This is a genomic window from Enterobacter dykesii (assembly GCF_008364625.2).
Taxonomy (GTDB): domain Bacteria; phylum Pseudomonadota; class Gammaproteobacteria; order Enterobacterales; family Enterobacteriaceae; genus Enterobacter; species Enterobacter dykesii.
The window spans coordinates 4,413,350-4,470,230 of record NZ_CP126604.1; the positions used below are offsets into that span (position 1 = coordinate 4,413,350).

General features: G+C 57.2%; 53 protein-coding genes (2 of these 53 cut by a window edge). 30 read left to right on the forward strand and 23 right to left on the reverse strand.

Annotation, left to right across the window (positions count from 1 at the left end; translation table 11 throughout):
• The 3 genes in view from ptsP to gldA are tightly spaced (at most 14 nt apart) and all read left to right on the forward strand, a layout consistent with a single transcriptional unit that may run on beyond the window.
• On the forward strand, window positions 1-2,122 hold the 3' portion of the coding sequence (ptsP, locus tag F0320_RS21095) for a phosphoenolpyruvate--protein phosphotransferase (RefSeq protein ID WP_126331024.1). Its footprint begins 380 nt before the window's first position; only the last 2,122 of its 2,502 coding nucleotides appear in the window; the start codon falls outside the window, past its left edge; the stop codon is at window positions 2,120-2,122.
• A 14-nt stretch (window positions 2,123-2,136) separates the two neighbouring features.
• Window positions 2,137-2,799 carry a fructose-6-phosphate aldolase gene (gene fsa / locus F0320_RS21100; RefSeq protein ID WP_047653037.1) on the forward strand — a complete coding sequence of 221 codons (663 nt, stop codon included), beginning with the start codon at window positions 2,137-2,139 and terminating at the stop codon, window positions 2,797-2,799.
• A 12-nt stretch (window positions 2,800-2,811) separates the two neighbouring features.
• The gene (gene gldA, locus F0320_RS21105; protein ID WP_126331022.1) at window positions 2,812-3,915 is read left to right on the forward strand and encodes a bifunctional L-1,2-propanediol dehydrogenase/glycerol dehydrogenase; all 1,104 of its coding nucleotides are present in this window, start codon (window positions 2,812-2,814) and stop codon (window positions 3,913-3,915) included.
• An 83-nt stretch (window positions 3,916-3,998) separates the two neighbouring features.
• Here gldA and katG read toward each other — a convergent pair whose 3' ends face one another.
• The 3 genes from katG to argE form a co-directional block, all read right to left on the reverse strand.
• Window positions 3,999-6,179 (reverse strand): catalase/peroxidase HPI, encoded by a 2,181-nt coding sequence (gene katG, locus F0320_RS21110; protein ID WP_126331019.1) that lies wholly within the window; start codon window positions 6,177-6,179, stop codon window positions 3,999-4,001.
• Window positions 6,180-6,326: 147 nt separating this feature from the next.
• On the reverse strand, window positions 6,327-7,214 hold the full coding sequence (gene metF / locus F0320_RS21115) for a methylenetetrahydrofolate reductase (RefSeq protein ID WP_126331017.1): 888 nt from the start codon (window positions 7,212-7,214) through the stop codon (window positions 6,327-6,329).
• A gap of 259 nt (window positions 7,215-7,473) precedes the next feature.
• A complete protein-coding gene (argE, locus tag F0320_RS21120; RefSeq protein WP_008501790.1) occupies window positions 7,474-8,625 on the reverse strand; it encodes an acetylornithine deacetylase in 1,152 nt (383 codons plus the stop codon).
• An 88-nt stretch (window positions 8,626-8,713) separates the two neighbouring features.
• Between argE and argC the strand changes: the two genes are divergently transcribed.
• From argC to argH, 3 genes are all read left to right on the forward strand, one after another.
• Window positions 8,714-9,718 (forward strand): N-acetyl-gamma-glutamyl-phosphate reductase, encoded by a 1,005-nt coding sequence (gene argC / locus F0320_RS21125; protein ID WP_126331015.1) that lies wholly within the window; start codon window positions 8,714-8,716, stop codon window positions 9,716-9,718.
• 6 nt (window positions 9,719-9,724) lie between these two features.
• Entirely contained in the window at window positions 9,725-10,501 is a 777-nt protein-coding gene (gene argB / locus F0320_RS21130) for an acetylglutamate kinase (RefSeq protein ID WP_090420882.1), read from the forward strand.
• Between the two features lie 78 nt (window positions 10,502-10,579).
• Window positions 10,580-11,953 carry an argininosuccinate lyase gene (gene argH, locus F0320_RS21135; RefSeq protein WP_023309680.1) on the forward strand — a complete coding sequence of 458 codons (1,374 nt, stop codon included), beginning with the start codon at window positions 10,580-10,582 and terminating at the stop codon, window positions 11,951-11,953.
• A 55-nt stretch (window positions 11,954-12,008) separates the two neighbouring features.
• On the opposite strand, the gene F0320_RS21140 is transcribed toward argH, so the two are convergent.
• Together F0320_RS21140 and metB are read right to left on the reverse strand one after the other, a co-directional pair.
• Complete coding sequence (locus F0320_RS21140; RefSeq protein ID WP_047653027.1) at window positions 12,009-14,441, reverse strand: bifunctional aspartate kinase/homoserine dehydrogenase II; 2,433 nt, start codon at window positions 14,439-14,441, stop codon at window positions 12,009-12,011.
• A gap of 2 nt (window positions 14,442-14,443) precedes the next feature.
• Window positions 14,444-15,604 carry a cystathionine gamma-synthase gene (gene metB, locus F0320_RS21145; protein ID WP_126331011.1) on the reverse strand — a complete coding sequence of 387 codons (1,161 nt, stop codon included), beginning with the start codon at window positions 15,602-15,604 and terminating at the stop codon, window positions 14,444-14,446.
• A gap of 276 nt (window positions 15,605-15,880) precedes the next feature.
• Here metB and metJ point away from each other — a divergent pair, with 276 nt between their 5' ends.
• The gene (metJ, locus tag F0320_RS21150) at window positions 15,881-16,198 is read left to right on the forward strand and encodes a met regulon transcriptional regulator MetJ (protein ID WP_015966498.1); all 318 of its coding nucleotides are present in this window, start codon (window positions 15,881-15,883) and stop codon (window positions 16,196-16,198) included.
• 42 nt (window positions 16,199-16,240) lie between these two features.
• On the opposite strand, the gene F0320_RS21155 is transcribed toward metJ, so the two are convergent.
• Together F0320_RS21155 and rpmE are read right to left on the reverse strand one after the other, a co-directional pair.
• Window positions 16,241-16,921: an oligogalacturonate-specific porin KdgM family protein gene (locus F0320_RS21155; protein WP_047653023.1), complete on the reverse strand. Its 681-nt coding sequence runs from the start codon at window positions 16,919-16,921 to the stop codon at window positions 16,241-16,243.
• Between the two features lie 314 nt (window positions 16,922-17,235).
• On the reverse strand, window positions 17,236-17,448 hold the full coding sequence (gene rpmE / locus F0320_RS21160) for a 50S ribosomal protein L31 (RefSeq protein WP_003862040.1): 213 nt from the start codon (window positions 17,446-17,448) through the stop codon (window positions 17,236-17,238).
• 200 nt (window positions 17,449-17,648) lie between these two features.
• Between rpmE and priA the strand changes: the two genes are divergently transcribed.
• The 7 genes from priA (at window position 17,649) to rraA (ending at window position 25,611) form a co-directional block, all read left to right on the forward strand.
• On the forward strand, window positions 17,649-19,844 hold the full coding sequence (gene priA / locus F0320_RS21165; protein WP_029739193.1) for a primosomal protein N': 2,196 nt from the start codon (window positions 17,649-17,651) through the stop codon (window positions 19,842-19,844).
• Window positions 19,845-19,963: 119 nt separating this feature from the next.
• Window positions 19,964-20,989, forward strand: coding sequence for a DNA-binding transcriptional regulator CytR (cytR, locus tag F0320_RS21170; RefSeq protein ID WP_047653020.1), 1,026 nt, complete (start codon window positions 19,964-19,966; stop codon window positions 20,987-20,989).
• 93 nt (window positions 20,990-21,082) lie between these two features.
• Entirely contained in the window at window positions 21,083-22,075 is a 993-nt protein-coding gene (gene ftsN, locus F0320_RS21175) for a cell division protein FtsN (protein ID WP_126331009.1), read from the forward strand.
• A 94-nt stretch (window positions 22,076-22,169) separates the two neighbouring features.
• Window positions 22,170-22,700 carry an ATP-dependent protease subunit HslV gene (hslV, locus tag F0320_RS21180; RefSeq protein ID WP_008501802.1) on the forward strand — a complete coding sequence of 177 codons (531 nt, stop codon included), beginning with the start codon at window positions 22,170-22,172 and terminating at the stop codon, window positions 22,698-22,700.
• Between the two features lie 9 nt (window positions 22,701-22,709).
• Window positions 22,710-24,044, forward strand: coding sequence for an HslU--HslV peptidase ATPase subunit (gene hslU / locus F0320_RS21185; RefSeq protein WP_008501803.1), 1,335 nt, complete (start codon window positions 22,710-22,712; stop codon window positions 24,042-24,044).
• A 68-nt stretch (window positions 24,045-24,112) separates the two neighbouring features.
• Window positions 24,113-25,033 (forward strand): 1,4-dihydroxy-2-naphthoate polyprenyltransferase, encoded by a 921-nt coding sequence (menA, locus tag F0320_RS21190; protein ID WP_126331007.1) that lies wholly within the window; start codon window positions 24,113-24,115, stop codon window positions 25,031-25,033.
• Window positions 25,034-25,125: 92 nt separating this feature from the next.
• Complete coding sequence (gene rraA, locus F0320_RS21195; RefSeq protein WP_023309687.1) at window positions 25,126-25,611, forward strand: ribonuclease E activity regulator RraA; 486 nt, start codon at window positions 25,126-25,128, stop codon at window positions 25,609-25,611.
• Between the two features lie 87 nt (window positions 25,612-25,698).
• Here the strand turns inward: rraA and zapB are convergent, their stop codons facing one another.
• Window positions 25,699-25,938, reverse strand: coding sequence for a septal ring assembly protein ZapB (gene zapB / locus F0320_RS21200; protein WP_010436935.1), 240 nt, complete (start codon window positions 25,936-25,938; stop codon window positions 25,699-25,701).
• A 399-nt stretch (window positions 25,939-26,337) separates the two neighbouring features.
• Between zapB and F0320_RS21205 the strand changes: the two genes are divergently transcribed.
• The 4 genes from F0320_RS21205 (at window position 26,338) to fpr (ending at window position 30,656) form a co-directional block, all read left to right on the forward strand.
• A complete protein-coding gene (locus F0320_RS21205; RefSeq protein WP_126331005.1) occupies window positions 26,338-27,183 on the forward strand; it encodes an MIP/aquaporin family protein in 846 nt (281 codons plus the stop codon).
• Between the two features lie 21 nt (window positions 27,184-27,204).
• Window positions 27,205-28,713, forward strand: a complete 1,509-nt coding sequence (gene glpK, locus F0320_RS21210) for a glycerol kinase GlpK (RefSeq protein ID WP_023333857.1) — start codon at window positions 27,205-27,207, stop codon at window positions 28,711-28,713.
• Window positions 28,714-28,802: 89 nt separating this feature from the next.
• The gene (gene glpX, locus F0320_RS21215) at window positions 28,803-29,813 is read left to right on the forward strand and encodes a class II fructose-bisphosphatase (RefSeq protein WP_032662725.1); all 1,011 of its coding nucleotides are present in this window, start codon (window positions 28,803-28,805) and stop codon (window positions 29,811-29,813) included.
• A gap of 96 nt (window positions 29,814-29,909) precedes the next feature.
• Entirely contained in the window at window positions 29,910-30,656 is a 747-nt protein-coding gene (gene fpr / locus F0320_RS21220) for a ferredoxin--NADP(+) reductase (protein ID WP_126331003.1), read from the forward strand.
• Here the strand turns inward: fpr and F0320_RS21225 are convergent, their stop codons facing one another.
• The gene (locus F0320_RS21225) at window positions 30,657-31,076 is read right to left on the reverse strand and encodes a DUF805 domain-containing protein (RefSeq protein ID WP_023293600.1); all 420 of its coding nucleotides are present in this window, start codon (window positions 31,074-31,076) and stop codon (window positions 30,657-30,659) included. It lies immediately after the preceding gene.
• A gap of 112 nt (window positions 31,077-31,188) precedes the next feature.
• On the opposite strand from F0320_RS21225, the gene F0320_RS21230 reads away from it, so the two are divergent.
• Window positions 31,189-31,785 (forward strand): DUF1454 family protein, encoded by a 597-nt coding sequence (locus tag F0320_RS21230; RefSeq protein ID WP_126331001.1) that lies wholly within the window; start codon window positions 31,189-31,191, stop codon window positions 31,783-31,785.
• Between the two features lie 111 nt (window positions 31,786-31,896).
• Window positions 31,897-32,664, forward strand: a complete 768-nt coding sequence (gene tpiA / locus F0320_RS21235) for a triose-phosphate isomerase (protein ID WP_025202753.1) — start codon at window positions 31,897-31,899, stop codon at window positions 32,662-32,664.
• A 47-nt stretch (window positions 32,665-32,711) separates the two neighbouring features.
• On the opposite strand, the gene F0320_RS21240 is transcribed toward tpiA, so the two are convergent.
• The 6 genes from F0320_RS21240 to cpxP form a co-directional block, all read right to left on the reverse strand.
• Window positions 32,712-34,016: an SLC13 family permease gene (locus F0320_RS21240; RefSeq protein WP_126330999.1), complete on the reverse strand. Its 1,305-nt coding sequence runs from the start codon at window positions 34,014-34,016 to the stop codon at window positions 32,712-32,714.
• Between the two features lie 73 nt (window positions 34,017-34,089).
• Window positions 34,090-34,833 (reverse strand): CDP-diacylglycerol diphosphatase, encoded by a 744-nt coding sequence (locus F0320_RS21245; protein WP_047653010.1) that lies wholly within the window; start codon window positions 34,831-34,833, stop codon window positions 34,090-34,092.
• A 107-nt stretch (window positions 34,834-34,940) separates the two neighbouring features.
• Window positions 34,941-35,930 (reverse strand): sulfate ABC transporter substrate-binding protein, encoded by a 990-nt coding sequence (locus tag F0320_RS21250; protein WP_047653008.1) that lies wholly within the window; start codon window positions 35,928-35,930, stop codon window positions 34,941-34,943.
• 135 nt (window positions 35,931-36,065) lie between these two features.
• On the reverse strand, window positions 36,066-37,028 hold the full coding sequence (pfkA, locus tag F0320_RS21255) for a 6-phosphofructokinase (protein WP_023309696.1): 963 nt from the start codon (window positions 37,026-37,028) through the stop codon (window positions 36,066-36,068).
• Between the two features lie 174 nt (window positions 37,029-37,202).
• Window positions 37,203-38,096, reverse strand: coding sequence for a CDF family cation-efflux transporter FieF (fieF, locus tag F0320_RS21260; protein ID WP_047653007.1), 894 nt, complete (start codon window positions 38,094-38,096; stop codon window positions 37,203-37,205).
• 152 nt (window positions 38,097-38,248) lie between these two features.
• Window positions 38,249-38,755, reverse strand: a complete 507-nt coding sequence (gene cpxP / locus F0320_RS21265) for a cell-envelope stress modulator CpxP (RefSeq protein WP_023309730.1) — start codon at window positions 38,753-38,755, stop codon at window positions 38,249-38,251.
• Between the two features lie 150 nt (window positions 38,756-38,905).
• Here cpxP and cpxR point away from each other — a divergent pair, with 150 nt between their 5' ends.
• Both cpxR and cpxA read left to right on the forward strand, forming a co-directional pair.
• Window positions 38,906-39,604: an envelope stress response regulator transcription factor CpxR gene (gene cpxR / locus F0320_RS21270; protein ID WP_006179159.1), complete on the forward strand. Its 699-nt coding sequence runs from the start codon at window positions 38,906-38,908 to the stop codon at window positions 39,602-39,604.
• Window positions 39,601-40,974: an envelope stress sensor histidine kinase CpxA gene (gene cpxA, locus F0320_RS21275; protein ID WP_023309731.1), complete on the forward strand. Its 1,374-nt coding sequence runs from the start codon at window positions 39,601-39,603 to the stop codon at window positions 40,972-40,974. Before cpxR ends, cpxA begins: the two co-directional genes overlap by 4 nt.
• 52 nt (window positions 40,975-41,026) lie before the next feature.
• Here the strand turns inward: cpxA and yiiM are convergent, their stop codons facing one another.
• Together yiiM and sodA are read right to left on the reverse strand one after the other, a co-directional pair.
• Window positions 41,027-41,701: a 6-hydroxyaminopurine reductase gene (gene yiiM, locus F0320_RS21280; protein WP_126330997.1), complete on the reverse strand. Its 675-nt coding sequence runs from the start codon at window positions 41,699-41,701 to the stop codon at window positions 41,027-41,029.
• Window positions 41,702-41,772: 71 nt separating this feature from the next.
• Entirely contained in the window at window positions 41,773-42,393 is a 621-nt protein-coding gene (gene sodA / locus F0320_RS21285) for a superoxide dismutase [Mn] (RefSeq protein WP_004203668.1), read from the reverse strand.
• Window positions 42,394-42,681: 288 nt separating this feature from the next.
• Here sodA and rhaT point away from each other — a divergent pair, with 288 nt between their 5' ends.
• Window positions 42,682-43,716, forward strand: coding sequence for an L-rhamnose/proton symporter RhaT (rhaT, locus tag F0320_RS21290; RefSeq protein WP_047653003.1), 1,035 nt, complete (start codon window positions 42,682-42,684; stop codon window positions 43,714-43,716).
• Here the strand turns inward: rhaT and rhaR are convergent, their stop codons facing one another.
• Together rhaR and rhaS are read right to left on the reverse strand one after the other, a co-directional pair.
• Window positions 43,717-44,565 (reverse strand): HTH-type transcriptional activator RhaR, encoded by an 849-nt coding sequence (rhaR, locus tag F0320_RS21295; RefSeq protein WP_126330995.1) that lies wholly within the window; start codon window positions 44,563-44,565, stop codon window positions 43,717-43,719.
• A 73-nt stretch (window positions 44,566-44,638) separates the two neighbouring features.
• A complete protein-coding gene (gene rhaS, locus F0320_RS21300; protein WP_126330993.1) occupies window positions 44,639-45,475 on the reverse strand; it encodes an HTH-type transcriptional activator RhaS in 837 nt (278 codons plus the stop codon).
• A 300-nt stretch (window positions 45,476-45,775) separates the two neighbouring features.
• Between rhaS and rhaB the strand changes: the two genes are divergently transcribed.
• From rhaB to rhaM, 5 genes are read left to right on the forward strand one after another with little or no spacing between them, the layout of a single operon-like run.
• A complete protein-coding gene (rhaB, locus tag F0320_RS21305) occupies window positions 45,776-47,245 on the forward strand; it encodes a rhamnulokinase (protein ID WP_126330991.1) in 1,470 nt (489 codons plus the stop codon).
• The gene (rhaA, locus tag F0320_RS21310) at window positions 47,242-48,501 is read left to right on the forward strand and encodes an L-rhamnose isomerase (RefSeq protein ID WP_126330988.1); all 1,260 of its coding nucleotides are present in this window, start codon (window positions 47,242-47,244) and stop codon (window positions 48,499-48,501) included. Before rhaB ends, rhaA begins: the two co-directional genes overlap by 4 nt.
• A 36-nt stretch (window positions 48,502-48,537) precedes the next feature.
• Window positions 48,538-49,368 (forward strand): rhamnulose-1-phosphate aldolase, encoded by an 831-nt coding sequence (gene rhaD, locus F0320_RS21315; protein WP_126330987.1) that lies wholly within the window; start codon window positions 48,538-48,540, stop codon window positions 49,366-49,368.
• Window positions 49,369-49,414: 46 nt separating this feature from the next.
• Window positions 49,415-50,563: a lactaldehyde reductase gene (fucO, locus tag F0320_RS21320; protein WP_063408696.1), complete on the forward strand. Its 1,149-nt coding sequence runs from the start codon at window positions 49,415-49,417 to the stop codon at window positions 50,561-50,563.
• On the forward strand, window positions 50,560-50,874 hold the full coding sequence (rhaM, locus tag F0320_RS21325) for an L-rhamnose mutarotase (RefSeq protein ID WP_126330985.1): 315 nt from the start codon (window positions 50,560-50,562) through the stop codon (window positions 50,872-50,874). Before fucO ends, rhaM begins: the two co-directional genes overlap by 4 nt.
• Here rhaM and F0320_RS21330 read toward each other — a convergent pair.
• From F0320_RS21330 to F0320_RS21345, 4 genes are all read right to left on the reverse strand, one after another.
• Window positions 50,862-52,139, reverse strand: coding sequence for an MFS transporter (locus F0320_RS21330; RefSeq protein ID WP_023309741.1), 1,278 nt, complete (start codon window positions 52,137-52,139; stop codon window positions 50,862-50,864). The two genes, rhaM and F0320_RS21330, sit on opposite strands and share 13 nt — an antisense overlap.
• A gap of 44 nt (window positions 52,140-52,183) precedes the next feature.
• Complete coding sequence (locus tag F0320_RS21335; protein WP_126330983.1) at window positions 52,184-54,307, reverse strand: alpha-galactosidase; 2,124 nt, start codon at window positions 54,305-54,307, stop codon at window positions 52,184-52,186.
• A 104-nt stretch (window positions 54,308-54,411) separates the two neighbouring features.
• Entirely contained in the window at window positions 54,412-55,407 is a 996-nt protein-coding gene (locus tag F0320_RS21340; protein WP_047652986.1) for a LacI family DNA-binding transcriptional regulator, read from the reverse strand.
• Window positions 55,408-55,424: 17 nt separating this feature from the next.
• On the reverse strand, window positions 55,425-55,973 hold the full coding sequence (locus tag F0320_RS21345) for a helix-turn-helix domain-containing protein (protein ID WP_126330981.1): 549 nt from the start codon (window positions 55,971-55,973) through the stop codon (window positions 55,425-55,427).
• Between the two features lie 102 nt (window positions 55,974-56,075).
• Here F0320_RS21345 and F0320_RS21350 point away from each other — a divergent pair, with 102 nt between their 5' ends.
• Both F0320_RS21350 and F0320_RS21355 read left to right on the forward strand, forming a co-directional pair.
• Window positions 56,076-56,735 (forward strand): AzlC family ABC transporter permease, encoded by a 660-nt coding sequence (locus F0320_RS21350; RefSeq protein ID WP_045404237.1) that lies wholly within the window; start codon window positions 56,076-56,078, stop codon window positions 56,733-56,735.
• Window positions 56,735-56,881, forward strand: the beginning of a protein-coding gene (locus F0320_RS21355; protein WP_033146957.1) for an AzlD domain-containing protein. Its footprint extends 177 nt past the window's final position; the window shows 147 of its 324 coding nt (coding positions 1-147); it begins with the start codon at window positions 56,735-56,737; the stop codon falls past the right edge of the window. Before F0320_RS21350 ends, F0320_RS21355 begins: the two co-directional genes overlap by 1 nt.

Here is a 56,881-nt window from a genome sequence, read left to right on the forward strand (position 1 = left end):
CGTCCGGGGCGTGTTGACCTTGCTGACCTCGCTGGATCTTAATGCACTGACGGATTTACCCGACGCGAAAAACGTGGAAGATGAACAGTCAGCGCTGGATAACGGCCTCACCCTGCTGGTGAAAAACATTGAGCTGCGCGCGCTGGACAGCGACAGCACCGCCTGCGCCATTCTTGAGGCACATCGTTCGCTGGCAACGGATACCTCTTTGCGCCAGCATCTTCTTGCGGGCGTGAGCCAGGGGCTAAGCTGCGCGCAAGCGATAATCGCCACAGCCAACCATTTCTGCGATGCGTTCTCTCGCTCCAGCAGCAGCTACTTACAGGAACGTGTGCTGGATGTGCGCGATGTTTGCTATCAACTCTTGCAACAAATTTATGGTGAACAACGCTTCCCGGCACCTGGACAGCTCACTCAGCCGAGCGTCTGCCTTGCCGACGACCTCACACCCGGCCAGTTCCTGGAACTTGATAAAACCCTACTCAAAGGGCTGCTGCTAAAAAGCGGCGGAACAACCTCGCACACCGTTATTCTTGCACGTTCCTTTAATATTCCGACGCTGGTGGGCGTTGACAGCGAAAGCCTGCTGCAGTGGCGCAATAAACCCGTATTTATCGATGGCAATGCCGGTGCGGTCGTGGTCAACGCCAGCGATGCGGTAGCGCGCTACTACCGACAGGAAGCACGGGTACAACAGGCACTACGCGAGCAGCAGGGCATCTGGCTTGACCGGGAAGCCAGAACCGCCGACGGCCTGCGCATTGAGATCGCCGCGAACATCGCCCACGCGGTGGAAGCGCAGGCAGCATTTACGAATGGCGCCGAGGGCGTTGGCCTGTTTCGCACCGAAATGCTGTATATGGACCGCAGCAGCGCGCCCGGTGAAAACGAGCTGTACAATATTTTCTGTCAGGCGCTGGAAAGCGCAAACGGGCGCAGCATTATCGTGCGCACCATGGATATCGGCGGCGATAAACCGGTGGCGTACCTGAATATCCCGGCCGAAAATAACCCGTTTCTCGGCTACCGCGCCGTCCGCATTTACGAAGAGTATGCAGCGCTTTTCACCACCCAGCTTCGGGCGATCCTGCGCGCCTCTGCTCACGGCAGCCTGAAGATCATGATCCCGATGATCTCTTCTATGGAAGAGATCCTGTGGGTGAAAGAGAAACTTGCCGAAGCGAAACAGCAGCTCCGGGCTGAACATATTCCGTTTGATGAGAAAATCCCGCTCGGCATCATGCTGGAAGTCCCTTCGGTGATGTTCATCATCGATCAGTGCTGCGAAGAGATTGATTTCTTTAGCATCGGTAGTAATGACCTGACGCAGTATCTGCTGGCCGTTGACCGCGACAACGCCAAAGTCACACGCCATTACAACAGCCTGAACCCGGCCTTCCTGAGGGCGCTGGATTATGCAGTACAGGCCGTCCATCGCCAGGGGAAATGGGTTGGCCTGTGCGGCGAGCTGGGCGCAAAAGGTTCAGTGCTGCCATTGCTGGTGGGCCTGGGCCTGGACGAGCTGAGCATGGGGTCGCCCGCCATTCCGGCAACCAAGGCGCGTCTGGCACAGCTTGATAGCCGCGCCTGCCGCCAGTTGCTGAATCAGGCCATGGCGTGTCGCACTTCGCTTGAAGTGGAACACCTGCTGGCGCAGTTCCGCATGAATCAGCAGGACACACCGCTGGTGACGCCACGATGTATTTCGCTGGATAACGACTGGAACAGTAAAGAAGAGGTCATGAAAGGGATGACCGATAACCTGCTGCTCGCCGGACGTTGCCGCTACCCCCGCAAGCTGGAGGCCGATCTGTGGGCGCGCGAAGCCGTTTTCTCCACCGGGCTTGGCTTCAGCTTCGCCATTCCGCACAGCAAGTCTGAGCATATTGAGCAATCCACCATCAGCGTTGCACGCCTGAGAAGCCCCGTCATGTGGGGAGATGAAGAAGCACAATTCATCATCATGCTGACGCTGAACAAACACGCCGCGGGCGACCAGCACATGCGTATTTTCTCCCGCCTGGCCCGCCGCATCATGCATGACGATTTCCGCAACGCGCTGGTTAACGCCAGCTCCGGGGAGGCGATTGCTTCCCTGCTACAACACGAATTAGAACTGTAAAACGAGGAAGTGTGATGGAACTGTACCTGGATACCGCCAACGTGGCGGAAGTTGAACGCCTGGCGCGCATCTTTCCCATTGCGGGCGTCACCACCAACCCGAGCATTATTGCCGCCAGCCGTGAATCCATCTGGGATGTGCTGCCGCGTCTGCAAAAAGCCATCGGACCGGAAGGCACGCTGTTTGCTCAAACCATGAGCCGCGATGCCGAAGGCATGGTGGCGGAGGCCAAACGCCTGAGTAACGCCGTCCCTGGCATCGTGGTGAAAATCCCGGTGACGGCTCAGGGGCTCATCGCGATTAAGGCATTGAAAAAAGAGGGGATAACCACGCTAGGTACTGCCGTTTACAGCGCTGCGCAGGGTTTGCTTGCCGCACTGGCAGGCGCGAAATATGTCGCACCGTACGTAAACCGCGTTGACGCGCAGGGTGGTGACGGCATTCGCATGGTTCAGGAACTGCAGTCCCTGCTGGAACTGCACGCGCCGGACAGTAAAGTGCTGGCCGCCAGCTTCAAAACGCCGCGTCAGGCGCTGGACTGCCTGTTGGCAGGATGCGAGGCAATCACGCTTCCCTTAGACGTAGCGCAACAAATGCTCGGCACGCCAGCGGTAGAGTCAGCCATAGAGAAGTTCGAGCAGGACTGGAAAAACGCGTTTGGTAACCTCAACCTCTAAGGGAGAACTGTTATGGACCGTATCATTCAATCGCCGGGAAAATATATCCAGGGCGCTGATGTGCTGACCCGTCTCGGCGACTATCTGAAACCCCTGGCCAATCGCTGGCTGGTCGTCGGCGATAAATTTGTGCTGGGTTTTGCCGAAGAGACCCTGCGTCAGAGTTTTAAAAAAGCCGAACTGCACGCCGAAATCGCGCCGTTTGGTGGCGAATGTTCACTAAATGAAATCGATCGCCTTAAAAAGCTGGCCGACAGCGCCGACTGTCTGGCGGTGCTGGGTATTGGCGGCGGTAAAACGCTGGATACCGCTAAAGCGCTGGCCCATTTTATGGATGTGCCGGTCGCTATTGCTCCAACCATTGCCTCCACCGATGCGCCGTGCAGCGCCCTTTCCGTTATTTACACCGACAGCGGCGAGTTCGACCGCTATCTGATGCTGCCTCACAACCCGAACATGGTTATCGTCGATACCAAAGTGGTAGCGGGTGCGCCGGCACGCCTGCTGGCCGCCGGGATTGGCGATGCGCTGGCAACCTGGTTTGAAGCACGCGCCTGCTCGCGCAGCGGCGCGACCACCATGGCGGGCGGCAAATGTACGCAGGCAGCACTCGCGCTGGCCGAGCTGTGCTACAACACGCTGGTTGAAGAGGGTGAAAAAGCGATGCTGGCGGCAGAACAGCATGTGGTGACGCCTGCTCTTGAACGCATTATCGAAGCCAATACCTATCTCAGCGGCGTAGGCTTTGAAAGCGGCGGGCTGGCGGCGGCACACGCTATTCATAACGGTATGACGGCGGTACCGGACGCGCACCACTTCTATCACGGTGAAAAAGTGGCGTTTGGCACGCTGACGCAGCTGGTGCTGGAAAACGCGCCGGTAGAAGAAATAGAGACCGTCGCGGCGCTTTGTCACAGCGTTGGGCTGCCAATCACGCTGGCACAGCTGAACATAAAACAGGATATCCCGGCCAAAATGCGTCTGATCGCGGAAGCCTCCTGTGCCGAAGGGGAAACCATTCACAACATGCCCGGCGGCGTAACGCCGGATCAGGTGTATGCGGCGCTGCTGGTGGCCGACCAGTATGGGCAGCGGTTCCTGCAGGAGTGGGAGTAAATTGCGTGAATATAAATCCCCGCATCAGCGGGGATTTTTTTGCCCGTAGGCCGGGTAAGCGTTAGCGCCACCCGGCACAACGGTTACTGCAGGTCAAACCGGTCCAGATCCATCACCTTCGCCCATGCGGCAACGAAGTCGCGGACGAACTTCTCGCTGGCATCGCTGCTGGCATAAACCTCTGCCAGCGCGCGCAGGACGGCGTTAGAACCGAAGACCAGATCGGCGCGGGTGGCGGTATATTTCACTTCACCGCTGGCGCGATCGCTTCCGGCAAACAGTTCATTAGATTCGTCGGTCGCCTTCCACTGGGTGTTCATGTCCAGCAGATTCACGAAGAAATCGTTGCTCAGCACGCCCTCGCGGTCGGTGAATACGCCATTCTTACCGCCATCAAAGTTAGCACCCAGCACGCGCAGGCCACCGATCAGCACCGTCAGCTCAGGCGCGGTCAGCGTCAGCTGCTGGGCTTTGTCAATCAGCAGTGATTCTGTCGTGGACACATCAACCTGCGCACGGTAGTTGCGGAAGCCGTCGGCAACCGGTTCGAGCAGGTTAAACATCTCGATATCCGTCTGATCCTGACGCGCATCGACGCGGCCAGGCGTGAACGGAACGTTGACGTAAACGCCTGCCGCTTTCGCCGCCTGCTCAACGCCCACCACGCCCGCCAGCACGATGATATCGGCCAGAGAGGCTTTGTTGGTGGTGCGCTGGATAGCTTCCAGAGCCGGCAACGCGCGAACCGCTGCGGCGTTCACATCCCAGTCGCGCTGAGGAGCCAGCGCCAGACGCGCGCCGTTGGCGCCGCCACGCTTGTCGCCGCCGCGGAAGGTTGAAGCTGACGCCCAGGCAACGGAAACCAGTTCGCTCACGGAGAGGCCAGAGGCAGCGATTTCCGCCTTCAGGCTTTCAATGTCTTCTTTCGACGGATTGAACACCGCCTGCGGCAGCGGGTCCTGCCAGATCAGATCTTCTTTCGGCACTTCCGGGCCAAGGTAACGCGATTTCGGCCCCATATCGCGGTGGGTCAGCTTGTACCACGCGCGCGCGAAGGCTTCGTTGAAGGCCTGCGGATCGTTCAGGAAGCGACGGGAAATTTTCTCGAATTCCGGGTCAAAACGCAGCGTCAGGTCGGTGACCAGCATGGTAGGTTTGCGTTTTTTCGACGGGTCGAACGGGTCAGGCATGATTTCCGGTGCGTCCACGGCTTCAAACTGAATCGCACCCGCCGGGCTGCGGGTCTGCACCCATTCGTATTTGAACAGGTTCTCGAAGAAGTAGTTGCTCCACTGGGTCGGGGTTTGTGACCAGATGACTTCCAGACCGGAGGTAATAGCATCTGCGCCAATTCCCGTGCCGTGCGTGCTGGCCCAGCCCAGGCCCTGCGCTTCAATCGGCGAGGCTTCCGGGTCGGTGCCGACGTGGGTGGCTTCACCCGCGCCGTGGGTTTTGCCAAGGGTGTGGCCGCCCGCGATCAGCGCAACGGTCTCTTCGTCGTTCATCCCCATGTTGCCGAAGGTCGCACGAATTGCCGCCGCAGCAGAAAGAGGTTCACCGCTGGCGTTTGGCCCTTCCGGGTTAACGTAGATCAGGCCCATTTCGGTGGCGGCCAGAGGACGCTTCGCCAGCGCCTCCGGGTCACGGTGGGTCAGCCAGGCTTTTTCATCACCCCAGTTCACGTCCAGATCCGGTTCCCAGACGTCTTCACGCCCGGCACCGAAACCAAAGGTACGGAAGCCGGAGTTCTCCAGCGCCACGTTACCCGCGAGGATAAACAGGTCGGCCCAGGAAATTTTCTGTCCGTATTTTTGCTTGATTGGCCACAGCAGACGGCGCGCCTTATCCAGGCTCACGTTATCCGGCCAGGAGTTCAGCGGCGCAAAGCGTTGTTGACCGCGACCAGCGCCACCGCGCCCGTCAACAGAGCGATAGGTACCCGCGCCGTGCCAGGCCATACGGATAAACAGGCCCGCATAGCTGCCCCAGTCGGCAGGCCACCACGGTTGAGAGTCGGTTAAAAGGGCTTTGAGGTCGCCTTTAAGGGCGGAGTAATCAAGTTTGCTGAATTCTTTGCGGTAGTCGAAGTCTTCACCCAGCGGGTTCGAACGATTGGAATGTTGGTTAAGAAGATCGATACGGAGTTGTTTTGGCCACCAGTCGCGGCTGCCTGTACCTGCGCCCGCGCTGTGATCGACGCCGCCCTGGTGGAACGGGCATTTGCCGACCGATGCCGCTTTATTAGTCTCGTCTGACGTGCTCATCGCTATGCTCCCTTTTACAGTGTTACCGTTACGATATACACCACTAGCAATAAGTTATAGTTGAATTAATCCACAGATTCGATAGCTAATACCTTTTAACTATTCGGGTGACAAAAAAGCCCTCGAAAAATGAGGGCTTTGTGCATATTACGCCGGACGAACGCCCAGCGTATGGCAAATGGCGTAGCTCATCTCCGCGCGGTTCAGCGTATAGAAGTGGAAATCTTTCACCCCTTCACGGCTTAAAATTTTCACCATGTCCATCGCGATATTGGCCCCCACCAGCTTGCGGGTTTCCGGGTCATCGTCCAGCCCTTCGTACATTTTGGACATCCACAGCGGAATGCGAACATTGGTCATATCAGCGAACTTCTTCGCCTGTTTGAAGTTAGAGACCGGCAGAATGCCCGGGATAATTTCAACGTCGATGCCCGCGGAGACGCAGCGGTCACGGAAACGCAGGTAGCTTTCCACATCAAAGAAGAACTGGGTAATGGCGCGGTTCGCGCCGGCGTCCACTTTACGCTTGAGGTTCAGCAGATCGGCCTGGGCACTTTTCGCTTCCGGATGCACCTCAGGATAAGCGGCAACGGAGATATCAAAGTCGGCCACGTTTTTCAGCAGCGCGACCAGATCGGCGGCGTACATGTCCGGCTTACCGCTGCCCGGCGGCAGGTCACCGCGCAGTGCGACGATATGGCGAATGCCGTTATTCCAGTAATCCTGGGCGATAGCCCGTAATTCGTCACGGGTCGCGTCGATACAGGTGAGATGCGGCGCCGCTTCCAGACCGGTACGATCTTTGATGCCTTTAATGATGCTGTGCGTACGGTCACGCTCGCCAGAGTTAGCACCGTAAGTCACGGAGACAAACTTCGGCTTCAGGCTGCTGAGACGATCGATAGAGCTCCACAGGGTTTGCTCCATTTCACTGGTGCGCGGCGGGAAAAATTCAAAAGAGACGTTAATCTGGCCGTTTACTTCGGCCAGGCTCTGATTCAGTGCTTCCCGCTGGTTGGCGTGAAAAAAGCTCATACCTTACCTCTATCAATCGCATGTCGTTATCTGTTGTGTTGTGAACTTCTATACGTTTAGACGTCCAGATGTAAAAATGACGGAAAAGCGGAGGGACGTCAATATAAATAATCAACAATAACGGTGAGGTTTGCTCAGGAAAGATGAAGAAAGTTCATGATGGGGGAGACATCCCCTTCCCCAGGACCGACCCCCCTTTGGGTAAAGGGGAAAAAACCGCACCGGGCAGTTTTCTCCCACTGGGGATGCACGTGCGGTTTTAATGCCAGCAGAAGTGATGCACAACCTGGGTAATCAGTTCGCGAGTTGGCTTGATGAAGCGAGTCTCCAGATATTCATCCGGCTGGTGGGCCTGGTTGATGGAGCCGGGGCCAAGGACCAGCGTAGGGCAAAGCGTCTGAATAAACGGCGCTTCGGTGCAGTAGTTCACCACGTCGGTTTTCTCACCGAGCAGCTTTTCCACCACTTCAACCAGCTGATGATCCGGCGGACATTCGTAACCCGGGATCGGCGGATGCAGTTCGGAGACCGTCAGGCGGCCCGGCCAGCGCTCGCTCACAGGTGCCAGCGCTTCATTCAGCAGGCCGTCGAGATCGCTGAGGGTCATGCCCGGCAGCGGGCGGATGTCCATATGCAGTTCGCAGCAGGCGCAGATGCGGTTCGAGGCATCGCCGCCGTGCAGGCTGCCAAGGTTCAGGGTCGGATACGGCACGGTGAACGCCTCATAGTGATAGCGCTCTTTCAGATCGTCGCGCAGGGTCATGATGCGGCCGATGGCGTCATGCATCAGCTCAATGGCGTTCACGCCGCGCGCCGGGTCGCTGGAATGGCCGGACTGGCCCAGCACGCGCACGGCGGTAGAGATATGGCCTTTGTGCGCGCGGATCGGCTGCAGAGACGTCGGCTCGCCGATGATCGCGCAGTCCGGGCGAATCGATGTGTTTTCAGAGAAGTAGCGCGCGCCCGCCATGCTGGTTTCTTCATCGGCGGTCGCCAGAATGTAGAGCGGTTTTTTCAGCTTCGTCACGTCCACGTCACGCAGCGCGTCGAGGATAAAGGCGAAGAAGCCTTTCATGTCGGCGGTGCCCAGACCATAGAGCTTGTTGTCGTGCTCGGTCAGGGTGAACGGATCGCGCGTCCAGCGGCCGTCGTCAAACGGTACCGTATCGGTATGACCGGCCAGCAGCAGGCCGCCTGCACCGGTTCCGGTGCTGGCGAGCAGGTTAAATTTGTGGCGGGTTCCGGGGACGGGCTGAACCTCAACGTTAAACCCAAGATCGCTAAACCAACCCGCCAGCAGATTGATTAAAGACTCATTGCTCTGATCCAGCGCTTCTTCCGTTGCGCTGATGGACGGTGTGGCAATCAGGGCGCGGTAGATCTCGATAAATGGCGGTAAGTTCATTTTCATTGTTGACACACCTTAGGTCGTGATAGTATCAATATTCATGCAATAAATGTGAATAAAAATACACTAACGTTGAGCATAAAGGAACCCGATGTTGAATACGCTGATTGTAGGCGCTAGCGGTTATGCGGGCGCAGAGCTTGTAAGCTACGTGAATCGCCATCCACATATGACCATAACCGCTTTGACCGTGTCAGCGCAAAGCAATGATGCAGGAAAGTTAATTTCCGATTTGCATCCGCAGCTTAAGGGCCTGGTCGATCTGCCGCTGCAGCCCATGTCTGACATCAGCGAGTTTACCGACGGCGTCGACGTGGTGTTTTTAGCCACCGCGCACGAGGTCAGCCACGACCTGGCGCCGCAGTTCCTGGCGGCTGGCTGCGTGGTCTTCGACCTTTCCGGCGCGTTCCGCGTGAACGACGGCGCGTTCTACGAAAAATATTACGGTTTCACCCATCAGCATCCGGATCTGCTTGAAAAAGCGGTGTACGGCCTGGCGGAGTGGAGCGCAGACAAACTAAAAGAAGCGGACCTGATTGCCGTGCCGGGATGCTACCCGACGGCGGCGCAGCTTTCCCTGAAGCCGCTGATCGACGCAGGCCTGCTGGATCTGAGCCAGTGGCCGGTGATCAACGCCACCAGCGGCGTGAGCGGTGCAGGACGCAAGGCCGCTATTTCCAACAGCTTCTGCGAAGTGAGCCTTCAGCCGTATGGCGTGTTTAATCACCGTCATCACCCTGAAATCACGACGCATCTGGGCGCGGACGTCATTTTCACCCCGCACCTGGGCAGCTTCCCGCGCGGGATCCTCGAAACCATTACCTGCCGCCTGAAGCCTGGCGTAACCAAAGAGCAGGTGAGAGAGGCCTTCACGCAGGCGTATGCGGATAAACCGCTGGTGCGCCTGTACGATAAAGGCGTGCCGGCGCTGAAAAACGTGGTCGGCCTGCCGTTCTGCGACATCGGCTTAGCCGTGCAGGGCGAGCACCTGATTGTGGTGGCCGCAGAAGATAACTTACTCAAAGGCGCTGCCGCGCAGGCAATGCAGTGTGCAAATATTCGTTTCGGTTTCCCGGAAACGCAGGCTCTTATTTAAGGTGTGATGATGAACCCATTAATTATCAAACTCGGTGGTGTACTGCTGGACAGCGAAGAAGCGCTGGAGCGTCTGTTTACCGCGCTGGTGAACTATCGTGAATCACACCAGCGTCCGCTGGTGATTGTGCACGGTGGCGGCTGCGTGGTGGACGAGCTGATGAAAGGGCTCAACCTGCCGGTGAAAAAGAAGAACGGCCTGCGCGTCACGCCTGCTGACCAGATTGACATCATTACCGGCGCGCTGGCGGGTACGGCGAACAAAACGCTGCTGGCGTGGGCGAAGAAACACCACATCGCGTCCGTTGGCCTCTATCTGGGTGATGGCGACAGCGTAAAAGTGACCCAGCTCGACGAAGAGCTCGGCCACGTTGGACTGGCGCAGCCAGGTTCGCCTAAGCTGATTAACACGCTGCTGGAAGGAGGTTTCCTGCCGGTGGTGAGCTCCATCGGCGTGACCGAAGAGGGTGAGCTGATGAACGTCAACGCGGACCAGGCGGCGACGGCACTGGCGGCAACGCTGGGCGCGGATCTGATCCTGCTCTCCGACGTGAGCGGCATTCTGGACGGCAAAGGCCAGCGCATTGCGGAAATGACGGCTGAGAAAGCGGAGCAGCTGATTGCGCAGGGCATTATCACCGACGGCATGATCGTCAAAGTGAACGCCGCGCTGGATGCCGCACGCACGCTAGGCCGCCCGGTGGATATCGCCTCATGGCGTCACGCGGAACAACTGCCGGCGCTGTTTAACGGCACGCCGATTGGCACGCGTATTCTGGCGTAATCGATTTAATGTTTTGTAGGCCCGATAAGCGCAGCGCTACCGGGCAATGAAATTCAAAGATATTTAAGGAAGCATGTTATGGCACTTTGGGGTGGGCGTTTTACACAGGCAGCGGATCAGCGGTTCAAACAGTTCAACGACTCTTTGCGCTTCGACTACCGCCTGGCCGAACAGGATATTGTCGGCTCTGTGGCCTGGTCCAAAGCGCTGGTGACGGTGGGCGTACTGACCGCAGACGAACAATTACGGCTGGAAGAAGCGCTGAACAATCTGCTGGAAGAGGTGCGTCTTAACCCGCAGCAGATCCTCGAAAGCGATGCTGAAGATATTCACAGCTGGGTGGAAGGCAAACTGATCGACAAAGTCGGCCAGCTGGGTAAAAAGCTGCATACCGGGCGCAGCCGTAACGACCAGGTCGCCACCGACCTGAAGCTGTGGTGTAAAGATACCGTTGGCGAACTGCTGGCGGCTAACCGTCAGCTGCAGAGCGCGCTGGTGGAGACCGCGCAGAACAACCAGGACGCGGTGATGCCGGGTTATACCCACCTGCAGCGCGCGCAGCCGGTGACCTTCGCGCACTGGTGTCTGGCCTACGTCGAGATGCTGGCGCGTGACGAAAGCCGCCTGCAGGATACCCTGAAACGTCTGGACGTCAGCCCGCTGGGCAGCGGCGCGCTGGCCGGCACGGCGTATGAAATCGACCGCGAACAGCTGGCAGGCTGGCTGGGCTTTGCCTCCGCCACCCGTAACAGCCTGGACAGCGTGTCCGACCGCGACCACGTGCTGGAGCTGCTCTCGAATGCCTCTATCGGGATGGTGCACCTGTCGCGCTTTGCTGAAGACCTGATTTTCTTTAACTCTGGCGAAGCGGGCTTCGTCGAGCTGTCCGACCGCGTGACCTCAGGTTCATCCCTGATGCCGCAGAAGAAAAACCCGGACGCGCTGGAGCTGATCCGCGGCAAGTGTGGCCGCGTGCAGGGCGCTCTGACCGGCATGATGATGACCCTGAAAGGGCTGCCGCTGGCGTACAACAAAGACATGCAGGAAGACAAGGAAGGGCTGTTCGACGCGCTCGACACCTGGCTGGACTGTTTGCACATGGGCGCGCTGGTGCTGGACGGCATTCAGGTGAAACGTCCGCGCTGTCAGGAAGCGGCGCAGCAGGGCTATGCGAACTCTACCGAACTGGCGGATTATCTTGTGGCGAAGGGCGTACCTTTCCGCGAAGCGCACCACATTGTGGGTGAAGCGGTGGTGGAAGCGATTCGTCAGGGTAAACCGCTGGAAGATCTGGCGCTGGCCGACCTGCAGAAGTTCAGCGCGGTTATCGGGGATGATGTGTATCCGATCCTTGCGCTGCAGTCTTGCCTGGATAAACGTGCCGCGAAAGGCGGCGTGTCGCCTAAGCAGGTGGCGCAGGCGATAGCGGATGCGAAAAACCGGTTGGTTTAATCTGTCCTGACTGGTGCCCTCTCCCACCGTGCGGGGAGAGGGTTAGGGTGAGGGCTTACAGCAGCTTAGCCAGACGGTTGATGTCGGACTGAATGGCTCCAGCGGTGACGTCGCGCCCCGCACCAGGACCGCGGATCACCAGTGGATTATCGCGATACCAGCGGCTTTCGATGGCGAAGACGTTATCGCACGGCAGCAGCGCCGCCAGCGGATGTTCAGGACGCACCGCCTCGACGCCGACTCGCGCTTTTCCGTTGGCCTCGAAACGCGCAACATAGCGCAGCACCAGCCCCATCTCGTTCGCCGCCTCCAGACGCTGTACCATCTGCTCGTTCAACTCTTCACCATTTTCAAAGAAATGGTCCACAGAACCTTCTTCACAGCCGGCAGGCACTAGCGATTCGACGCGTACGGCATCCGGTTCGATGTCATAACCAGCTTCACGCGCCAGGATCACCAGCTTACGCATCACGTCTTTGCCGGAAAGGTCAACGCGCGGATCGGGCTCGGTTAAGCCCTGCTGCCACGCCTGATCCACCAGGTCGGTGAACGGGACGGTGCCGTCAAACTGCAGGAAAAGCCAGGAGAGCGTGCCGGAGAAGATACCGCTCAGCGCCAGAATGCTGTCGCCGCTTTCAATCAGGTCACGCACGGTGTGGTTAACCGGCAGGCCAGCCCCAACGGTGGCGTTATAGAGCCAGTGGCGCCCTGTTTTTTCAAACGCGTCGTGGATCTGGCGGTATTTATCGGTGCTGCTTGCCCCAGCCAGCTTGTTGGCGCTGATGACGTGGAAACCGTGGCTGGCGAAATCCAGGTACTGATCGGCAAGCTGTTCGCTGGCGGTAACGTCCAGCACCACCAGATCGTCATACGGGTGTGCGCGCATCCACAGGAACAGCGACTCTTCATCCTGCTCAACCGCTTCATCGTTAAAGAACGCAAGCGCGCGGCTGGCATCCAGCCCTTCGTAGTTCAGGAGGCTGCGGCGGCTGTCCACCACGCCCGCAAGAATGAATTCAAATCCGGTACGGGCCGAGAGCGTCACCTGTTCGCGGGCAAACAGTTCCAGCCAGCGGGAACCGATGTTGCCTTTCCCGAACAGCACCAGACCGATGCGCTTTTCCGCGCGGAACAGGGAGGTGTGCAGACCCTGAATCAGGCTCTCGGTTGGCCCTTTGCGCAGGACGGCAACCAGGCTGATGCCCTCTTCCGACTGCCAGGTGAATTCCACCGGCTGGCCTTTCAGCTGCTGCCAGAAGCGGTGGCAGTGCAGCGGGTTACGGGTGACGCCCGCGCCCACCATCGCCACCAGCGCGAGCCCCTGACGCAGGCGAAGCTCGCCCGGCAGGCCCGCTTCATCCAGAATTTTCAGCGCGCTGTCCGCCACTTCAGCGGTATAGCAGAACTGCAGCAGCTGGCGATCGTTATGCACGCCAACGGCCAGCGGACGCACCTGGGCGCGTTTCAGGATCGTGTCGATCTCTTTATGCGCCAGCTTGAAGTCCTGGCCCGCAGGCACCTGGAACTCAATCAGGCAGATGTCGTCGTGGCTGGTGACAATACGCGCCCCGGTACCGGACGCCAGCACGCGCTCAATGCGCGTGGAGCCTTGATCCGGGGTGTAACTGCAGCGCAGCTGGAGGTCGATATCGCTGCCGGAAACCGGCTGCAGCGTACGGGCGTGCAGCACCGGCGCAGCCAGACGCGCCAGCTCGCTGGCTTCGTCGAGACGCAGCAGCGGCAGCAGGCAGGCATCTTTTACTTTGCGCGGGTCAGCGCTGTACACACCGGCTACGTCGCTCCAGATGGTGACGCGGGACACGCCCGCCAGGGCACCAATCTGCGTTGCCGAGTAGTCCGAACCGTTACGGCCCAGAAGCACGGTTTCACCCGCGTTGCTGCGGCTGATAAAGCCGGTGACGACAATACGTTTGCCCGGGTGCTGCACGAGCAGCTGTTGCAGTAGCGGGTAGGACAACCCTTCATCCACCTGCGGCTGCGCGGCGCGTTCGGCGCGCAGGAAATCACGCGCATCGAGCCAGGCCGCTTCCACGCCCAGGTGTTGCAGCACGGCGGCCATCAGGCGCGCGGACCACACTTCACCGTGGCCCACCACTTCGGCATACACCGCGTCGGTAATTCCGCTGTCCAGCAGGGCAGCCAGACGCTCAAGGTCATGCGTAAAGGCGCCGATCAGCCCGTCCGCCACGTCCGCAGGCAGCAGGCCGGCAATTAGCTCGCTCTGGTAACGGCGTAAGGACTGTTGCACCTGATGCGCAGAAAGGCGATCGGTCTGGCTCAGTTTCAGCCAGCTAATCAACTGGTTGGTGGTGCTGCCCGCCGCCGAGACAACCATCATGTCACCCGGCTGTGAATATTCCGTCATGATCCCTGCAACGCGCAGATAACATTTCACATCAGCAAGACTACTACCACCAAACTTGTGCAGCTGACGACCCTTCGCCCCTGCCTGCGCTATCACACTCATGATTACCCCTTGGCTGCGATCCGGAAGGCATTTTCCAGATCGGCAATTAAATCTTCAGAATCTTCAATGCCGGTTGAGATCCGCAGCAGCGTCTCAGAAATTCCGGCGGCGGCACGAGCTTCCGGTGCCATACCTGCGTGCGTCATGGTCGCGGCGTGGGAGATCAAGCTTTCAACCCCACCTAATGATTCCGCCAGCGTAAACAATGACAGCCCGCTCAGGAAGCGACGCAGCGTTTGCTCGTCACCGTCCAGTTCAAAACTTAACATCGCGCCAAATCCCTTCTGCTGGCGCGCGGCAATCTCGTGCCCCTGGTTTTCCGGCAGCGACGGGTGATAGAGCTTCTTCACCAGCGGCTGGGTTTTCAGGAAATCGACAATCGCCTGGGCATTGCGCTGCGCCACTTCCATTCGCGGCGACAGCGTACGAATGCCGCGCAACAGCAGATAGCTGTCGAAGGCACCCGCGGTGACGCCAATATTATTGGCCCACCATGCCAGTTCGGTGACAACGTCGGGATCTTTGGCAATCACCACGCCCGCCACCACATCAGAATGGCCGTTCAGATATTTAGTGCATGAATGCAATACCAGATCGGCACCCAGTGCGAGTGGGTTCTGAAGGGCCGGACTGAGGAACGTATTATCCACTACACTTATCGCTCCCGCATCCCTTGCGAGCTGACAAATTTTCGCAATATCGACAACGCGCAACAATGGATTGCTTGGACTTTCCACCAGAACCAGCTTCGGCTGCTCTTCCAGGGCCTGTTTCAGCGCCCGTTCGTCGTTTTGATCGACAAACAGCACGCGATAGCAGCCGCGTTTCGCCAGGCTATCAAACAGGCGATAGCTGCCGCCGTAGCAGTCGTGCGGCGCAACCAGCAGGTCACCTGGTTTCAGGAACACCGTGGTCACCAGGTGAATGGCGGACATCCCCGTATTGGTTAATACTGCACCTGCGCCACCTTCCAGCTCGGCCAGCGCGCGCTGGGTCACGTCACGCGTAGGGTTGCCACGACGCGAATAATCATGCGCGCGGGGTTCATTAAATCCGGTGAAGTTATAGGTACTGGAAAGATGAATCGGCGGGACAACGCAGCCGTACTGCTCGTCATCATTTAATCCGCTACGCACTGCAATAGTGGCCTGTTTACGCGTCATGGTGAGGGCTTCCTGGCGAATGAGGTGAAAAGTCAGGCACCAGAGTAAACATTGAAAGTATGGACGTCAATACATCTGGACATCTAAACTTCTTTGCGTATAGATTGAGCAAAGCGCAAATAGCCGTTAAAATTATATGCTTTAGTGCACGCTGCAGCGGCAATATCCGTGCCACGGTATCGTCTCTACGGTAAACTAGACAAGATTGCGGTTCAAAACGGGTGGTTACAGGTTTTGCACCTTTAAATAAATGACTGAGAGGATTAAAGGTATCTCATGGCTGAATGGAGCGGCGAATATATCAGCCCATACGCTGAGCACGGTAAGAAGAGTGAGCAAGTAAAGAAAATTACGGTTTCCATTCCTCTGAAGGTGTTGAAGATCCTCACCGATGAACGTACGCGTCGTCAGGTGAACAACCTGCGCCACGCGACCAACAGCGAACTGCTGTGCGAAGCGTTTCTGCATGCGTTTACCGGTCAACCGTTGCCGAACGATGAAGATCTGCGCAAAGAGCGTAGTGATGAAATCCCGGAAGAGGCGAAAGTCATCATGCGTGAACTGGGCATTGACCCGGAGACGTGGGAATACTAACTGCGGTGCGATCCCGCTGAGATTACTCAGCGGGATGGTTTCTTAGAAGTTGTAGCCTAAACCCACGCGCAGACGCGTCTGGCGGTCGTCGCTGGTGGCGGTGTTATAGCCGGAAGAGACGTTGCCCACTTCCACAAATGGGATCCACGAGTCGATGTTATACGCCACGCGGAAGTTATATTCGTAATCTTCTTTTTTATTGTTATACAGGTCTTCATTGTCGGCGAATTTATAAATGCCGTTTAACTCGAACATCCAGCCATCAATATTATAACCCAGCCACATTTCCGGACGATAAACCATACGGTCATCTTTACCATCAGCATTACGGCGGGTGTATTCCGTACGATAACGAAACGCCGTCCACCAGCTGCCATTAATATTATACTGCACGCGCAGATAAGGCTTATAGATGGCCATGTCATCACCCATTTCAACGGCGATGCCCGGCTGCCAGATAAAACCTTGCCAGGTAAATTGATAGCTTGCGGTATATTCGTTGCTGTTACTTTCCATATTATTAAGCGCGTCGTTAGACTGCTTGTTATCGGAGCGCGATACCGCCTCAACCGCTACGCCAAAGCCAGTGCCAAAGCGGTGTGACATGTACACACGGTCATAGTTACGCCCATCGTCGTAATACTCGTGTCGGTAATCCACATATCCCGCCTGCGCCGCGCACGATATTAACGGAAGCACAAATAAGAGTTGCTTCAATTTCATAATATTTCCCTCGAAGTAAACGCGCCCTGAAAGCCACTGTGTCGTCATGGCAAATAAGAATGTATGACGGGCGCAGTGTAAGTTTACGAAACGAGAGAAACCTTTTAATTTTTGACACCCCCGTCAAAAGGATGGCAAAGAATTAAAGAAATGAGAGATGCAGTTCACTATCCGTTAAAGAATAAACCAGACAAATATATTTAATACAATGATACGTAATTAATTATTTTAGATATAAATGTTAAGAGGTGACTTATTCAGAAGGGATATTACAGGCACAAAAAAACCGCCCGAAGGCGGTTTTTCCTGGATGCTTATTTAGCGCCCGGGATGCTGAAACGCTTGTTGAAGCGGTCAACACGGCCACCGGTTGCAACGTCACGCTGCTTACCAGTGTAGAACGGGTGGCATTTACCGCACACGTCCAGGTTCAGATCGTGACCCACGGTAGAGCGGATCTGGATAGAGTTACCGCAAGAACAGTTTGCAGTAATCATTTCGTATTTCGGGTGAATATCTTTTTTCATGGGAGAACCTCAGTTAAGGCCGCGTCGCTCTTCCAGCCCTAACGCCAGACACCACGCGATGTTGATTGTAAGTTCTTTGGCGTAAAGTACACCAAAGGCGGCGAATCATACAGAATTTGACCAACGTATGCAAACTGATCCGCACGCCGCTTTCACTAATGTGTATACTAACGCGCCACTTTTCAAGTCAGGAAGATTCGATGCCCGTCGCTCACGTTGCCCTGCCCGTTCCGCTTCCCCGCACCTTTGACTACCTGCTGCCTGACAGCATGAGCGCCAAAGCGGGCTGCCGCGTGACCGTGCCGTTTGGCAAACAGCAGCGCGTGGGGATCGTCGTCTCCGTCAGCGATAAAAGCGAATTACCGCTTAACGAGCTGAAGTCGGTCGTTGAGGTGCTGGACAGCGAGCCGGTTTACTCTACCAGCACCTGGCGACTGCTGCTGTGGGCGGCGGATTATTATCATCACCCGATTGGCGACGTCCTGTTCCATGCCCTGCCAATTATGCTGCGTCAGGGCAAGAGCGCCAGCCACGCGCCGATGTGGTACTGGTTTGCTACAGAGCAGGGTCAGGCCGTGGATATCAACAGCCTGAAGCGTTCGCAGAAACAGCAGCAGGCGCTGGCGGCGCTGCGTCAGGGGAAAATCTGGCGGCATCAGGTCGACGAGCTTGAGGTCAGCGAAACGGCGCTACAGGCATTAAGAAAGAAAGGGCTGAGCGAACTGGCCAGCGAAGCCCCTGCTCTTTACGACTGGCGGGAGAGTTTCTCTGTTTCAGGGGATCGCCTGCGTTTGAATACCGAGCAGGCCACCGCCGTGGGCGCGATTCATAGCGCCTCCGATCATTTCTCTGCCTGGCTGCTGGCGGGAGTCACCGGTTCCGGCAAGACCGAAGTCTATCTGAGCGTGCTGGAAAACGTGCTCGCGCAGGGCAAACAGGCGCTGGTGATGGTGCCGGAAATTGGCCTGACGCCGCAAACCATCGCCCGATTCCGCGAGCGCTTTAACGCGCCGGTTGAGGTGCTGCACTCCGGCCTGAACGACAGCGAACGCCTAAGCGCCTGGCTGAAAGCGAAAAACGGCGAAGCGGCGATTGTGATCGGCACCCGCTCGTCGCTGTTTACGCCGTTTAAAAATCTTGGCGTTATCGTGATCGACGAAGAGCACGACAGCTCCTATAAACAGCAGGAAGGCTGGCGCTACCACGCCCGCGATCTGGCGGTTTATCGCGCGCACAGCGAGCAGATCCCTATTATTCTCGGCTCCGCCACGCCTGCGCTCGAAACGCTGCACAACGTGCGCCAGCGCAAATACCACATGCTGCGCCTGACGCGCCGGGCGGGGAATGCCCGTCCGGCCATTCAGCACGTGCTGGATCTGAAAGGTCAGCAGGTCCAGGCCGGGCTTGCGCCTGCACTCATTACCCGCATGCGCCAGCACCTGCAGGCGGGGAATCAGGTCATTCTGTTTCTGAACCGCCGCGGATTCGCCCCCGCGCTGCTGTGCCACGACTGCGGCTGGATTGCCGAGTGCCCGCGCTGTGACCACTACTATACCTTCCACCAGGCCCAGCGGCATTTGCGCTGTCACCACTGCGACAGCCAGCGTCCGGTTCCTCGCCAGTGCCCGTCGTGTGGTTCAACGCATATCGTGCCGGTGGGGCTGGGAACGGAACAGCTGGAACAGGCGCTTGGTCCTTTCTTCCCGGACGTGCCTATTTCGCGTATCGACCGGGACACCACCAGCCGCAAGGGCGCGCTGGAACAACAGCTGGCGGAAGTGCATCGCGGCGGCGCGCGCATCCTGATTGGCACCCAGATGCTGGCGAAAGGCCACCACTTCCCGGACGTGACGCTGGTCGCCCTGCTGGACGTGGACGGCGCGCTGTTCTCGGCAGATTTCCGCTCAGCCGAGCGCTTCGCCCAGCTTTATACCCAGGTGGCAGGACGTGCCGGTCGCGCCGGTAAACAGGGCGAAGTGGTGTTGCAAACTCACCATCCTGAGCACCCGCTGCTGCAAACCCTGCTGCATAAAGGCTATGACGCTTTTGCCGAGCAGGCGCTGGCCGAACGCCAGACCATGCAGCTGCCGCCGTGGACCAGCCACGTCATCATCCGCGCGGAAGACCATAACAACCAGCAGGCGCCGCTTTTCCTGCAGCAGCTGAGAAACCTCCTGCAGGCCAGCCCGCTGGTGGATAATCAGCTGTGGATCCTGGGCCCGGTGCCGGCACTCGCACCAAAGCGCGGCGGACGTTTCCGCTGGCAAATCTTACTTCAGCACCCCTCACGTGTTCGCCTGCAGCATATCGTCAGCGGCACGCTGGCGCTCATCAACACGCTACCGGAAGCGCGAAAAGTGAAGTGGGTACTGGACGTCGATCCCATCGAAGGCTGAAGCTGGATCGAAAAATTTAACGCTCCTCACACTTTTTATGAAAATTCTGTAACCGATTCCATTAACTATCTGTAAAAATGGTGATGTCAGAAGTTCGGTGTTCAGTCGAGGAGAAGACGTTGAAGTCCAGGAAAGAGGTTGCCACAGCGACCATGAAAGACGTTGCCGAGAAAGCACAAGTCTCAACGGCAACCGTGTCCCGCGCATTAATGAACCCGGATAAAGTCTCCCAGGCGACCCGTAACCGAGTGGAGCAGGCTGCGCTTGAAGTGGGCTATTTCCCGCAGGCGATGGGGCGTAACGTCAAACGCAACGAGTCACGCACCATTCTGGTAATTGTGCCGGACATCTGTGACCCTTTCTTCAGCGAGATTATCCGCGGTATTGAAGTCACCGCCGCGGAACAGGGTTACCTGGTGCTGATTGGCGACTGCGCTCACCAGAACCAGCAGGAAAAGACCTTCATCGATCTCATTATCACCAAGCAGATCGACGGCATGCTGCTGCTTGGCTCTCGCCTGCCGTTTGATGCCAGCATTGAAGAGCAGCGTAATTTACCGCCGATGGTGATGGCCAACGAGTTTGCGCCAGAGCTGGAGCTGCCGACCGTCCATATTGATAACCTCACCGCCGCGTTCAACGCCGTAAACTATCTCCAGGAGCTGGGGCATAAGCGCATTGGCTGTATTGCCGGGCCGGAAGAGATGCCGCTGTGCCACTATCGCTTACAGGGCTACGTTCAGGCGCTGCGCCGTACCGGCGTCACCGTCGATCCTCACTACATTGCGCGCGGTGACTTTACCTTCGCCGCGGGTGGACAAGCGCTTGAGAAACTTCTGGATCTGCCTGAGCCGCCAACCGCCGTATTTTGTCACAGCGACGTGATGGCGCTGGGCGCATTGTCGTACGCCAAACGCCGCGGCCTGCGGATACCGAAAGATTTATCCATCATCGGATTCGATAATATTTCGCTTTCGGAATTTTGCGATCCGCCGCTCTCAACGGTCGCTCAGCCGCGCTATCAGATCGGCCGCGAAGCGATGCTTCTTCTGCTGGATCAGCTTCACGGTCAAACAGTTAGCAGCGGCTCGCGGTTGCTGGACTGCGAACTGATTGTCCGCGGCACTACCCAGGCATTGACTTAAAGTAAACGTCTTTCGGATACCCTTATCTGGTCAAAGCCCCGCCGCTTAAGTAACATGGCGGACTGACGAACGAATAAATACAGCGAAACGATAGTGGCACAACGAGATTATGTACGTCGCGGCCAGCCGGCACCTTCGCGACGCAAAAAGAGTAGCTCAAGGAAAAAGCAACGTAACCTGCCTGCTGTCTCGCCAGCAATGGTCGCTATTGCTGCGGCTGTAGTCGTCGCCTTTATTGGTGGCCTGTACTTTATCACGCACCATAAAAAAGAAGAGTCCGAGGCGCTTCAGGCCAGCAAAGTTGCCGGAAATGGCCTTCCTCCGAAGCCTGAAGAGCGCTGGCGCTATATCAAAGAGCTCGAAAGCCGTCAGCCCGGGGTGCGTGCGCCAACCGAACCTTCTGCGGGTGGTGAAGTGCAGAATGCGAATCAGCTGACGGATGAACAGCGTCAGCTGCTGGCCCAAATGCAGGCCGATATGCGCCAGCAGCCTACGCAGCTGAACGAAGTGCCGTGGAATGAGCAGACGCCGGCACAGCGCCAGCAAACGCTGCAGCGACGTCAGGCGCAACAGCAGATCCAGCAGCAACAGCAGCAGCAGTGGGCGCAAACCCAGCCGGTGCAGCAGCCGAAAGCACAGCCGCGGGTAACGGAACAGCCATACCAGCAGCAGACGCGTACGGCGCAGTCTCAGCCTGTCCAGCAGCCGAAAACGCAGCCGCAGAAACAGGCCGCTCAGCCGTATCAGGATCTGCTCCAGACGCCAGCGCATACCACCGCGCAGCAGCCGAAAACGCAGCAGGCCGCGCCGGTGACCAAAGAGACCGAAGCGCCGAAACAGACGGCGGAGAAAAAAGACGAGCGCCGCTGGATGGTGCAGTGCGGTTCGTTCAAAGGCGCAGAGCAGGCGGAAACGGTACGCGCGCAGCTTGCCTTTGAAGGGTTTGATTCGCGTATTACCACCAATAACGGCTGGAATCGCGTGGTGATTGGTCCGGTAAAAGGCAAAGAAAACGCCGACGGCACTATTTCGCGGTTGAAAATCGCTGGCCACACAAACTGCATTCGACTCGCCTCCGGGGGTTGAAACCCCCAAAATCCCCCCCATCTATCATTTAATTCAGCCCTGAGCACAGGCTCAGGGCTTCTATTTCCCGATTCTGTAACCAGGGGGTCTGCTCGTGACAACAATAGTAAGTGTACGCCGTAACGGCCATGTGGTAATCGCCGGTGATGGCCAGGCCACGCTGGGTAATACCGTCATGAAAGGCAACGTGAAGAAAGTGCGCCGCCTCTACAACGACAAAGTGATCGCCGGTTTTGCAGGCGGCACGGCGGACGCCTTCACGCTGTTTGAACTGTTTGAACGCAAACTGGAAATGCACCAGGGTCATCTGGTGAAAGCTGCCGTTGAGCTGGCGAAAGACTGGCGTACCGACCGCATGCTGCGCAAGCTCGAAGCGCTGCTGGCGGTAGCCGATGAAACCGCCTCGCTGATCATCACCGGTAACGGTGACGTGATTCAGCCGGAAAATGACCTGATTGCCATTGGCTCTGGCGGCCCTTATGCCCAGGCTGCAGCCCGCGCGCTGTTGGAAAATACCGACATGAACGCGCGTGATATCGCGGTGAAGGCGTTGGATATTGCAGGTGATATCTGCATTTATACCAACCACAACCACACCATCGAAGAATTGACCTCCAAAGCGTAAGGATCTCCCATGTCTGAAATGACCCCACGCGAAATTGTCAGCGAACTGAACAAACACATTATCGGCCAGGATAACGCCAAGCGTTCCGTGGCTATCGCTCTGCGTAACCGCTGGCGTCGTATGCAGCTTGACGAAGAGCTGCGCCACGAAGTGACGCCGAAAAACATTCTGATGATCGGCCCGACCGGCGTCGGTAAAACCGAAATCGCCCGTCGTCTGGCGAAGCTGGCTAACGCGCCGTTCATCAAAGTTGAAGCCACCAAGTTCACCGAAGTGGGCTATGTGGGTAAAGAAGTGGACTCCATCATCCGCGATCTGACCGACTCGGCGATCAAAATGGTGCGCGTCCAGGCGATCGAGAAAAACCGCTACCGCGCGGAAGAGATGGCCGAAGAGCGCATTCTCGACGTGCTGATCCCACCGGCAAAAAACAACTGGGGCCAGGCAGAGCAGCAGGCGGAACCTTCTGCGGCGCGTCAGGCGTTCCGCAAGAAGCTGCGTGAAGGCCAGCTGGACGACAAAGAGATTGAGATCGATCTCGCTGCCGCGCCAATGGGTGTGGAAATCATGGCGCCTCCGGGCATGGAAGAGATGACCAGCCAGCTGCAGTCCATGTTCCAGAACCTGGGCGGCCAGAAGCAAAAAACGCGTAAGCTGAAAATCAAAGACGCGATGAAGCTGCTGATTGAAGAAGAAGCGGCGAAGCTGGTAAACCCGGAAGAGCTGAAGCAGGACGCTATCGACGCGGTTGAGCAGCACGGTATCGTGTTTATCGACGAAATCGACAAAATTTGTAAGCGCGGCGGCAACAGCTCCGGCCCGGACGTGTCCCGCGAAGGCGTTCAGCGCGACCTGCTGCCGCTGGTCGAAGGCTGCACCGTCTCCACCAAGCACGGCATGGTGAAAACGGACCACATCCTGTTTATCGCATCAGGTGCCTTCCAGGTTGCCAGCCCGTCGGATCTGATCCCCGAACTGCAGGGGCGTCTGCCGATTCGCGTTGAGCTGCAGGCGCTGACCACCGAAGATTTCGAACGTATCCTGACCGAGCCAAACGCCTCTGCTACCGTACAGTACAAAGCGCTGATGGCGACCGAAGGCGTGAACCTCGAGTTCACCGAAGACGGCATCAAGCGTATTGCCCAGGCCGCATGGCAGGTCAACGAAACCACCGAGAACATCGGTGCGCGTCGCCTGCATACTGTGCTGGAACGCCTCGTGGAAGATATCTCTTACGACGCGAGCGACCTTAACGGTCAAACCGTTACCATTGACGCAGAATATGTGAGTAAACATCTGGATGCATTAGTGGCAGATGAAGATCTGAGCCGTTTTATCCTATAATCGCGGTTACTGGATTCTCATCACGTTTAATGGGGGCTAATGCCCCCATTTTTATTGGCTAAATACTTATGACTGACATCAGCCGTACTCAGGCGTGGCTCGAAAGTCTGCGCCCTAAAACACTTCCTCTGGCCTTCGCCGCGATTATCGTCGGCACCGCCCTTGCCTGGTGGCAGGGTTATTTTGATCCGCTGGTCGCCGCGCTGGCACTGATTACCGCGGGCCTGCTGCAAATCCTCTCCAATCTCGCCAACGACTACGGCGACGCGGTAAAAGGCAGCGACAAGCCGGACCGCATAGGGCCGCTGCGCGGAATGCAGAAAGGGGTGATTACCCAGGCGCAGATGAAACGCGCGCTGATTATCACCGTGGCGCTGATCTGCGTATCCGGCCTGGGGCTGGTGACGGTGGCATCTAAGACCACCAGCGATTTTATTGGCTTCCTGGTGCTGGGTTTACTGGCCATTATCGCGGCCATCACCTACACCGTCGGCACGCGTCCTTACGGTTATATTGGACTCGGGGATATCTCCGTACTGGTGTTCTTCGGCTGGCTGAGCGTGATGGGAAGCTGGTACCTGCAGGCGCATACGGTGATCCCTGCCCTGTTCCTGCCCGCGACCGCCTGCGGTCTGCTGGCGACGGCGGTGCTCAACATCAATAACCTGCGCGACATCGACAGCGATCGCGAGAACGGCAAAAACACCCTGGCGGTTCGTCTGGGGCCGGTCAATGCGCGCCGCTATCACGCCTGCCTGCTCATTGGCGCGCTGGTTTGCCTGGCGCTGTTTAACCTGATTTCCTTGCAGAGCCTGTGGGGCTGGCTGTTTGTGCTTGCCGCGCCGCTGCTCATTAAGCAGGCCCGCTTTGTGATGCGTGAACTCAGTCCGTCCGCCATGCCGCCGATGCTGGAGCGCACGGTAAAAGGCGCGTTGCTGACTAACCTGTTGTTCGTCATCGGGATTGTGTTAAGCCAGACGCTCAGTTAGCTGACAAATATCAATTAACAATTGATGATTTTGCCAACAACGCATTTCGCACGATATACTGAACACATTCGCAGCAACTGAGCGTTAAACCTATGAAATACGATACCTCCGAGCTTTGTGACATCTACCAGGAAGATGTCAACGTCGTTGAACCGCTGTTCTCCAACTTTGGTGGGAGGTCGTCGTTTGGCGGTCAAATCGTCACGGTGAAATGTTTCGAGGACAACGGGTTGCTGTACGATCTGCTCGAACAGAATGGCCGCGGTCGCGTTCTGGTGGTCGACGGCGGCGGTTCCGTGCGCCGTGCGTTAATTGATGCTGAACTGGCTGGCATTGCCGTGCAGAACGAGTGGGAAGGCCTTGTAGTGTACGGTTCCGTGCGCCAGGTGGACGATCTGGAAGACCTGGATATCGGGATTCAGGCCATCGCGGCCATACCGGTAGGGGCAGCGGGTGACGGCATCGGCGAAAGCGACGTGCGCGTCAATTTCGGCGGCGTGACCTTCTTCTCCGGGGACCATCTCTACGCCGATAATACCGGCATTATCCTGTCCGAAGACCCGCTGGATATCGAGTAGTTAAAAGTCAGCGAGAACCATAAAAAAACCGCCAACAGCAATGTGGCGGTTTTTTTGTCACTCGGGATTAGCGGTCCGTTAGGAAGATCAGACCTCTTCCATACGTCCCAGCAGCGCCTGCAGGCGATCCTGCCAGCCGTTCTGCTGTTCGCGCAGCTGGTTATTTTCGCGCTCCAGTTCTTCGCGGCCGTGCTGAGCGTTCTGAACTTCCTGCGCCAGGCTGTTGTTCTTCTCTTTCAGCTCTTCAATTTCCATCTGCAGCAGGGTGATGGTGTCAATCGCCTGCTGTACTTTCGATTCCAGTTTCTCAAACACTTCTAAAGACATGATGCTACCTCTCCTGAATTGCAAGGCGACGCTTTAACATAAACGCGCACGACATATACCGTCGATTGTATGGAGCGCGGCGCTCTGTGTCCAGCGACACACCGCGCAGATCGCGGTTTGCAACACTTTTAGGTCTGGTCCTGGTGTGTTCGCGTCATATACCCCTAAATTGTTAACTCATTCGTTAATGAAATGATTCAGCTCACATTCCTGTACTGATGCAAAAATGTGCTTTATGGCGCGAAAACGCTCATTTTATTGACACAGACCACACATTTTGATTTCGATATTTCTCGTTTTTGCTCGTTAACGATAAATTAACACTATGTCTACAGGGCATCGTGGCTGTCACGGGCGGCCATGCTAACAATAAACATCAATTTCTTCAGGATTCCGATTATGAGTCAGACATCAACCTTAAAAGGCCAGTGCATTGCCGAGTTCCTTGGTACCGGGTTGTTGATATTCTTCGGAGTGGGCTGTGTCGCTGCACTGAAAGTGGCGGGTGCCAGTTTTGGTCAGTGGGAAATCAGTATCATCTGGGGTCTGGGCGTGGCGATGGCCATCTACCTGACTGCAGGAGTTTCCGGTGCACATCTTAACCCGGCTGTGACCATCGCGCTGTGGCTGTTCGCGTGCTTCGATGGACGCAAAGTTGTTCCTTTCATCATTTCTCAGTTTGCCGGCGCCTTTTGCGCAGCGGCGCTAGTTTACGGGCTTTATTACAATCTTTTCATCGACTTCGAACAGACGCATCATATGGTACGCGGCAGCGTCGAAAGTCTGGATCTGGCTGGCATCTTCTCAACCTATCCGAACCCGCATATCAATTTTGTGCAGGCGTTCGCAGTTGAAATGGTGATTACCGCTATTCTGATGGGCGTCATTATGGCGCTGGGCGATGACGGCAACGGCATTCCGCGCGGCCCGCTGGCCCCGCTGCTGATTGGCCTGCTGATTGCGGTTATCGGCGCATCAATGGGTCCACTGACCGGCTTCGCGATGAACCCGGCGCGTGATATCGGGCCAAAAACCTTCGCCTTCTTCGCTGGATGGGGCGACGTCGCCTTCACCGGTGGCAAAGACATTCCTTACTTCCTGGTTCCGCTGTTCGGGCCAATCGTAGGGGCGGCGCTGGGTGCATTCGGCTATCGCAAATTAATTGGTCGCCACTTACCGTGCGACACCTGTGTGGAAGAGGAGAAGGAAACGACTTCTACCGCACAACAAAAAGCTTCGCTGTAATCTGACTACGGGACACATACCATGACCGAAAAAAAATATATCGTTGCGCTCGACCAGGGCACTACCAGCTCCCGCGCTGTCGTAATGGATCATGACGCGAACATCGTCAGCGTGTCACAGCGCGAATTTGAGCAAATTTATCCTCGTCCAGGCTGGGTAGAACACGACCCGATGGAGATTTGGGCGTCACAAAGCTCCACGCTGGTCGAAGTGCTGGCAAAAGCCGACATCAGCTCCGACGAGATTGCCGCCATCGGTATCACCAACCAGCGTGAAACCACCGTGGTCTGGGAACGCGAAACCGGTAAGCCCATTTACAACGCTATCGTCTGGCAGTGCCGCCGTACATCCGAGATCTGCGAACAGCTGAAGCGCGACGGTATGGAAGAGTACGTGCGCAGCGCCACCGGTCTGGTGGTTGACCCGTATTTCTCCGGCACCAAAGTGAAATGGATCCTCGACCACGTGGAAGGTTCACGCGAGCGTGCTAAACGCGGCGAGCTGCTGTTCGGTACCGTTGATACCTGGCTTATCTGGAAGATGACCCAGGGACGCGTTCACGTCACCGACTACACCAACGCCTCGCGTACCATGCTGTTCAACATCAACACCCTGGAGTGGGATGACAAGATGCTGGACGCGCTGGACATTCCGCGCGCGATGCTGCCTGAAGTGCGTAAGTCTTCAGAAGTGTACGGCCAGACCAACATCGGCGGTAAGGGCGGCACCCGTATTCCTATCGCCGGTATCGCCGGTGACCAGCAGGCAGCGCTGTTCGGCCAGCTGTGCGTCAAGGAAGGGATGGCGAAGAACACCTACGGCACCGGCTGCTTTATGCTGATGAACACCGGCGAGAAAGCGGTGAAATCAGAAAACGGCCTGCTGACCACCATCGCCTGCGGCCCGCGCGGCGAAGTGAACTATGCGCTGGAAGGTGCGGTGTTCATGGCCGGTGCGTCTATCCAGTGGCTGCGCGACGAGATGAAGCTCATCAGCGATGCGTTCGATTCCGAGTACTTCGCGACCAAAGTGAAAGACACCAACGGCGTGTACGTGGTGCCTGCGTTCACCGGTCTGGGCGCGCCGTACTGGGATCCGTATGCACGCGGCGCAATTTTCGGCCTGACGCGTGGTGTGAACTCTAACCACATCATTCGCGCCACCCTGGAATCCATCGCCTACCAGACGCGCGACGTGCTGGAAGCGATGCAAGCTGACTCCGGTATTCGTCTGCACGCCCTGCGCGTGGACGGCGGTGCGGTAGCGAATAACTTCCTGATGCAGTTCCAGTCCGACATTCTGGGCACCCGCGTGGAGCGTCCTGAAGTGCGTGAAGTGACGGCGCTGGGTGCGGCATACCTTGCCGGTCTGGCGGTTGGCTTCTGGCAGAACCTGGACGAGCTGCAGGAAAAAGCGGTTATCGAACGCGAATTCCGCCCGGGCATCGAAACCACCGAGCGTAACTTCCGCTACAGCGGCTGGAAAAAAGCGGTGAAACGCGCCCTGGCGTGGGAAGAGCACGACGAGTAAGCCTCCCAAAGGGGAGAGGGGACTTAAAACCCCCCCTCCCCACTCTGTGATAAACTTCGTGCAATTCCTTTTGATTGTACGAGTACCTCATGAAACGTGAACTTGCTATCGAGTTTTCCCGCGTCACCGAAGCGGCCGCCCTCGCAGGCTATAAATGGCTGGGTCGTGGCGATAAAAATACCGCAGACGGCGCTGCCGTCCATGCCATGCGCATTGTGCTTAACCAGGTCAACATTGACGGCACCATCGTGATCGGCGAAGGCGAGATCGACGAAGCGCCGATGCTCTATATTGGTGAAAAAGTCGGTACCGGCAAAGGCGATGCCGTGGATATCGCGGTCGATCCGATCGAAGGCACCCGCATGACGGCAATGGGTCAGGCCAATGCGTTAGCGGTGCTGGCCGTGGGCGATAAGGGCTGCTTCCTCAACGCGCCGGACATGTATATGGAAAAGCTGATTGTCGGTCCGGGCGCAAAAGGCGCAATCGACCTTAGCCTGCCGCTGGAAGAGAACCTGCACAACATCGCCAAAGCCCTGGGCAAACCCCTTAGCGAACTCACCGTCACCATTCTGGCGAAACCGCGCCACGACGCCACTATCGCGCAGATGCAAAAGCTCGGCGTACGCGTGTTTGCTATCCCTGACGGTGACGTTGCCGCCTCGATCCTGACCTGCATGCCGGACAGCGAAGTCGACGTGCTGTACGGCATCGGCGGCGCGCCGGAAGGTGTGGTCTCTGCGGCAGTGATCCGCGCGCTGGATGGCGATATGCAGGCCCGTCTGCTGCCCCGCCATGAGGTGAAAGGCGACAGCGAAGAGAACCGCCGTATCGGGGAAAACGAGCTGGCGCGCTGCGAAGCGATGGGCATCGAGGCCAATAAAGTGCTGGCCCTGGACGAGATGGCGCGTAGCGATAACGTTGTCTTCTCGGCGACCGGCATCACCAAAGGCGATCTGCTGGACGGCATCACCCGCAAGGGTAATATGGCCACCACTGAAACGCTGCTGATCCGCGGTAAATCACGCACCATTCGCCGCATCCAGTCTATCCACTATCTCGACCGCAAAGACCCGGACGTGCAGACGCACATTCTGTAAAACCGTTTGATCGATAGAGCTTTCCGGCCCTGACGGGCTGGAAATTGTCACCACAAGTACGGAAGATAGAACAGAGAAACAGCACAGGAGAAGATCATGGCGGACTGGGTAACAGGTAAAGTCACAAAGGTACAGTTCTGGACCGATGCGCTATTTAGTCTCACCGTACATGCTCCCGTTCACCCGTTTAAAGCCGGGCAATTTGCGAAGCTGGGGCTGGATGTCGACGGCGAGCGCGTGCAGCGCGCCTACTCTTACGTTAACGCGCCTGATAACCCGGATCTCGAGTTCTATCTGGTCACCGTTCCCGACGGTAAGCTCAGCCCGCGCCTTGCCGCCCTTAAGCCCGGCGACGAGGTGCAAATTGTGAGTGAAGCGGCAGGCTTCTTTATGCTCGAGGAGATCCCTGATTGTGACACGCTCTGGATGCTGGCAACCGGTACGGCCATCGGCCCTTATCTCTCTATTTTGCAGTACGGCAAAGATCTGGAGCGCTTTAAAAACATCGTGCTGGTACACGCTGCGCGCTACGCTGCAGACCTGAGCTATCTGCCGCAAATGCAGGCGCTGGAACAGCAGTACGGCGGAAAGTTAAAGATTCAGACGGTGGTCAGCCGCGAAACCGTAGCAGGAGCGCTTACCGGCCGCGTGCCGGCGCTAATTGAGAGTGGAGCTCTGGAAGACGCGGTGGGTCTGCCGCTAAACGCTGAAACCAGCCACGTCATGCTGTGTGGCAACCCGCAGATGGTGCGGGACACGCAGCAGCTTCTGAAGGATACCCGGCAGATGACGAAACATCTTCGCCGCCGACCGGGCCATATGACCGCCGAACACTACTGGTGATCAGCGGTATTTCACCTCAACGGTGTCTTTACCGTATTTGTTTTCGCTCTGGGTGCCGATAAACGCGCCCAGATCGACAATCATCATCACGAAGATGACCGACGGCAGCAGCCTGCCCACGACCCACGGCAGGATGGACGGCAGCATCGCCCAGTTTCCGGCCACCAGCATCCAGGCCAGAATAATCAGAAATGCCCACGCGCCGGAACGTCCGCGATCGTGCAGCCGTTTTACGACAACCGCCGCCGTTGGCCATAGCAGGCAGACCAGCGCGAAGGCCGCCGTTTGCGTGCTCAGCCAGGCGTTGTAAGCAACGAAAAACAGAAGCAGCATGGCGACAACCCACGTCACCATCCAGATCCAGAAATCACGGCGTCCAATACGCCCTTTGAATGAAAACAGCCACTGCTGTATGGTCATGTAAGGTTCCTTATTATCGTATAGCGCGCATTTTACCCTGGAGTTGTGACCTTTTGACAAGCCGACCAGATATCGTTTTAATCATGAGCACTTACGGCCAGGGGCAATGTTGATGAAAAGTTCGGCACGTTCTCTTTTCCTGTGTTTAGCGCTGCTCAGCGCGGGTTATCCCCTGCACGCCGCCGAAACCACAGCCCCGACCACAGCACCGTATCTTCTGGCGGGCGCGCCGTCGTTCGATCAGTCCATCAGCCAGTTTCGTGAAACCTTCAATCAGACCAACCCCTCGCTGCCGCTGGATGAGTTTCGCGCCATTGATGGCTCACGCGATACCCCCACGCTGACCCGTGCGGCAAGCAAGATTAACGAGAATTTGTATGCTTCCACGGCGCTGGAGCGCGGTACGTTAAAAATCAAAAGCATGCAAATCACCTGGCTGCCGATACAAGGGCCGGAGCAGAAAGCCGCTAAGGCGAAAGCGCTGGAGTACATGAGCGCGGTATTGCAGGCCTTTACCCCTGCGCTGACGAAAAAGCAAAGCCAGCAAAAGCTGCAAAAACTGCTGGCCGCGGGTAAAAACAAGCGTTACTACACCGATACCGAAGGCGCGATCCGCTATGTTGTGGCGGACAACGGCGAAAAAGGACTGACCTTCGCTGTTGAACCGATTAAGCTGGCACTATCTGACACCCTCGGCGGGGCGAATTAATGACAAAAAGCAAAGCCTTTCGAGGGAAAATCTCTATACTGATTCACAGACCATGCTGCCCGACAGGGTGGCCATATTCCTTAATTCGCTTATTGAGCGTGGAGAATTGAAATGCGACATCCTTTAGTGATGGGTAACTGGAAACTGAACGGCAGCCGCCACATGGTAAACGAGCTGGTTGCGAACCTGCGTAAAGAGCTGGCTGGCGTGACGGGCTGCGCGGTTGCTATCGCTCCGCCGGATATGTATCTGGATCTGACTAAACACGCCGCTGACGGCAGCCACATCATTCTGGGCGCGCAGAACGTTGACGTTAACCTGTCTGGCGCGTTCACCGGTGAAACCTCCGCTGAAATGCTGAAAGATATTGGCGCGAAATACATCATCATTGGCCACTCAGAGCGTCGCACCTATCACAAAGAATCCGATGAGTTCATCGCGAAGAAATTCGCCGTGCTGAAAGAGCAGGGTCTGATCCCGGTGCTGTGCATCGGTGAAACCGAAGCGGAAAACGAAGCGGGCAAAACCGAAGAAGTGTGTGCACGTCAGATCGACGCAGTGCTGAAAACCCAGGGCGCGGCAGCGTTCGAAGGCGCGGTAATCGCATACGAGCCAGTCTGGGCGATCGGTACCGGCAAATCTGCAACCCCTGCCCAGGCTCAGGCGGTTCACAAATTCATTCGTGACCACATTGCTAAAGCCGACGCGAAGGTCGCTGAGCAAGTGATTATCCAGTACGGCGGTTCCGTAAACGCTTCCAACGCTGCTGAGCTGTTCACCCAGCCAGACATCGATGGCGCGCTGGTTGGCGGTGCATCCCTGAAAGCTGACGCTTTCGCAGTGATCGTTAAGGCAGCAGAAGCGGCTAAACAGGCGTAATTGCCTTTGTGGCGGGTGGTGCTTGCGCTTACCCGCCCTACAAAACCCTACAACCTGCCTAACACGCTAAACCACAGATAATTCAGCGGCAGCAGCACCAGATACGTTGCAATGGCCAGCGCCAGACAGAGCATCATCCCCGCCCTTGCAGGCACCTTTCCTAACCCCATCGCCACCACAATCGGCGACGCCTGATACGGCAGCAGCGGCGTGGAATAGCCCAGCACCTGAATCATGATTACCGACAGCAGCGGGAAACCGGTCGCGTCCGAGAAGCTCTGCGCCAGCGTGGTGTACAGCGCCGGAACGCCGTTGGCGGTCATAATGAAGTTGAGCGCCGTGGTAATACCGGTCAGCGCCAGGAAACTGGTGAACGGTCTGTCTGCATCCAGCGGCATAATGCGAAGCAACGCCTCGCCAACAGCCGTTCCGATACCGGTTTGCGTCACGACGATTGCCAGACCGAGAATACCCGCGACGTAAATACAGGTACGCATATTCACTCCCGCAGAAAACTCTTCCCCGGTAATGAAACCAATGCGCGGCAGCATAACGATGATCGACGCCGCCAGCCCCGTCCACGCCGGCCCCACGCCGTGCCAGCTCTCCGTGACCCACATACCCAACACCACAGCCAGCAGCCAGGCGAGACGCTTTTCATCTCGCCCCATCGGCTCAGACGGCGCCTGTTCCTTCGACGGTTTTGGGCTACCGGGAAATAGCCAGCAGATGAGGCCAATCAAAATCAGGCCTTTGAGAATGCCCAGCACCGGCGTGTGCAGCAGCAGATACGGGACATAGTTCAGATGGATGCCGTACGAGCCTTCTGCCGCACCGCTCATCACCAGATTAGGGACGTTTGCAGGCAGGATAGTCGCCGACAGCTGGAAAGTCCCAAACCCCACCGCCAGCGCAAGCCCGAACCAGGCGCGGGAGCCGTCGGCGATACCGGCGCGTTTTGCCATCGCCGCGACAATCGGCATCAGCAGCGCAATACGTCCCATGTTCGACGGCATCACAAACGCCAGCGCGTAGCTCAGCAGCACCACGCTCGCCACCATCAACACCCAGGAGTCGGTGAGCTTTGCCGACAGCGCCCGGGCGGCCCTGTCCGCCAGTCCGGTTTTACGGATCGCCACGCCGAGCACAAAGCCGCTGAATACCAGCCAGAAAGCCGACGAGGCAAAACCGCCGAAGATGACCTCCGGCGGGGCGATCTTCGCAGTCATTGCCGCCGTGAAGAACAGCAGCGCGGTGATGAATTCCGGCAATAGCGACGTCGCCCACAGCACGATGGTGACGCCAACGATCAGTGAGGGCAGCAGCAGAGGATACGTTAACCAGAGCGACATACCTGTCTCCTGTAGAATTTTTCAGCAAGTCTACGGTGACAGGTAGCCCGAGTAAACGCGATTTATGGTGGGGTTACTTCAGGATAGCGCATTGATGATCCTGCAGTTCCTCAGCGGACGCGCGGTTAAGCGTGAGCAGGTTACGCTCGGTCGCCAGCAAAACAAAAGAGCCATCCGACTGCTGCGCCATCGCCAGCGCGAAGCGCCCCATATGGTCGCGCGCTTCCGGCAGCTCTTCCGCCAGCATCATAAACGGGCTGCGCTGGACCAGTTCATTCTCGGTCACGCGGCGAGCAAGATACTCATGTCCTTCTAGTCCCCCGGGCAGAGGCAGCCACTGGGTGCTGATTTCTCCCTGTGCCGCGTTGAGCTTCTCGCGCACGTCCGGGCGCAGGCAGGAGATATGAATATGAAAATGGTTCTGGGTGCGGCCAGTCGGCGAGTTAATCGTCAACGAAATAGCGCTGTCAGGCACCTCGGAGCCACGCTTGAGGGTCATAAAGCTGCGCGACTGCCACGCCAGCCAGAAAAAGTTCGGCGTATGCGCTTCGGTCAGCAGCGGGCTCTCGGTGCCGTTGATGCGGTAGGTTGGCATCAGCAGGTATTGCAGCGGCCCGTTGCGATCTTTAAATACCACATAGCCTGCATCCGTTTTCACCTGCGCACAGGGTGCCGGGTTACGATTCTGGATCTGATTCGGCACGCACTGGTCGAGAACGATATGTCGCAACGCATTCGGATTACCCGCCTTCATCCAGTACACGCCGCCAGCGGCAAGGGCGATGACAATGAGGATCAAAAAGATAATTTTTTTCACAACGCGTTCCCTGTTTTCAATAGAGGCAAAAGAGTAACGCAAAATGATGACCAAATAAAAAACCCGGCGGATTTCTCACGCCGGGTCACCGTGTCATTGGCTAATGGTTAGCGCTGGCTGATTTGGTCGAAAGTGCCACCGTTAGAGAAGTGCTCTTTCTGCGCTTTGGTCCAACCGCCGAACTCGTCATCAATGGTGAAGAGTTTCAGTTTAGGGAATACGCTTTCGTATTTCTTCGCAACGGCCGGATCGCGTGGACGATAGAAGTTTTTCGCCGCAATTTCCTGGCCTTCTGGCGAGTACAGATACTTCAGATAGGCTTCCGCCACCGCTTTGGTGTCTTTCTTCTCAACCACTTTATCGACCACTGAAACGGTCGGCTCAGCCAGAATCGATTCGCTCGGGGTCACGATCTCGAATTTGTCTTTACCCAGCTCGTTGGTGGCCAGCAGGGCTTCATTTTCCCAGGCAATCAGCACGTCGCCAATCCCGCGCTCGACGAAGGTGTTGGTGGCGCCACGCGCGCCGGAGTCTAGCACTTCAACGTTTTTATACAGCGCTTTCACGAATTCCTGCGCTTTGGCCTGATCGTTATTGTTGTGATGCAGCGCGTAGCCCCATGCGCCCAGGTAGTTCCAGCGAGCGCCGCCGGAGCTTTTCGGGTTCGGGGTAATGACAGAAACGCCCGGTTTGATCAGATCGTTCCAGTCTTTAATTTGTTTCGGGTTTCCTTTACGCACCAGGAAGACGATGGTCGAGGTGTAGGGTGCGGAGTTATCCGGCAGGCGTTTGATCCAGTTTTTGTCGATGCGGCCACGCTCGGCGATCGCGTCAACATCGTAGGCCAGCGCCAGGGTCACCACGTCGGCTTCAATACCGTTTATCACGGACGTCGCCTGCTTGCCGGAGCCGCCATGCGACTGGCGAACCACCACGTTGTCGCCGGTTTCCTGCTTCCAGTGTGCCGCAAACGCTTTGTTGTATTGCTCGTACAGTTCACGCGTCGGGTCGTATGACACGTTCAGTAACTGGATATCCTTAGCCAGAACGCTGGTCGATGCCAGCAAAAATGTTAAACCCACGCCCCATTTATTCATCGCCCAGCTCTCTTGTGTAGTGTTTTGATGAATGCAGCGTGCCAGAAAGCGATTCGAGGATTAAAGAATAAAAAAAGATTGGCTATAACGTAGAGGAATAATGGCCCTCTTCGCGAAAGAAGAGGGCCAGGAGAATCAGTACAGCTTTTTCGCGCAGTCCAGCCAGTCACCTTTGAACGGACGCTTCATGTTTTCAATGGCGTCGATGATGTCGTGGTGAACCAGTTTTTCGTTCTGAATACCGACGCAGCGGCCGCCGTGGCCCTGAAGCAGCAGATCGATCGCGTACGCGCCCATACGGGACGCCAGAATACGGTCGTAAGGGCCAGGGGAGCCGCCGCGCTGGATGTGACCCAGTACGGTCGCGCGGGTTTCGCGTTTGGTTTCGGCTTCGATGTACTTCGCCAGCTCGTCAACGTCACAGATATGCTCGGTGATAGCCACGATCGCGTGTTTTTTACCCTTCGCGATGCCCGCTTTGATTTCAGCCACCAGATCTTCACGGCTAAATTCGACTTCTGGCACGACGATAAATTCGCAACCGCCCGCAATGGCTGCCGCCAGCGTCAGGTCGCCACAGTAACGGCCCATCACTTCAACGATAGAGATACGCTGGTGAGAAGAAGAGGTGTCACGCAGACGGTCAATCGCTTCAACAACGGTACCCAGCGCAGTAAAGAAGCCGATAGTGTAGTCAGTACCTTTGATGTCGTTGTCGATGGTGCCCGGCAGACCGATGCACGGGAAGCCCATTTCGGTCAGACGTTTTGCACCCATGTAGGAGCCGTCACCACCGATAACCACCAGGGCGTCCAGGCCGCGTTTCTTCATGTTTTCGATAGCCACTTCACGAACGTGTTCATCACGGAATTCCGGGAAGCGCGCGGAACCGAGGAAAGTACCGCCACGGTTGATCATGTCAGACACGCTGTAACGGTCGAGCTGAACCATACGATCTTCATACAGGCCCAGATAACCGTCATAAACGCCAAAAACTTCCAGGCCTTCCGTCAGCGCTGCACGGACAACACCACGAATTGCCGCGTTCATGCCCGGCGCATCACCGCCGCTTGTCAACACACCGATTTTCTTAATCATGACTACCTCTGAACTTAGGAATGCAAAATTGAAATCTGTTGCCGGAAGAAACTTATCGACCAACGAATACTGCAAATAGTATATCAATCCCTTCCAGCTGAATTGATTCAGGTCAGACCAAACGGCGGTAATTTATACACAAAATGCTGGCCTGGCTCACTTTTTTACAACGAATTACGAAAGCCCAACATGACCGGGTACAACCGAGCAGGGATCCTGGTGAATGATGACGTCTGACCCAGGAAAACGCTGCAAAATCGCCTGCTCGACCTGCTCAGCAATAACGTGAGCCTGAACCAGTGGCAGGTTGTCTTCCATTTCAATATGAATCTGAATAAAGCGGGTCGGCCCTGACTGCCGCGTTCGAAGATCGTGTGCACCGCTGACGCCGGGCCAGGAGGTCACGATAGAAAAAATTTCATTACGTTCTGAGTCCGGGAGGGCGCGGTCAAGCAGTGATTGCACCGCTTCATACCCCATCCGCAGGGCGCTATATAAAATATAGATACCAATCCCTAACGCAAATAACGCATCGGCGCGATGCCAGCCATACCAGGCCAGACCGAGCGCAATAAGAATAGCCCCATTCATCATAACATCAGATTGATAATGAAGCATATCCGCCCGTACAGCCTGACTTTGCGTTTTGCGAACAACCCAACGCTGGAACGTTACCAGAACAAGTGTGCATATAAGCGCAACGATCGTCACAATCACGCCCACGCCGGGATCGTTCATCGGCGTCGGCGAAACGAGATGCTGAATCCCGGTTAAAAACAGGAACAGCGCAGAGCCGGAAATGAACATACTTTGCGCCAGCGCGGCCAGCGACTCCGCTTTGCCGTGCCCAAATGTATGCTCTTCATCCGCTGGTTGTAGCGAGTAACGCACCACCAGCAGGTTGGTCAACGAGGCGGCAATGTCCATCAGCGAGTCCACCAGCGCCGCCAGAATACTGACCGAGCCGGTATACCACCAGGCAAAGATTTTAATCAGTAACAGGCTGGAGGCCATGACGGTCGCCGCAATGGCGGCCCGGCTTACCAGTCTTCCATAGGATTGATTCATAAACGCTCCTGTCATGTCATGCCGCTATTATAACGGAAGCATGGGGAGTCTAAGGATGAATAAACGGTTAACAGGGCGGATGCGAGGCAAAAAAAACCCCCACATCATGTGGGGGAAGACAGGGATGGTGTCTATGGCAAGGAAAACAGGGTTTACTGGTTACTACGGGTACTGCTATTGCTACTGAAAAACGACGTTTCTGAGCTTCGCTGCATCCGTGCAACCTCACGCAGCTGGTCCATTCGCTGCTGATGTTTAGTGTTCAAAACCGCTTGCTGCTCGGGCGTTAGCAGATGGAACATCTGGTTGCGGACCTTCGCCATCTCTACCTGGCGGGCAACTTGTTCCTGTGCCATTTTTTCGGCCTGAGCGCGTACAGCGCTTTCGTCAAAATTTTCTGCGGTGACAAGGCGATGCATTGTCTCCATTTCGCTAACATTAACAGGGGGCTGGTCGTGTCGTGCCCTCTGCATCAGATCTCGCATCTGTTGACGCTGATGTTCGGTTAAACTTATGCCGTCAAACATATGGCTTTGGCTGCTGTTCTGCGTTGCACCCTCTTGTAAGGGACTGTTATCGCTGATGATAGCTTCAGCAGCCTGGCTAAACGCACTGAACGCCAGCGTTGAGGCCATGACGGCAGCGGTAACTTTGCGCATCACTTGCTCCCAAAATCTTTCGTGTCGCGATTCAACGAGAGACAGTCTACGATTCAGGCTGCAAACATGCGTCAGGGGGTGTAAAACAACGTAAAGTCATGGATTAGATAGCCTTGATGTCGTAATTTCTGCCTCGGAGGTATTTAAACAATGAATAAAATCCTGTTAGTTGATGATGACCGAGAGCTCACATCCCTTTTAAAGGAGTTGCTCGACATGGAAGGTTTCAACGTCCTGGTTGCCCATGATGGCGAGCAGGCGCTGAGTCTCCTTGACGACAGCATCGATTTACTTTTGCTCGACGTGATGATGCCGAAGAAAAACGGTATTGATACGTTGAAAGAGCTTCGCCAGACACACCAGACTCCTGTAATCATGCTGACCGCGCGCGGCAGCGAACTTGACCGCGTACTCGGCCTTGAGCTGGGCGCGGATGACTATTTACCGAAGCCGTTTAACGACCGTGAACTGGTTGCCCGTATTCGCGCTATCCTGCGCCGTTCGCACTGGAGCGAGCAGCAGCAAAATACCGACAACAGCTCACCCACCCTTGAAGTCGACTCCCTGAGCCTGAACCCGGGCCGTCAGGAAGCAAGCTTTGATGGCCAGACGCTGGAACTGACCGGCACGGAGTTCACCCTGCTGTATCTGCTGGCGCAGCACCTCGGCCAGGTGGTTTCGCGTGAACATCTAAGCCAGGAAGTGCTGGGCAAACGCCTCACCCCGTTTGACCGCGCCATCGACATGCACATCTCTAACCTGCGCCGTAAGCTGCCGGAGCGTAAAGACGGTCATCCATGGTTTAAAACCCTGCGTGGTCGCGGTTATCTGATGGTTTCCGCTTCATGATAGGAAGCTTAACCGCCCGCATCTTCGCCATCTTCTGGCTGACGCTGGCACTGGTTTTAATGCTCGTTTTGATGTTGCCAAAACTCGACTCACGCCAGATGACGGAGCTTCTCGACAGCGAGCAACGTCAGGGCGTGATGATCGAGCAGCACGTGGAAGCCGAGCTGGCAAACGATCCGCCGAACGATTTAATGTGGTGGCGCAGGCTGTTTCGCGCTATCGACAAGTGGGCGCCGCCCGGACAACGCCTGCTGCTGGTAACCAGCGAAGGCCGCGTGATTGGGGCCGATCGCAATGAAATGCAGATTATCCGCAACTTCATTGGCCAGGCGGATAACGCCGATCATCCCCAGAAGAAAAAATATGGCCGCGTAGAGATGGTGGGGCCTTTCTCCGTCAGGGACGGAGAGGATAATTATCAGCTCTACCTGATCCGTCCGGCGAGCAACTCCCAGTCTGATTTTATCAACCTGCTGTTTGACCGCCCTCTCCTGCTGCTGATTGTCACCATGCTGGTCAGCTCACCGCTGCTGTTATGGCTGGCGTGGAGTCTGGCAAAACCGGCGCGTAAGCTGAAGAATGCCGCCGATGAGGTGGCGCAGGGTAACCTGCGACAACACCCTGAACTGGAAGCCGGGCCGCAGGAGTTCCTTGCCGCCGGAACCAGTTTTAACCAGATGGTGAGCGCCCTCGATCGCATGATGACCGCGCAGCAACGTCTGCTGTCGGATATCTCGCACGAGCTGCGTACCCCGCTTACGCGCTTGCAGCTTGGCACCGCGCTGCTGCGTCGCCGCAGCGGTGAGAGCAAAGAGCTGGAGCGTATTGAAACGGAAGCGCATCGTCTGGACAGCATGATCAACGACCTGCTGGTCATGTCGCGCAATCAGCAGAAAAACGCGCTGGTCAGCGAAACGGTGAAAGCCAATCACCTCTGGCACGAGGTGCTGGACAACGCGGCGTTCGAAGCGGAACAGATGGGTAAATCCTTCACCGTCAACTTCCCGCCGGGCCCGTGGCCGCTGTACGGTAACCCCAACACGCTGGAAAGCGCGCTGGAGAACATCGTGCGTAACGCTCTTCGCTACTCGCATACGAAGATTGAGGTGGCGTTCTCGGTGGATAAAGACGGGATTACCGTCATTGTCGATGACGACGGTCCTGGCGTGAGCCCGGAAGACCGCGAGCAGATTTTCCGTCCGTTCTACCGTACCGACGAAGCGCGCGACCGGGAATCGGGCGGTACGGGGCTGGGGCTGGCGATTGTTGAAACCGCCATGCAGCAGCACCGCGGCTGGGTGAAAGCCGATGACAGTCCGCTGGGTGGACTACGGTTAACGCTGTGGCTACCGTTGTATAAGCGTTCGTAGCTTTTAGTGCCGGGTGGCGGCTTCGCCTTACCCGGCCTACTTTCCTGGAAGACTATTTCCCCCACAATCTCCGCGAATTATCCTCGATCTTATTGCTTAAACGCCGTTTCTGCATCGTTCTTGTCCAGCTGGTTGATAGCCCCGCCGCCGACAGCAGGCGGTGATACTGCTCGTCGTCAAACGGCGTATGCCAGGCAATGGCGCAGGCGTCATAAACGGACACATCGCTCAGGCGCGACGCCAGTTCAAGCGGTGCGTCCGCTGAAACCTGCCCAGCCAGCACCACGCGATACAGCCAGCCGGTTTTACCCGCTTTTTGCAGCTGGGCCGACATATCCTGAATACCGAAGTGGTAGTTGAGCTTAAAGCACGGCGAGCGTGGCTGCGTCACCTGAATCAGGGCATCGCCCCAGCGGTAGATATCACCGATAAACACGTTCTTTTCGGTGAGCCCTTCGGTGGAAAGATTTTCGCCAAACGCGGGGGCGACGAAGAGATCCGCCTGCTCGGGAAACTCGGTTTTCCAGTGCTGATAGTGTTCACGCGGGTAGTGGCACAGCGCGCGCTCGGGCCCGCCGTGGATTTTCTTTTCGGCCTGCTCGTCACCCGCAAGCCCGAGGTCGGTTAACGTCAGCTCACCGTCGACCTGAATTTTGGCGATGGCACTCGGGCGGCTGCCGTCGTACTCCCTTACCTTGCCTGTAAACACGTTCACCGGATAATGCATTGCTGCCTCCATTACGCAGATACAAAAAAAGCGAGTCATAAGACTCGCTTCTCACAGGCGTCAATGCAACCTTATTTTTTAGCGGCGAAACGCGCTGCTGCTTCGTCCCAGTTCACCACGTCCCAGAACGCTTTGATGTAGTCCGGGCGACGGTTCTGGAATTTCAGGTAGTAAGCGTGTTCCCACACGTCCAGACCCAGGATTGGAAAGCCGGATGCGCCAGAAATTGCTTCACCCATCAGCGGGGAGTCCTGGTTAGCAGTAGACACTACCGCCAGCTTGTCGCCTTTCAGAACCAGCCACGCCCAGCCAGAGCCGAAACGGGTTGCAGCGGCTTTTTCGAATTCCGCTTTGAAGTTGTCAACGGAGCCGAAGTCGCGCTCGATAGCCGCTTTCAGGTCGCCCTGCAGGGTGGTACCGGTCTTAAGGCCTTTCCAGAACAGGCTGTGGTTAGCGTGGCCGCCAGCGTTGTTACGCAGAACGGTTTTCTTGTCCGCTGGCAGCTGGTCCAGCTTGGTGATCAGCTCTTCAGCAGACAGGTTAGCGAACTCTGGCAGGCTTTCCAGCGCGGCGTTCGCATTGTTCACATAGGTCTGGTGGTGTTTAGTGTGATGGATTTCCATCGTCTGCTTGTCGAAATGCGGTTCCAGTGCGTCGTAGGCATACGGCAGGGATGGCAGTGTATAACTCATAATCCTCTCCATTATTGTCGGGCGGCACAGCTGTTAATGCCGCGTAAGCAGTTGGTTCATTATAGTTAATTAAATGATATTGAAAATGATTATCAATGCCGTAGTTTTTATAAGGTTATTTGTTTTTTGCCTTATCACAAAATTGTGAGTCTGCTCACCCGGTTAACGTGCTGATTGCCATCCAAAACAAAATTGCGGCAACCGTCTGAAGGTTCCTGAACTGCTTAATTTTTACACTCATCAAGCCGGGGGGAAGCCACCGGCTATAAAAACGATGAGGACGTAAAAATGAATCATGCGATTACGATGGGTATCTTCTGGCATTTGATAGGCGCGGCCAGCGCAGCCTGTTTCTATGCCCCGTTTAAAAAGGTGAAAGGGTGGTCGTGGGAAACCATGTGGTCAGTTGGCGGTACCGTGTCCTGGCTGATTTTGCCGTGGACCATTAGCGCCATTCTGCTTCCGGATTTCTGGGGCTACTTTACTTCCTTCAGTGCCTCCACCCTGCTGCCGGTGTTTCTGTTCGGTGCGATGTGGGGCATCGGCAACATCAATTACGGCCTGACCATGCGCTACCTCGGGATGTCGATGGGTATTGGTATCGCAATTGGCATTACGCTCATCGTCGGCACGCTGATGACGCCCATTCTTAACGGCAATGTCGACGTGTTGCTCAACACCAAAGGCGGGCAAATGACGCTGCTTGGCGTGCTTGTCGCGGTGATAGGCGTGGGTATCGTCACCCGCGCGGGGCAGTTGAAAGAGCGCAAGATGGGCATCAAAGCCGAAGACTTTAACCTGAAGAAGGGGCTGCTGCTGGCAGTGATGTGCGGCATCTTCTCGGCGGGCATGTCGTTCGCCATGAACGCCGCAAAACCCATGCACGAAGCGGCCGCCGCGCTGGGCGTCGACCCGCTGTACGTGGCGCTGCCAAGCTACGTGGTGATCATGGGCGGCGGCGCGTTGGTAAACCTCGGCTTCTGCTTCATTCGTCTGGCAAAAGTGAAGGATTTGTCGGTAAAAGCCGATTTCTCACTGGCAAAATCCTTAATCATCACCAATGTGCTGCTATCGATGCTGGGCGGCCTCATGTGGTATCTGCAGTTCTTTTTCTACGCCTGGGGCCACGCCAGCATTCCACCGCAGTACGATTACATAAGCTGGATGCTGCACATGAGCTTCTACGTGCTGTGTGGCGGACTGGTTGGGCTGGTACTGAAGGAGTGGAATAACGCCGGGCGTCGTCCGGTGGGCGTGCTGAGCCTGGGCTGCGTGGTGATTATTATCGCGGCCAATATCGTGGGCCTCGGCATGGCGAACTGATTACGCTGCCTTTCGACTGCGATGACGCCACTGAACCGGCGTCATCCCCACCTCGCGGTTAAACACCACCGAAAAGTAATTACTGTCCTCAAATCCGCTGCGCATCGCCACTTCACTGACCATCAGCTCGGTATGCTGCAACAGGTACTGGGCGTGGCAGATGCGCAGCTGGCGCAGGTAGTGGTTCACCGTCATCCCCGTCTGGGTGCGGAACTGCTGGCGCAGCGCGCGCTCGCTGCACTGCTCCTGCTCGCAAAACGTTTCCAGCACGAAACTTTTGTTCAGGCTGCCCGCAAGCCGGGCAATCAGCTTGTCCAGCAGCGCTTCCTGGACGGTTGCGGAGGGGTTATCGGTCGCGTAACGATGACGTTTGAGGGTCATCACCAGCTGGGCGAACAGCAGTTCCGCCATCGGATTTGCCACGGGATCGTGCTTCTGACTCTCCTGCTCCAGCTGGGCGATCGTCTGGCGCACCTGAGTCATGCCGTTGCTGCTTAAGCGCCAGTGGGGTTCGCCTCTGGCATTGAGAAAACCGGGGATATGGGCCGGCCAGTCGACATTCAGTTTAAGCCTGTCCGGGCAGTAGATAACGTTCTGCAACACCAGATCGTTAACCGAGGCGTAAGCGTGTTTGTCTTCGGCGCGGATGTAAAACAGATCGCCACGCGTGATGCGGTAAGGCCGGTCGTTGAGGATGTGTAAGCCGTTGCCGCGCCATACCAGCACCAGCTCGCAAAACTCGTGGGTATGCTCGGCAAAGACATTTTGCGGGTAGCGGTCGGCCACCGCGACGGCCTGACTCGCGGAGGCAAAAAAATCATCTTTGCGAAGAATTAACTGAGCGGCCACACCACCACCTCTACGGTGAATAACCGGATATTATTAGCCTTTTTGCGGCAATAAAACGGTGATTGCATTCGCGTTACTGGAGTGAAGCATCCTTTCCCTGACGGATATCGCGCGGCGACCAGCTAAATTCCCGGCGAAACAGCGTTGAAAAGTGATTGCTGTCGCTAAAACCACAGCAGTAGGCAATATCCGTGACGCTTTCGTCGGTGTGACGTAAAAGATGACGCGCTTTGATCAGGCGCAGACGGTTAAGGTAGCGCTGCGGCGTCAGCCCGGTGTGCTGCTTAAGCTGGCGATGCAGGGTGCGCAGGGACAGTGAAAAATCATCCGCCAGCGTCTCCCAGCAGACATCCTCGGTGAAATGATCTTCCAGCCAGGCCATCAGATGGTTCAGGCGCGCGTCGTTATTTTCCAGCCCTTCCACAAGGCTGCTGCGACGCAGCAGCACCAGCAGTTGCATAAACAGCAGCTCTCGGGAGGCAATAGCATACGTCTCCTGCCCGCCCTCGCTCTGCTCCAGTTGATTCACCAGCTGGCGCACCTGCTGCAACGTGGACTGATTGACCCGCCAGTGAGACGGGTAGTGTCCATCCTGCTCCTGGGGCAGTAGCTTGTTCAACCCCGACAGAAACTGGAACGCGTCCGGCGAACGATAGAGCACGTTGGTCAGGCACAGGTTGTCGGTATGTTCATACAAATGCCTGTCGTGATCGCGCACGAAGCACACCATACCGCCGCTGATGGTGTAGGGCTGGCCGTTGAAGACATGAATACCCGTTCCATGCTCGACAATCACAATTTCATGAAAATCATGATGATGTTCAGGAAACGCAGCCTGCGGGAGCCGGGGCTCTATCGCAACCGGAGACGTTCCCGACGGGAAAAAATCGACGCTGTGCAATACGGTCATAACGGCCCCCACCAATGAGGAAAGTTCTCGAATAGTAATTAAGGCCTTCCGCACTCACCTTAAATTTTTGACAGCAAACGGCGCAAAAGCCGTCAGTTTTTCAAGAAACAGACGGAAAAATCGGGAAATGCGGTCAGCGTCACATTGCCCGAAAACCCTGCCATAACAGGAAATTGTGAACTTCCTCACGATCATCTTTGCTTTCTTGCCAGCGCGAGATTCGTGCTGTCAGTGACGAGAAGGTGGTCTTTTCGTCCCTTTTTTACACTCAGCACCAATGACTTAAGAAGGGACCTGACCATGACTTTTCGCCATTGTGTGGCTGTCGATTTAGGCGCATCCAGCGGCCGCGTAATGCTCGCCACCTGGGACTGCGATCGGCGCACGCTTACGCTTCGCGAAATGCACCGTTTCGCCAACTGCCTGCAAAAACAGGACGGTTTTGATACCTGGGATATTGATGCCCTGGAAGCGGAGATCCGCACCGGGCTAAACAACGTCTGCAATGACGGCATTCGCATCGACAGCATCGGCATCGATACCTGGGGCGTGGACTACGTTCTGCTCGACAGCCGCGGCGAACGCGTCGGCCTGCCCGTCTCGTATCGCGACAGTCGCACCGACGGGCTGATGGCACACGCCATCGCACAGCTTGGCATGGACAACATCTATGGCCGCAGCGGTATTCAGTTTCTGCCGTTTAACACGCTGTTTCAGCTGCGCGCGCTGGTTGAGCAGCAGCCGGAGCTGGTCAAAAAGGTGACGCACGCGTTACTCATTCCGGACTACTTAAGCTATCGGCTGACCGGCAACATGAACTGGGAATACACCAACGCCACCACCACGCAGCTGGTCAACATCAACACCGATAGCTGGGATGAAACCCTGCTGACCTGGACGGGCGCCTCGCCCTCCTGGTTCGGCACGCCAACGCACCCCGGAAATGTGATAGGTCGGTGGATTTGCCCGCAGGGGAATGAAATCCCCGTCGTTGCCGTCGCCAGTCACGATACCGCCAGCGCAGTAATTGCATCCCCGCTGGCCAGTAAAGACGCGGCCTACCTCTCGTCCGGCACCTGGTCGCTGATGGGTTTTGAGAGCAAAACGCCGTACACCAGCGACGCCGCGATGGCGGCCAACATCACTAACGAAGGCGGTGCCGAAGGGCGCTACCGCGTTCTGAAGAACATCATGGGCCTGTGGCTGCTCCAGCGAATGCTGAAAGAGCAGCACATTACCGACCTGCCCGCGCTTATCGCAGAAACCGAAAAGCTGAAGGCCTGTACGTTCCTGATTAACCCGAACGACGACCGCTTTATTAACCCGGTGCATATGAGCGTCGAAATCCAGTCCGCCTGTTTCGAAGCCGGGCAGCCGGTGCCTTCCCGTCCTGCCGAGCTGGCGCGCTGTATTTTTGACAGCCTCGCCCTTCTCTACGCGGATGTACTGAGCGAGCTGGTCGACCTGCGAGGCGCACCGTTCAGCCAGTTGCATATCGTGGGCGGAGGCTGCCAGAACCAACTGCTGAACCAGATCTGCGCCGATGCCTGCGGCATCACCGTGGTGGCGGGGCCGGTGGAGGCTTCGACGCTCGGCAACATCGGTATTCAGCTGATGACCCTGGACGAACTTTCTGATGTCGATGAATTCCGTTCGGTGGTCACCGCGAATACCCGCCTGACAACCTTCACCCCCAATCCCTGCCATGAAATAGCCCGCTACCGGGCGCAGTTTCAGCAAAAACGACTGACTAAGGAGCTTTGCGCATGACCACTCAATTAGAACAAGCCTGGGAGCTGGCTAAACAGCGTTTCGCCGCCGTCGGCGTGGATGTCGAAACGGCGCTGCGCCAGCTCGACCGTCTGCCAGTGTCTATGCATTGCTGGCAGGGTGATGACGTCGCCGGCTTCGAGAACCCGGGCGGTTCTCTGACGGGGGGTATTCAGGCGACGGGTAACTACCCGGGCAAAGCGCGCAACGCCACCGAACTGCGTGCAGACCTGGAGCTGGCGCTGAGCCTGATCCCGGGGCCAAAACGCCTGAACCTGCATGCGATTTATCTGGAGTCCGACGCACCGGTAGCGCGTAACGAGATCAAACCGGAACACTTTAAAAACTGGGTGGCGTGGGCGAAAACCAACAAGCTTGGTCTGGACTTTAACCCGTCCTGCTTCTCGCACCCGCTGAGCGCCGACGGTTTTACCCTCGCGCACGCCAACGACAAAATCCGCCAGTTCTGGATCGACCACGTGAAGGCCAGCCGCCGCGTTTCGGCGTATTTCGGCGAGCAGCTCGGCACGCCGTCAGTAATGAACATCTGGATCCCGGACGGCATGAAAGACATCACCGTCGACCGCCTGGCCCCGCGTCAGCGCCTGCTGGCCGCGCTGGATGAGGCCATCAGCGAGAAGCTGGACCCGGCGCACCACATCGACGCCGTGGAGAGCAAGCTGTTCGGCATTGGCGCCGAAAGCTACACCGTCGGCTCGAACGAGTTCTACATGGGGTACGCCACCAGCCGCCAGACCGCGCTGTGCCTGGATGCCGGTCACTTCCATCCGACCGAGGCGATCTCCGACAAAATCTCCGCTGCCATGCTCTACGTGCCGCGCCTGCTGCTGCACGTCAGCCGCCCGGTGCGCTGGGACAGCGACCACGTGGTGCTGCTGGATGACGAAACCCAGGCGATTGCCAGCGAAATTATCCGTCACGACCTGTTCGACCGCGTGCACATTGGCCTCGACTTCTTCGATGCCTCCATCAACCGCATCGCGGCGTGGGTTATTGGCACCCGCAATATGAAAAAAGCCCTGCTGCGCGCGCTGCTGGAGCCAACCGCAGTGCTGAAACAGCTGGAAGAAAACGGCGACTACACCGCGCGCCTGGCGCTGCTGGAAGAGCAGAAATCCCTGCCGTGGCAGGCCGTTTGGGAGATGTACTGCCAGCGTAACGACGCTCCGGCAGGCAGCCAGTGGCTGGAAAACGTGCGCGCGTACGAGAAAAACGTGTTGAGCAAGCGCGTGTAATTTTGCCCTCACCGCGATAACTGGAAAATAAAGACTATGCAGACTATCACCCACTCCTGGTTCGTCCAGGGCATGATCAAAGCCACCTCCGACGCCTGGCTGAAAGGCTGGGACGAGCGCAACGGCGGCAACCTGACGCTGCGTCTGGACGACGCGGATATCGCGCCTTACAGCGGGGATTTTCACCAGAAGCCACGCTATATTGCCCTGAGCCAGCCCATGCCGATGCTGGCCAACACGCCGTTTATCGTTACCGGTTCCGGCAAGTTCTTCCGCAACGTTCAGCTTGATCCACAGGCCAACCTCGGCGTGGTGAAAGTGGATAGCGACGGTGCGGGCTACCACATTCTGTGGGGTCTGACCGATGAGGCGGTACCCACGTCTGAACTGCCGGCGCACTTTCTCTCCCACTGCGAGCGCATCAGGGCGACTAACGGCAAAGATCGCGCGATCATGCACTGCCACGCCACCAACCTGATCGCCCTGACCTATGTGCTGGAAAACAGCGCCGATTTCATCACCCGCAAGCTGTGGGAAGGCAGCACCGAGTGTCTGGTGGTGTTCCCGGATGGCGTGGGCATTCTGCCGTGGATGGTGCCGGGTACCGACGAAATTGGCCAGGCAACCGCCAGAGATATGCAAAAACATTCGCTGGTGCTGTGGCCGTTCCACGGCGTGTTCGGCAGCGGTCCGACGCTGGATGAAACTTTCGGTCTGATCGACACCGCCGAGAAATCGGCTGAAGTGCTGGTGAAGGTTTATTCCATGGGAGGAATGAAGCAGACCATTACCCGCGAAGAGCTTATTGCGCTCGGCAAGCGCTTCGGCGTGACCCCGCTACGGTCAGCGCTGGAAATCTATGCATAAACCCTCGCTGACCGGACGGTACGGGCGATAGTTAAGGAGAATTATCATGAGCTTTATGTTGGCACTTCCAAAAATCAGCCTTCACGGCGCCGGCGCTATTGGCGATATGGTTAACCTGGTGGCGAACAAGCAGTGGGGAAAAGCGCTGATTGTCACCGACGGCCAGCTGGTAAAGCTGGGCCTGCTCGACAGCCTTTTTGCCGCGCTTGACGCCCATCAGATGTCGTATCACCTGTTCGACGAGGTGTTCCCGAACCCGACGGAAGCGCTGGTGCAAAAAGGATTTGCGGCATACCGGGACGCGGAGTGTGATTACGTGATCGCCTTCGGCGGCGGCAGCCCGATTGATACCGCCAAGGCGATTAAAATCCTCACCGCCAACCCCGGTCCGTCCACCGATTATGCCGGCGTCGGCAAGGTGAAAAACGCGGGCGTGCCGCTGGTGGCGATCAACACCACCGCAGGCACGGCGGCGGAGATGACCAGCAATGCGGTAATTATTGATTCCGCGCGCCAGGTGAAAGAGGTGATTATTGACCCGAACATCATCCCGGACATCGCCGTGGACGATGCCAGCGTCATGCTGGATATTCCCGCCTCCGTGACCGCCGCAACGGGGATGGACGCGTTAACCCACGCCATAGAAGCCTACGTGTCCGTTGGCGCGCACCCGCTGACCGATGCCAACGCGCTGGAGGCAATCCGCCTGATCAACCTCTGGCTGCCGGAAGCGGTCGAAGACGGTCATAATCTTGAGGCGCGCGAGCAGATGGCGTTTGGTCAGTATCTGGCGGGCATGGCGTTTAACAGTGCGGGTCTCGGCCTTGTGCATGCCCTGGCGCACCAGCCGGGCGCGACGCACAACCTGCCGCACGGCGTGTGCAACGCCATCCTGCTGCCGATCGTTGAAAGCTTTAACCGCCCGAACGCAGTTGCCCGCTTCGCCCGCGTGGCGCAGGCGATGGGCATCGATACTCGCGGCATGAGCGTTGAAGCCGCCAGCATGTCCGCCATTCAGGCGATTCGCGACCTGAGCGCTCGCGTCGGCATCCCTTCCGGCTTCAGCCAGCTCGGCGTGACCAAAGCCGATATTGAAGGCTGGCTGGATAAAGCTCTCGCCGACCCGTGCGCGCCATGCAATCCGCGCACCGCCAGCCGCAACGAGGTTCGCGAGCTGTATCTGGAGGCATTATGATCCGCAAAGCCTTTGTTATGCAGGTTAACCCGGACGCGCATAAGGAGTACGCGCGTCGCCACAACCCCATCTGGCCCGAGCTGGAAGCGGTACTGAAAGACCACGGTGCGCACCGCTACGCTATCTATCTCGACAGAGAACGCAGCCTGCTCTTTGCCATCGTGGAGATTGATTCGGAGGAGCGCTGGAACGCGGTCGCGAGTACTGACGTCTGCCAGCGCTGGTGGAAACACATGCGGGATGTAATGCCGTCGAACCCGGACAACAGCCCGGTGAGTACCGGGCTGGAAGAGGTGTTTTACCTGGACTGACCGGTTAACGCTGCCGCACCCGCGGCAGCGGCTATCTCCTGCCTGCTGCTCAGCGTAAACGCCGACACTACCGTAATCGCCAGCACGAAACAGCCCAGCATCAGATACGTCTCCTGGAAGCCGATCCGGTCATACATATTCCCGGCAAAAGCGGAGAGGAAAATGGCCGCCGACTGCTTGGCGAACTGGAAGCCGATCAGATAGATAGTCGCTGACAGTCGGGTATCAAACACCCCGGTGATGTACTTGAATGCCCCCACCAGCAGGAACGGCACCTCCAGCGCGTGCAGCATCTTCAGGGCAATCACCTCCACGGCTGTGGTGGCGAACGATGAGCCGATAATGCGCGTCGCCATAATCACCCCGGCGATCAGCAGCGTGTTTTTCGCGCCGATGCGGTTAATGATCCACGGCGAACAAAACATGATGATCGCGTTGCAGATTTCCCCCGCCGTGGTAGCGAAACCAAAGGCGCGAGTACCTTCCTGCGGCGTGGCGAAGAACGTTTTGAAGAAAGTGGCAAACTGCTGGTCAAATACGTCGTAGACGCAGGCTACGCCAATCACGTACAGAATAAACATCCACATCCTGCGCTGACGGAACAGGCTAAAGACCGTTTTCGCAGTGATCTGCGGCTGGTTGGCACCCAGCGCATTCATCACCTGCGCCGTCTGGTTGGGTTTTGGCTTCGCGACCACCAGCAACAGCATCAACAGCAGCGCCGCCGCAGACCCCATCCAGAAAACATATGACGGATCGATGCCAAACAGGATCCCGCCCGTGGAGGCGCATAGCCCCCAGCCGAGGCAGCCAAACATGCGCGCCTTACCGTATTCAAAGAAACTGTTACGGCTCACGCGTTCAATGTAGGCCTCAATTGCCCCCGAGCCCGCCGAAAAGACAAAGCCGATATACAGGCCACCGCTCAGCGCGCCCAGCCAGATGTTGGCTTTCAGCAACGGCGCAAAGACGTAGAGGAAGAAAGGGGCAAACAGGAACAGCAGCACGGAGATGATCCACAGCAGGTGTTTTTTCAGCCCCAGCTTGTCCGAGATCACGCCAAGCACCGGCTGGAAGGCGATAGCCGACAGCGAGATGCAGGAGAAGACAATCCCGGTATGGGTTTTATTCAGGCCGATGATGTCCGACAGCCAAATCGGCAGGAACGGAAAGCAGGTGGCCATGATGAAGAAGTAGAGAAAGAAGAACAGCCCAAAGATCCAGAAGTTAGGGTTGTCTTTGTGGGTACAGGTTGTTGTGTTCATTATTTTTATCCTCAACGGAGGGCCGGCTGCCCGGCCCATCACCCTTACACGCGTTCAACGCCAATCAGAATGGCGGTTTCCGGATCCAGAATCGGCAGCGCAATGCCCGCCTGCATCAGCCACTCGCCGCTCACCGTTTGCGGCGTTTCCATCCATGCCGGTAGCTTGCGCATGGTGTGCCCTCCCTCGCCCGTAATCTGAATATTCGGGTGATCGAGCAGCGTGACGCGGTACCGCGCGCTGGCCTCCAGCCCCGCCATGCGCAGCGGCATCATCAGGCTGTAGTCCGGCATCGCGAGCTGGCTGACCATAAACAGCCCCTGCGTCTTGTCTTCGCTCACAATCCCCTGCGCCAGCGTGGTGGCGTCCGGCATATCAATTCGCCACTGGGTGCCGTGATGAATGACGTCGCGCCACTGCTTGTGCAGCGCGGCGTAATGGCGATAGCCTTCGCGCTCCTGTTCGTCCACGGTGAGCGGATCCAGCTCCAGCCCCATATGGCCAAACAGGGCCGTTAGCCCGCGAAACTGGATGCTATGCTGGCGGAAGGTGGCGTGGCATTGATGATGACCGATATGCGCGCCCATCACCTCCGGCGGGAAGAAGTAGCTCATGCCGCGCTGGATGGTGCTGCGCTCCAGCGCGTCGTTGTTGTCGGACGCCCAGAAACGGTGGCTGCGGGTCAGTACCTCATAATCAATGCGACCGCCGCCGGAGGAGCAGGATTCAAACTCAATATGCGGGAAGCGCTCGCCCAGCACGTCCAGCAGGCGGTAAAACTGGCGGGTCTGGGCGTCGGCGGCGGCTTTACCGTTGTGTCCAGGCTGCACCAGCTCGCGGTTCATGTCCCACTTCACGTAGTCGACCGCATGTTCGCCCAGCAGCCAGCTCATGCGCTCCACCAGGTAATCAAAGGCCTCAGGGATGTTGAGATTGAGGACCAGCTGGTGTCGCCCGGTCGCCTGGGGATAGCCCGGCAGCGCCAGTACCCAGTCAGGATGTGCGCGGTACAAATCTGAATCCGGGTTGATCATCTCCGGCTCAACCCAGATGCCAAACTCCATGCCCAGCCGTTTGACGTGGTCGATCACCGGCGTCAGGCCATTCGGGTATTTTTTCTCGTCGAGATACCAGTCGCCCAGCGCGGCATAGTCGTCATTGCGGCCTTTGAACCAGCCGTCATCGATGATGAAGCGCTCCACGCCCAGCGCGGCAGCCTCGTCGGCCATGCGCTTGATGTACTCCGGATCGTGGTTGAAGTAGATCCCTTCCCAAGTATTGAGGTGCACCGGGCGCGGTTTGTTTTCCGGGAAGCGGATGACGTTATTGCGCAGGTAGCGGTGGAACGGCTGGCTCATGCCGTTCAGGCCCTGCGTGGAGTAGCTGGCATACAGGCGCGGCGTCCAGAGCGTATCGCCCTCCTCAACCACCATTTCACCCGGCAGGTAGAGCGCTTCGGCCTGGAGATAGCGACGACCGTCGGTTTTCGCTTCCGCGCGCAGGCGGTGATTACCGCTCCAGCCCAGATGCACGCCCCAGACGTCGCCCTGCATTTCGCTGAACGACGGCGTACCGGCAATCAGCGCCGGGAAGTGCTCGTGGGAGGTTTTACCCCGACGGTTTTCAATCACGAAGCTGTCATGTTCAAGCTTTACGCGGTGCGGCTGAAACTCCCTGATCCAGCGACCGTGGAAGGCCATTACCTCCTGCGCGCGCTCGGCCACCGGCAGCGTGACGGCAAAACGGTCTACCTGCCAGGGGATCGCTTTCAGGTTCGTTAAACCGTGACGAACCACCAGCACGCCGCTGGCATCCAGCGTCAGCTCGCTGGTCAGGCGCAGTCCCGCGCATTCATCTTCGGCGGTAATCGTCAGGGTGTTAACGCCCTGCTGCACCTGCGTGGTTTTGAACACCGGGGAACCGTCCAGCCCCTGGCGATGCCCCTCAATGCCAGGCGAGCCAAACAGGCCATGCCCCAGCTCGGCCATCAGCGTGACCGGGGAGTCGACGTCAAGCCTGCCGTTGGCAACGGGACGCGCGAGCGTAGCAACATCCTGCGGCGAAAAGTGCTGAAGGTGCGGCCCCCAGTAGAGAATTTCGGCGAACGGATGGGTTTTGATCACCACGTCTACCGTATTGCTTTCAAGTCGTAAAACGGAATCTTGCATCAGATATCTCCTGTCATCGGGATGATCTGAGTGTTGATCCGAAACGTTTCGGATACAAACCAAAACGTTTCGGTTTTGTGATCGACTTTAGAAAATGGAGAGATTCAGGCCGTCTGGCCGGGAGAGAATTCGGGCTGCCAGAGCACCTGAAGCTGTTCAATATCGTCGCCGTTAATCAGCTGGCGCACCATATCGGCAATCTGTTTCCCGACGCCCTGGCGGGTGGACTGGATCACCGACGCCACGTCAATATCGACGATGCTGTCCTGCGGCAGGCCATCATAGACCACCAGCGAGACGGCGTTGTCCCCGGATAAACGCCCCAGCTGCGCCAGCGCCATCGCCGCGCCGTCGCCGTGGGTGTTACAGTCGGTGATGATGGCAGTGGGCGGCTGCGGCAGGGCAAGCAGTTCTTTCGTGGTGGCATACCCCACGCGGCGCGAAGGCGGCATCGCGCGCAGCCATTCGCTGGAAAGCCCGGCTTCCCGCAACGCGTCCAGATAGCCCTGACGACGCTGGGTGATGAATGCCTGATTGTTGCTTTCGCCCAGTAGGGCAATGCGCTGATGGCCTTTCCCGATCAGCCAGCGGGTAGCATTGTACGTACCGGCATAGTTGTCGAAGTCGAACCATGCGTACGGCTGCGGGAGCTGGCTGCGCCCAAGCGCCAGGAAGGGGAATCCGGCCGCCTGCAGCTGCTCAAGTCGCGGATCGCGATCCAGCGTGTGGGCCACAATCAGCGCGTCCACGCGGCGGCTTTGCACCATGCGCATATAGCTGTGCTTATCCGCCAGATCGTCGTCGGCGATGAGCAATAAGTCGATCTCATGTCGCGCCAGTTCGTGGCTAATTTCGCCGACCATGTCCATAAATACGCTGTTATTAAGCGGAACAGGATGTACGGGAAACACCAGCCCGACGGCGTCAATTTTGCCCATCTTCAGGCGACGGGCGAAGGTGTTAGGCCGATAGCCGCGTCGCTGGGCTTCCGCTTCAACGCGAGCGCGCGTCTCGTCAGAAACGTCGTCATATCCGTTGAGGGCGCGGCTGACGGTGGTAACAGAGAGCCCCAGTTCTTTGGCAATGGCTTTAAGCGACATGATTTTCCTTATCTTCGTTAGTTTTGTTCCGCCACCAGCAGCGCGTAAGTGTCTGGCTCCAGGGCCTTGAAGATATGCGGCTGGTCGGCGGGATAACAAATGTAATCTCCTGCGCCGAGTTCTTCTGCCGCCTCGAGCAGGCCGACCAGAGCCCGCCCCTGCGTCACAATAATATGCTCAACCGAGCCCGGCGGATGCGGCTGGGAAATACGGTCTGCGCCCGGCTGGGTCATCAGAAGATAGACATCGCGGCGCGCGCCGGGAGGGCATGCCGCCAGCAAAATGGCTTCATAATTGGCCTGTCCGGCAACCACTTTCGTCCCTTCACCACGGCGAATCACCTGCGTGGTCGGCAACTGCGGCTCAAGCAAGCGGGCGAAAGGTATATCCAGCGCCACGCACAGCGACCACAGCGTTTCCAGGCTAGGGTTACCGTTGCCGGACTCCAGCTGGGAAAGGGTGGATTTAGCGATCCCGGCACGGCGGGCAATTTCCGCCAGTGAAAGCCCGGTTCGCAGGCGTTCCCGCACCAGACTTTTTGCGATCAGGCTGATTGGCTGCGTCATATAACGGCCTCTTGTTCTATAAAACGAACGAATCGTTCGGCTTGAAAATCAGTTTCGTTGCGTTCATTATAATGGATACACGTTCGATATGGCTAAAATTGTATGAAGCATCATCTCTCTTGCCTGAAAGGCGACACCATAAAAGCAATCATCCTGGTCTGCCTCGCGGTCGGCGTGGTCGGGATGTCATACGGCTCCCTGGCGATGGCCTACGGTTTCCCGGTCTGGGTACCGTTTGTACTCTCCATTACCGTACTCGCGGGCGCGTCAGAATTTATGTTTATTGGCATCGTGGCAAGCGGCGGTAACCCGCTGGCGGCCGCAGCCGCGGGGTTGCTGGTCAACGCGCGGCACGTGCCGTTTGGCGTGACGGTGCGTGAGCTGGTCGGAAAACGTGGTCTGAGCCTGTTGGGCTGCCACATCATGAATGACGAAAGCGTGGTGTTTGGCCTGTCGCAAAAAACGCCCGAACAGCGTAAGGCGGCCTACTGGCTCTGCGGCTTAGGCGTGGCGATTATCTGGCCGCTGGGGGCCCTGCTGGGCGCCATGGTCGGCAAGCTGCTGCCGGACCCGGAGACCATCGGGCTGGATGCGGTATTCCCTGCGATACTGCTGGCGCTGGTGGTGCCCGCGTTTAAAAACCGCACCACGCTGATCCGTGCCTGCAGCGGAGCCGCGCTGTCACTGGCCGCCGTGCCGTTTGCCCCGGTGGGATTACCGGTGCTGCTTTCCTTACTGGGTCTTGCTGCGAGGAAAAAATAATGGGAAATATGACGTTTTTTATTCTCGGTATCGCCATTTTGTCTGCGGGAACGTATCTGATGCGTCTTGGCGGGGCGAAACTTGGCAGCAGGCTGGCATTGTCAGAACGTTCACAGGCGCTGCTGTCAGATGCGGCAACGGTATTA

What these genes read in the sequence shown, in the direction of transcription:
- fpr (WP_126331003.1), top strand. Translation starts at nt 29,910, where the DNA reads ATGGCGGACTGGGTAACAGGTAAAGTCACAAAGGTACAGTTCTGGACC.
- rhaD (WP_126330987.1), top strand. Translation starts at nt 48,538, where the DNA reads ATGCAGACTATCACCCACTCCTGGTTCGTCCAGGGCATGATCAAAGCC.
- F0320_RS21140 (WP_047653027.1), bottom strand. Translation starts at nt 14,441, where the DNA reads ATGAGTGTGATAGCGCAGGCAGGGGCGAAGGGTCGTCAGCTGCACAAG.
- glpK (WP_023333857.1), top strand. Translation starts at nt 27,205, where the DNA reads ATGACCGAAAAAAAATATATCGTTGCGCTCGACCAGGGCACTACCAGC.
- metJ (WP_015966498.1), top strand. Translation starts at nt 15,881, where the DNA reads ATGGCTGAATGGAGCGGCGAATATATCAGCCCATACGCTGAGCACGGT.
- sodA (WP_004203668.1), bottom strand. Translation starts at nt 42,393, where the DNA reads ATGAGTTATACACTGCCATCCCTGCCGTATGCCTACGACGCACTGGAA.
- F0320_RS21335 (WP_126330983.1), bottom strand. Translation starts at nt 54,307, where the DNA reads ATGCAAGATTCCGTTTTACGACTTGAAAGCAATACGGTAGACGTGGTG.
- metB (WP_126331011.1), bottom strand. Translation starts at nt 15,604, where the DNA reads ATGACGCGTAAACAGGCCACTATTGCAGTGCGTAGCGGATTAAATGAT.
- F0320_RS21330 (WP_023309741.1), bottom strand. Translation starts at nt 52,139, where the DNA reads ATGAACACAACAACCTGTACCCACAAAGACAACCCTAACTTCTGGATC.
- rhaM (WP_126330985.1), top strand. Translation starts at nt 50,560, where the DNA reads ATGATCCGCAAAGCCTTTGTTATGCAGGTTAACCCGGACGCGCATAAG.
- rhaA (WP_126330988.1), top strand. Translation starts at nt 47,242, where the DNA reads ATGACCACTCAATTAGAACAAGCCTGGGAGCTGGCTAAACAGCGTTTC.
- cpxR (WP_006179159.1), top strand. Translation starts at nt 38,906, where the DNA reads ATGAATAAAATCCTGTTAGTTGATGATGACCGAGAGCTCACATCCCTT.
- argC (WP_126331015.1), top strand. Translation starts at nt 8,714, where the DNA reads ATGTTGAATACGCTGATTGTAGGCGCTAGCGGTTATGCGGGCGCAGAG.
- rhaS (WP_126330993.1), bottom strand. Translation starts at nt 45,475, where the DNA reads ATGACCGTATTGCACAGCGTCGATTTTTTCCCGTCGGGAACGTCTCCG.
- F0320_RS21225 (WP_023293600.1), bottom strand. Translation starts at nt 31,076, where the DNA reads ATGACCATACAGCAGTGGCTGTTTTCATTCAAAGGGCGTATTGGACGC.
- cpxP (WP_023309730.1), bottom strand. Translation starts at nt 38,755, where the DNA reads ATGCGCAAAGTTACCGCTGCCGTCATGGCCTCAACGCTGGCGTTCAGT.
- F0320_RS21230 (WP_126331001.1), top strand. Translation starts at nt 31,189, where the DNA reads ATGAAAAGTTCGGCACGTTCTCTTTTCCTGTGTTTAGCGCTGCTCAGC.
- pfkA (WP_023309696.1), bottom strand. Translation starts at nt 37,028, where the DNA reads ATGATTAAGAAAATCGGTGTGTTGACAAGCGGCGGTGATGCGCCGGGC.
- fieF (WP_047653007.1), bottom strand. Translation starts at nt 38,096, where the DNA reads ATGAATCAATCCTATGGAAGACTGGTAAGCCGGGCCGCCATTGCGGCG.
- hslU (WP_008501803.1), top strand. Translation starts at nt 22,710, where the DNA reads ATGTCTGAAATGACCCCACGCGAAATTGTCAGCGAACTGAACAAACAC.
- rraA (WP_023309687.1), top strand. Translation starts at nt 25,126, where the DNA reads ATGAAATACGATACCTCCGAGCTTTGTGACATCTACCAGGAAGATGTC.
- F0320_RS21340 (WP_047652986.1), bottom strand. Translation starts at nt 55,407, where the DNA reads ATGTCGCTTAAAGCCATTGCCAAAGAACTGGGGCTCTCTGTTACCACC.
- tpiA (WP_025202753.1), top strand. Translation starts at nt 31,897, where the DNA reads ATGCGACATCCTTTAGTGATGGGTAACTGGAAACTGAACGGCAGCCGC.
- argE (WP_008501790.1), bottom strand. Translation starts at nt 8,625, where the DNA reads ATGAAAATGAACTTACCGCCATTTATCGAGATCTACCGCGCCCTGATT.
- katG (WP_126331019.1), bottom strand. Translation starts at nt 6,179, where the DNA reads ATGAGCACGTCAGACGAGACTAATAAAGCGGCATCGGTCGGCAAATGC.
- F0320_RS21205 (WP_126331005.1), top strand. Translation starts at nt 26,338, where the DNA reads ATGAGTCAGACATCAACCTTAAAAGGCCAGTGCATTGCCGAGTTCCTT.
- rpmE (WP_003862040.1), bottom strand. Translation starts at nt 17,448, where the DNA reads ATGAAAAAAGATATTCACCCGAAATACGAAATGATTACTGCAAACTGT.
- cpxA (WP_023309731.1), top strand. Translation starts at nt 39,601, where the DNA reads ATGATAGGAAGCTTAACCGCCCGCATCTTCGCCATCTTCTGGCTGACG.
- F0320_RS21250 (WP_047653008.1), bottom strand. Translation starts at nt 35,930, where the DNA reads ATGAATAAATGGGGCGTGGGTTTAACATTTTTGCTGGCATCGACCAGC.
- glpX (WP_032662725.1), top strand. Translation starts at nt 28,803, where the DNA reads ATGAAACGTGAACTTGCTATCGAGTTTTCCCGCGTCACCGAAGCGGCC.
- F0320_RS21350 (WP_045404237.1), top strand. Translation starts at nt 56,076, where the DNA reads ATGAAGCATCATCTCTCTTGCCTGAAAGGCGACACCATAAAAGCAATC.
- yiiM (WP_126330997.1), bottom strand. Translation starts at nt 41,701, where the DNA reads ATGCATTATCCGGTGAACGTGTTTACAGGCAAGGTAAGGGAGTACGAC.
- gldA (WP_126331022.1), top strand. Translation starts at nt 2,812, where the DNA reads ATGGACCGTATCATTCAATCGCCGGGAAAATATATCCAGGGCGCTGAT.
- fucO (WP_063408696.1), top strand. Translation starts at nt 49,415, where the DNA reads ATGAGCTTTATGTTGGCACTTCCAAAAATCAGCCTTCACGGCGCCGGC.
- F0320_RS21345 (WP_126330981.1), bottom strand. Translation starts at nt 55,973, where the DNA reads ATGACGCAGCCAATCAGCCTGATCGCAAAAAGTCTGGTGCGGGAACGC.
- F0320_RS21240 (WP_126330999.1), bottom strand. Translation starts at nt 34,016, where the DNA reads ATGTCGCTCTGGTTAACGTATCCTCTGCTGCTGCCCTCACTGATCGTT.
- menA (WP_126331007.1), top strand. Translation starts at nt 24,113, where the DNA reads ATGACTGACATCAGCCGTACTCAGGCGTGGCTCGAAAGTCTGCGCCCT.
- zapB (WP_010436935.1), bottom strand. Translation starts at nt 25,938, where the DNA reads ATGTCTTTAGAAGTGTTTGAGAAACTGGAATCGAAAGTACAGCAGGCG.
- argB (WP_090420882.1), top strand. Translation starts at nt 9,725, where the DNA reads ATGATGAACCCATTAATTATCAAACTCGGTGGTGTACTGCTGGACAGC.
- rhaB (WP_126330991.1), top strand. Translation starts at nt 45,776, where the DNA reads ATGACTTTTCGCCATTGTGTGGCTGTCGATTTAGGCGCATCCAGCGGC.
- argH (WP_023309680.1), top strand. Translation starts at nt 10,580, where the DNA reads ATGGCACTTTGGGGTGGGCGTTTTACACAGGCAGCGGATCAGCGGTTC.
- F0320_RS21155 (WP_047653023.1), bottom strand. Translation starts at nt 16,921, where the DNA reads ATGAAATTGAAGCAACTCTTATTTGTGCTTCCGTTAATATCGTGCGCG.
- fsa (WP_047653037.1), top strand. Translation starts at nt 2,137, where the DNA reads ATGGAACTGTACCTGGATACCGCCAACGTGGCGGAAGTTGAACGCCTG.
- priA (WP_029739193.1), top strand. Translation starts at nt 17,649, where the DNA reads ATGCCCGTCGCTCACGTTGCCCTGCCCGTTCCGCTTCCCCGCACCTTT.
- rhaT (WP_047653003.1), top strand. Translation starts at nt 42,682, where the DNA reads ATGAATCATGCGATTACGATGGGTATCTTCTGGCATTTGATAGGCGCG.
- metF (WP_126331017.1), bottom strand. Translation starts at nt 7,214, where the DNA reads ATGAGCTTTTTTCACGCCAACCAGCGGGAAGCACTGAATCAGAGCCTG.